This window comes from Aquamicrobium aerolatum DSM 21857, assembly GCF_900113935.1.
Lineage (GTDB): Bacteria > Pseudomonadota > Alphaproteobacteria > Rhizobiales > Rhizobiaceae > Aerobium > Aerobium aerolatum.
Window position 1 is genome coordinate 1 of the sequence record NZ_FORF01000007.1, and the last position, 55,589, is coordinate 55,589.

The 55,589-nt window shown below is 58.9% G+C and carries 56 protein-coding genes and 1 tRNA gene (1 of these 57 running past the window's edge); 29 read left to right on the forward strand and 28 right to left on the reverse strand.

Annotation, left to right across the window (positions count from 1 at the left end):
* A partial coding sequence (locus BMZ42_RS07050) for an integrase core domain-containing protein (protein WP_139207880.1) occupies positions 1-281 on the forward strand: 281 nt, incomplete at its 5' end.
* Between the two features lie 154 nt (positions 282-435).
* Here the strand turns inward: BMZ42_RS07050 and BMZ42_RS07055 are convergent.
* Genes BMZ42_RS07055 through BMZ42_RS07065 form a run of 3 tightly spaced genes read right to left on the reverse strand, consistent with a single transcriptional unit; the run spans position 436 to position 4,269 of the window.
* The gene (locus tag BMZ42_RS07055; protein ID WP_091520352.1) at positions 436-1,212 is read right to left on the reverse strand and encodes a response regulator; all 777 of its coding nucleotides are present in this window, start codon (positions 1,210-1,212) and stop codon (positions 436-438) included.
* A gap of 4 nt (positions 1,213-1,216) precedes the next feature.
* A complete protein-coding gene (locus BMZ42_RS07060; RefSeq protein ID WP_091520357.1) occupies positions 1,217-2,335 on the reverse strand; it encodes a sensor histidine kinase in 1,119 nt (372 codons plus the stop codon).
* Between the two features lie 11 nt (positions 2,336-2,346).
* Entirely contained in the window at positions 2,347-4,269 is a 1,923-nt protein-coding gene (locus tag BMZ42_RS07065; RefSeq protein ID WP_175556655.1) for an AAA family ATPase, read from the reverse strand.
* Positions 4,270-4,502: 233 nt separating this feature from the next.
* Between BMZ42_RS07065 and BMZ42_RS17765 the strand changes: the two genes are divergently transcribed.
* The 4 genes from BMZ42_RS17765 to BMZ42_RS07080 are packed head-to-tail and all read left to right on the forward strand — an operon-like array spanning position 4,503 to position 6,938.
* Positions 4,503-4,730: a hypothetical protein gene (locus BMZ42_RS17765; protein ID WP_139207881.1), complete on the forward strand. Its 228-nt coding sequence runs from the start codon at positions 4,503-4,505 to the stop codon at positions 4,728-4,730.
* Entirely contained in the window at positions 4,727-5,227 is a 501-nt protein-coding gene (locus BMZ42_RS07070; RefSeq protein ID WP_091520361.1) for a DUF2924 domain-containing protein, read from the forward strand. Before BMZ42_RS17765 ends, BMZ42_RS07070 begins: the two co-directional genes overlap by 4 nt.
* Positions 5,224-6,543 (forward strand): recombinase family protein, encoded by a 1,320-nt coding sequence (locus BMZ42_RS07075; protein ID WP_091520363.1) that lies wholly within the window; start codon positions 5,224-5,226, stop codon positions 6,541-6,543. The genes BMZ42_RS07070 and BMZ42_RS07075 overlap by 4 nt, the downstream gene beginning before the upstream one ends.
* A complete protein-coding gene (locus tag BMZ42_RS07080) occupies positions 6,540-6,938 on the forward strand; it encodes a hypothetical protein (RefSeq protein ID WP_091520366.1) in 399 nt (132 codons plus the stop codon). The genes BMZ42_RS07075 and BMZ42_RS07080 overlap by 4 nt, the downstream gene beginning before the upstream one ends.
* Before the next feature lie 300 nt (positions 6,939-7,238).
* On the opposite strand, the gene BMZ42_RS07085 is transcribed toward BMZ42_RS07080, so the two are convergent.
* On the reverse strand, positions 7,239-8,903 hold the full coding sequence (locus tag BMZ42_RS07085) for a BCCT family transporter (RefSeq protein ID WP_175556656.1): 1,665 nt from the start codon (positions 8,901-8,903) through the stop codon (positions 7,239-7,241).
* Positions 8,904-9,409: 506 nt separating this feature from the next.
* Positions 9,410-9,499 (reverse strand) — tRNA-Ser (locus tag BMZ42_RS07090).
* A gap of 286 nt (positions 9,500-9,785) precedes the next feature.
* Between BMZ42_RS07090 and BMZ42_RS07095 the strand changes: the two genes are divergently transcribed.
* The 4 genes from BMZ42_RS07095 (at position 9,786) to BMZ42_RS07110 (ending at position 13,269) form a co-directional block, all read left to right on the forward strand.
* Positions 9,786-10,112: a hypothetical protein gene (locus tag BMZ42_RS07095; RefSeq protein WP_091520368.1), complete on the forward strand. Its 327-nt coding sequence runs from the start codon at positions 9,786-9,788 to the stop codon at positions 10,110-10,112.
* A gap of 79 nt (positions 10,113-10,191) precedes the next feature.
* Entirely contained in the window at positions 10,192-10,830 is a 639-nt protein-coding gene (gene msrA / locus BMZ42_RS07100) for a peptide-methionine (S)-S-oxide reductase MsrA (RefSeq protein ID WP_420492454.1), read from the forward strand.
* Positions 10,831-11,012: 182 nt separating this feature from the next.
* Positions 11,013-12,008 carry a BMP family lipoprotein gene (locus BMZ42_RS07105; RefSeq protein WP_091520373.1) on the forward strand — a complete coding sequence of 332 codons (996 nt, stop codon included), beginning with the start codon at positions 11,013-11,015 and terminating at the stop codon, positions 12,006-12,008.
* An 82-nt stretch (positions 12,009-12,090) separates the two neighbouring features.
* Complete coding sequence (locus tag BMZ42_RS07110) at positions 12,091-13,269, forward strand: MFS transporter (protein WP_091520375.1); 1,179 nt, start codon at positions 12,091-12,093, stop codon at positions 13,267-13,269.
* A gap of 11 nt (positions 13,270-13,280) precedes the next feature.
* Here BMZ42_RS07110 and BMZ42_RS07115 read toward each other — a convergent pair whose 3' ends face one another.
* The 4 genes from BMZ42_RS07115 to BMZ42_RS07130 form a co-directional block, all read right to left on the reverse strand.
* Entirely contained in the window at positions 13,281-13,841 is a 561-nt protein-coding gene (locus BMZ42_RS07115) for an anti-sigma factor domain-containing protein (protein WP_091520378.1), read from the reverse strand.
* A gap of 23 nt (positions 13,842-13,864) precedes the next feature.
* Positions 13,865-14,071 (reverse strand): SlyX family protein, encoded by a 207-nt coding sequence (locus BMZ42_RS07120; RefSeq protein ID WP_091520381.1) that lies wholly within the window; start codon positions 14,069-14,071, stop codon positions 13,865-13,867.
* Positions 14,068-14,436, reverse strand: a complete 369-nt coding sequence (locus BMZ42_RS07125) for an acyl-CoA thioesterase (RefSeq protein WP_091520686.1) — start codon at positions 14,434-14,436, stop codon at positions 14,068-14,070. Before BMZ42_RS07125 ends, BMZ42_RS07120 begins: the two co-directional genes overlap by 4 nt.
* Positions 14,437-14,504: 68 nt before the next feature.
* The gene (locus BMZ42_RS07130; protein WP_091520689.1) at positions 14,505-15,665 is read right to left on the reverse strand and encodes an iron-containing alcohol dehydrogenase; all 1,161 of its coding nucleotides are present in this window, start codon (positions 15,663-15,665) and stop codon (positions 14,505-14,507) included.
* A gap of 147 nt (positions 15,666-15,812) precedes the next feature.
* Between BMZ42_RS07130 and BMZ42_RS07135 the strand changes: the two genes are divergently transcribed.
* The 6 genes from BMZ42_RS07135 to deoA are packed head-to-tail and all read left to right on the forward strand — an operon-like array spanning position 15,813 to position 22,017.
* Positions 15,813-17,345 carry an ABC transporter ATP-binding protein gene (locus BMZ42_RS07135; protein ID WP_091520383.1) on the forward strand — a complete coding sequence of 511 codons (1,533 nt, stop codon included), beginning with the start codon at positions 15,813-15,815 and terminating at the stop codon, positions 17,343-17,345.
* Positions 17,342-18,481, forward strand: a complete 1,140-nt coding sequence (locus BMZ42_RS07140) for an ABC transporter permease (RefSeq protein WP_091520385.1) — start codon at positions 17,342-17,344, stop codon at positions 18,479-18,481. The genes BMZ42_RS07135 and BMZ42_RS07140 overlap by 4 nt, the downstream gene beginning before the upstream one ends.
* Before the next feature lies 1 nt (position 18,482).
* The gene (locus BMZ42_RS07145; protein WP_091520387.1) at positions 18,483-19,454 is read left to right on the forward strand and encodes an ABC transporter permease; all 972 of its coding nucleotides are present in this window, start codon (positions 18,483-18,485) and stop codon (positions 19,452-19,454) included.
* A 5-nt stretch (positions 19,455-19,459) separates the two neighbouring features.
* A complete protein-coding gene (gene cdd / locus BMZ42_RS07150; RefSeq protein WP_091520390.1) occupies positions 19,460-19,852 on the forward strand; it encodes a cytidine deaminase in 393 nt (130 codons plus the stop codon).
* Positions 19,849-20,655, forward strand: a complete 807-nt coding sequence (locus tag BMZ42_RS07155; protein ID WP_091520391.1) for a purine-nucleoside phosphorylase — start codon at positions 19,849-19,851, stop codon at positions 20,653-20,655. Before cdd ends, BMZ42_RS07155 begins: the two co-directional genes overlap by 4 nt.
* Positions 20,656-20,691: 36 nt before the next feature.
* Positions 20,692-22,017 (forward strand): thymidine phosphorylase, encoded by a 1,326-nt coding sequence (gene deoA / locus BMZ42_RS07160; protein WP_091520394.1) that lies wholly within the window; start codon positions 20,692-20,694, stop codon positions 22,015-22,017.
* Here the strand turns inward: deoA and coaBC are convergent, their stop codons facing one another.
* The 3 genes from coaBC to ubiE are packed head-to-tail and all read right to left on the reverse strand — an operon-like array spanning position 22,018 to position 25,620.
* Positions 22,018-23,241: a bifunctional phosphopantothenoylcysteine decarboxylase/phosphopantothenate--cysteine ligase CoaBC gene (coaBC, locus tag BMZ42_RS07165; RefSeq protein WP_091520694.1), complete on the reverse strand. Its 1,224-nt coding sequence runs from the start codon at positions 23,239-23,241 to the stop codon at positions 22,018-22,020.
* Positions 23,242-23,261: 20 nt separating this feature from the next.
* Complete coding sequence (gene ubiB, locus BMZ42_RS07170) at positions 23,262-24,830, reverse strand: 2-polyprenylphenol 6-hydroxylase (protein WP_091520395.1); 1,569 nt, start codon at positions 24,828-24,830, stop codon at positions 23,262-23,264.
* Positions 24,831-24,843: 13 nt separating this feature from the next.
* Entirely contained in the window at positions 24,844-25,620 is a 777-nt protein-coding gene (ubiE, locus tag BMZ42_RS07175) for a bifunctional demethylmenaquinone methyltransferase/2-methoxy-6-polyprenyl-1,4-benzoquinol methylase UbiE (protein ID WP_091520698.1), read from the reverse strand.
* A gap of 115 nt (positions 25,621-25,735) precedes the next feature.
* Here ubiE and BMZ42_RS07180 point away from each other — a divergent pair, with 115 nt between their 5' ends.
* On the forward strand, positions 25,736-26,716 hold the full coding sequence (locus tag BMZ42_RS07180) for an adenosine deaminase (protein ID WP_091520398.1): 981 nt from the start codon (positions 25,736-25,738) through the stop codon (positions 26,714-26,716).
* A gap of 11 nt (positions 26,717-26,727) precedes the next feature.
* On the opposite strand, the gene BMZ42_RS07185 is transcribed toward BMZ42_RS07180, so the two are convergent.
* Positions 26,728-27,285, reverse strand: a complete 558-nt coding sequence (locus BMZ42_RS07185; RefSeq protein ID WP_091520703.1) for an SH3 domain-containing protein — start codon at positions 27,283-27,285, stop codon at positions 26,728-26,730.
* 183 nt (positions 27,286-27,468) lie between these two features.
* Here BMZ42_RS07185 and BMZ42_RS07190 point away from each other — a divergent pair, with 183 nt between their 5' ends.
* The gene (locus BMZ42_RS07190) at positions 27,469-28,470 is read left to right on the forward strand and encodes a 2-hydroxyacid dehydrogenase (RefSeq protein ID WP_091520401.1); all 1,002 of its coding nucleotides are present in this window, start codon (positions 27,469-27,471) and stop codon (positions 28,468-28,470) included.
* A gap of 15 nt (positions 28,471-28,485) precedes the next feature.
* Here BMZ42_RS07190 and BMZ42_RS07195 read toward each other — a convergent pair whose 3' ends face one another.
* The 8 genes from BMZ42_RS07195 to BMZ42_RS07230 form a co-directional block, all read right to left on the reverse strand.
* Entirely contained in the window at positions 28,486-29,253 is a 768-nt protein-coding gene (locus BMZ42_RS07195) for a molybdopterin-synthase adenylyltransferase MoeB (RefSeq protein WP_091520402.1), read from the reverse strand.
* Between the two features lie 39 nt (positions 29,254-29,292).
* Entirely contained in the window at positions 29,293-30,441 is a 1,149-nt protein-coding gene (gene recF / locus BMZ42_RS07200) for a DNA replication/repair protein RecF (protein ID WP_091520405.1), read from the reverse strand.
* 37 nt (positions 30,442-30,478) lie between these two features.
* Entirely contained in the window at positions 30,479-31,597 is a 1,119-nt protein-coding gene (dnaN, locus tag BMZ42_RS07205) for a DNA polymerase III subunit beta (protein ID WP_091520407.1), read from the reverse strand.
* Positions 31,598-31,779: 182 nt separating this feature from the next.
* Positions 31,780-33,246, reverse strand: coding sequence for a chromosomal replication initiator protein DnaA (gene dnaA, locus BMZ42_RS07210; protein ID WP_091520708.1), 1,467 nt, complete (start codon positions 33,244-33,246; stop codon positions 31,780-31,782).
* A gap of 867 nt (positions 33,247-34,113) precedes the next feature.
* Complete coding sequence (gene rpsT, locus BMZ42_RS07215) at positions 34,114-34,380, reverse strand: 30S ribosomal protein S20 (protein ID WP_091520409.1); 267 nt, start codon at positions 34,378-34,380, stop codon at positions 34,114-34,116.
* Positions 34,381-34,553: 173 nt separating this feature from the next.
* The gene (locus BMZ42_RS07220) at positions 34,554-35,327 is read right to left on the reverse strand and encodes an enoyl-CoA hydratase (protein WP_091520412.1); all 774 of its coding nucleotides are present in this window, start codon (positions 35,325-35,327) and stop codon (positions 34,554-34,556) included.
* 43 nt (positions 35,328-35,370) lie between these two features.
* Positions 35,371-36,264 (reverse strand): bifunctional DNA-formamidopyrimidine glycosylase/DNA-(apurinic or apyrimidinic site) lyase, encoded by an 894-nt coding sequence (mutM, locus tag BMZ42_RS07225; RefSeq protein WP_091520415.1) that lies wholly within the window; start codon positions 36,262-36,264, stop codon positions 35,371-35,373.
* Entirely contained in the window at positions 36,257-37,483 is a 1,227-nt protein-coding gene (locus BMZ42_RS07230; protein WP_091520417.1) for a phosphopentomutase, read from the reverse strand. Before BMZ42_RS07230 ends, mutM begins: the two co-directional genes overlap by 8 nt.
* Before the next feature lie 112 nt (positions 37,484-37,595).
* Between BMZ42_RS07230 and BMZ42_RS07235 the strand changes: the two genes are divergently transcribed.
* Complete coding sequence (locus BMZ42_RS07235; protein ID WP_139207882.1) at positions 37,596-38,450, forward strand: PhnD/SsuA/transferrin family substrate-binding protein; 855 nt, start codon at positions 37,596-37,598, stop codon at positions 38,448-38,450.
* Between the two features lie 19 nt (positions 38,451-38,469).
* Here BMZ42_RS07235 and BMZ42_RS07240 read toward each other — a convergent pair whose 3' ends face one another.
* The 3 genes from BMZ42_RS07240 to BMZ42_RS07250 form a co-directional block, all read right to left on the reverse strand.
* A complete protein-coding gene (locus BMZ42_RS07240; protein WP_091520421.1) occupies positions 38,470-39,081 on the reverse strand; it encodes a TadE/TadG family type IV pilus assembly protein in 612 nt (203 codons plus the stop codon).
* The gene (locus tag BMZ42_RS07245; protein WP_342028928.1) at positions 39,078-39,575 is read right to left on the reverse strand and encodes a TadE/TadG family type IV pilus assembly protein; all 498 of its coding nucleotides are present in this window, start codon (positions 39,573-39,575) and stop codon (positions 39,078-39,080) included. Before BMZ42_RS07245 ends, BMZ42_RS07240 begins: the two co-directional genes overlap by 4 nt.
* 221 nt (positions 39,576-39,796) lie before the next feature.
* Entirely contained in the window at positions 39,797-40,225 is a 429-nt protein-coding gene (locus BMZ42_RS07250) for a pilus assembly protein N-terminal domain-containing protein (protein WP_420492453.1), read from the reverse strand.
* A 266-nt stretch (positions 40,226-40,491) separates the two neighbouring features.
* Between BMZ42_RS07250 and BMZ42_RS07255 the strand changes: the two genes are divergently transcribed.
* The 9 genes from BMZ42_RS07255 (at position 40,492) to BMZ42_RS07295 (ending at position 49,332) form a co-directional block, all read left to right on the forward strand.
* Entirely contained in the window at positions 40,492-40,686 is a 195-nt protein-coding gene (locus BMZ42_RS07255) for a Flp family type IVb pilin (RefSeq protein ID WP_091520425.1), read from the forward strand.
* A 108-nt stretch (positions 40,687-40,794) separates the two neighbouring features.
* Positions 40,795-41,310 carry an A24 family peptidase gene (locus tag BMZ42_RS07260; protein WP_091520427.1) on the forward strand — a complete coding sequence of 172 codons (516 nt, stop codon included), beginning with the start codon at positions 40,795-40,797 and terminating at the stop codon, positions 41,308-41,310.
* Positions 41,311-41,448: 138 nt separating this feature from the next.
* Positions 41,449-42,258, forward strand: a complete 810-nt coding sequence (gene cpaB / locus BMZ42_RS07265) for a Flp pilus assembly protein CpaB (protein WP_091520429.1) — start codon at positions 41,449-41,451, stop codon at positions 42,256-42,258.
* Complete coding sequence (locus BMZ42_RS07270) at positions 42,255-43,754, forward strand: type II and III secretion system protein family protein (RefSeq protein WP_244523195.1); 1,500 nt, start codon at positions 42,255-42,257, stop codon at positions 43,752-43,754. The genes cpaB and BMZ42_RS07270 overlap by 4 nt, the downstream gene beginning before the upstream one ends.
* 13 nt (positions 43,755-43,767) lie before the next feature.
* Complete coding sequence (locus BMZ42_RS07275) at positions 43,768-44,448, forward strand: CpaD family pilus assembly protein (RefSeq protein ID WP_091520434.1); 681 nt, start codon at positions 43,768-43,770, stop codon at positions 44,446-44,448.
* 19 nt (positions 44,449-44,467) lie between these two features.
* A complete protein-coding gene (locus BMZ42_RS07280) occupies positions 44,468-45,748 on the forward strand; it encodes a CpaE/TadZ family protein (RefSeq protein WP_091520435.1) in 1,281 nt (426 codons plus the stop codon).
* A 20-nt stretch (positions 45,749-45,768) separates the two neighbouring features.
* Complete coding sequence (locus tag BMZ42_RS07285; protein ID WP_091520438.1) at positions 45,769-47,265, forward strand: TadA family conjugal transfer-associated ATPase; 1,497 nt, start codon at positions 45,769-45,771, stop codon at positions 47,263-47,265.
* Positions 47,266-47,309: 44 nt separating this feature from the next.
* Complete coding sequence (locus BMZ42_RS07290) at positions 47,310-48,323, forward strand: type II secretion system F family protein (RefSeq protein ID WP_091520440.1); 1,014 nt, start codon at positions 47,310-47,312, stop codon at positions 48,321-48,323.
* Positions 48,324-48,336: 13 nt separating this feature from the next.
* On the forward strand, positions 48,337-49,332 hold the full coding sequence (locus BMZ42_RS07295) for a type II secretion system F family protein (RefSeq protein ID WP_091520442.1): 996 nt from the start codon (positions 48,337-48,339) through the stop codon (positions 49,330-49,332).
* A 35-nt stretch (positions 49,333-49,367) separates the two neighbouring features.
* Here BMZ42_RS07295 and BMZ42_RS07300 read toward each other — a convergent pair whose 3' ends face one another.
* Genes BMZ42_RS07300 through upp form a run of 3 tightly spaced genes read right to left on the reverse strand, consistent with a single transcriptional unit; the run spans position 49,368 to position 51,618 of the window.
* Positions 49,368-50,483 (reverse strand): hemolysin family protein, encoded by a 1,116-nt coding sequence (locus tag BMZ42_RS07300; protein WP_091520444.1) that lies wholly within the window; start codon positions 50,481-50,483, stop codon positions 49,368-49,370.
* 28 nt (positions 50,484-50,511) lie between these two features.
* The gene (ybeY, locus tag BMZ42_RS07305; protein ID WP_091520446.1) at positions 50,512-50,982 is read right to left on the reverse strand and encodes an rRNA maturation RNase YbeY; all 471 of its coding nucleotides are present in this window, start codon (positions 50,980-50,982) and stop codon (positions 50,512-50,514) included.
* 6 nt (positions 50,983-50,988) lie between these two features.
* Positions 50,989-51,618 carry a uracil phosphoribosyltransferase gene (gene upp, locus BMZ42_RS07310; protein ID WP_091520449.1) on the reverse strand — a complete coding sequence of 210 codons (630 nt, stop codon included), beginning with the start codon at positions 51,616-51,618 and terminating at the stop codon, positions 50,989-50,991.
* Between the two features lie 149 nt (positions 51,619-51,767).
* Here upp and miaB point away from each other — a divergent pair, with 149 nt between their 5' ends.
* Positions 51,768-53,168, forward strand: coding sequence for a tRNA (N6-isopentenyl adenosine(37)-C2)-methylthiotransferase MiaB (gene miaB / locus BMZ42_RS07315; RefSeq protein WP_091520451.1), 1,401 nt, complete (start codon positions 51,768-51,770; stop codon positions 53,166-53,168).
* Positions 53,169-53,246: 78 nt separating this feature from the next.
* Positions 53,247-54,242: a PhoH family protein gene (locus tag BMZ42_RS07320; RefSeq protein ID WP_091520717.1), complete on the forward strand. Its 996-nt coding sequence runs from the start codon at positions 53,247-53,249 to the stop codon at positions 54,240-54,242.
* Between the two features lie 59 nt (positions 54,243-54,301).
* Here BMZ42_RS07320 and BMZ42_RS07325 read toward each other — a convergent pair whose 3' ends face one another.
* A protein-coding gene (locus BMZ42_RS07325; protein ID WP_091520453.1) for an FGGY family carbohydrate kinase crosses the window boundary here: on the reverse strand, positions 54,302-55,589 show its 3' portion. It continues 134 nt past the right edge of the window; 1,288 of the gene's 1,422 nt are visible here — the last part of the coding sequence; the start codon falls outside the window, past its right edge; its stop codon occupies positions 54,302-54,304.

Genomic DNA, 55,589 nt, shown 5'->3' on the forward strand with positions numbered 1-55,589 from the left:
CCCCGATGCATCCCCAGACCCAGGGCAAGATCGAGCGCTGGCACCAAACCATGAAGAACCGCATCCTGCTGGAGAACTACTTCCTGCCCGGCGACCTGGAGGCCCAGATCGGCGCCTTCGTCGAACACTACAATCACAGGCGCTATCATGAGAGCCTCGACAACGTGACCCCGGCAGACGCCTACTTCGGCAGGGCCGCAGCCATCATAAAACAGCGCGAAAGGATCAAACGACAAACCATCCAGCATCGGCGCTTGCAGCACCGCAAGCTCGCCGCATAACATCAACCCAAAGACGAGGCCGATACTCCGCTAATCCAAGACCCAAACTGCGCCAAATGATCTGACGACGGACAATCTGCGGGATCGGTGCTGGCTTGCTGCTGGATGACTGATGGTTAGGTGATGGATGAGTGATGGACGTGTTTGCGAAAGGCTACGTAGTTCTTAGCCGATACTTGCCGCGACCGTCTGATCTAATTAGGGTCTTCCATGCTGAATGACGGCCAAAAAGATTGACCATACGCATGTTCAGATCCGTTGACCCAGCTTCCTTCAGCAGGGTCTTGCCGAGGCGCCATGGTTCGGAAGTCCCCGCGGCGGCGTGAAGAAGGCGGATAACAGCTCGATTGATTTCACCCGTGAAGCTGAACAACTCACCGTGCAGTCTGACTTCTGAATAGTCGGGAGCGTGCCAGAACGGATCGCCATCATCAGCTTCCTTGGTCGGCCCATTTGTCGCCGCGTCGTATCGCATCTGGCAGGCTTGATGGTCGTGACGACCCGCTCGCTCAAGACAGCTTCGAATTGTTGCCCTGATATTCTGGTTTTTTACGCTCAACGGCTTCAGGATGAAGGCATCGATGCCGTCATTATATGCATCGATGATGTTCTGGGGTTCGTGCCCATGCCCGCTGACCACAATTACTGGCAAGAAGTGTACGCCGGTGTGATTGCGATGCGGGAACCGCTGCCGGATTTCGTGCAGAAGTGTCATCCCGGATTCGACCCGTGGCTTGATCGAAGCACGATCGGCCTTGATCTGCAGATCAAGCAGCACATAACAGAAGCCTCCTCGATCGAGACAGTCCAGCCCTTCTTCAAGCGTTTCGGCATGGATGTGATCATATCCGAAGGACCGCAGCAGATCGCCGATCTCGGCTGCCATATCGGGTTCGTCCTCCACGACCAGAGCAACATGACGATGGTTCATTTCGTCAGTCCTCCAGCCGTAACTGCTCGACCGGCAGAATGATCGTCACCGTGGTGCCAATGCCAATCTGGCTTTCGAGCGAAAGCGTGCCGCGATGTCCGATCTCGATGACTCTTTTCGCCAGCGGCAGGCCAAAGCCCATGCCGCTCTTTTTGCCGGTACTGTAAAGCAGCAGGCAGTCCTTCACGGCCTCTTCATTCATCCCGCAGCCATTATCGGCGATCGTGATCCTGATGTGATTTTGGCCTTCAGCTTGTGCGACCACCATGATCGTGCTGTCGCTCGCCTTGCCAGAGCAAGCCTCGATGGCATTGGCGATGATATTGATGAACGCTTGGAGAAGGCGCGAACGGGACGCTTCCAGTGTCAGCGGAGCAAAGAGTTCAAGACGGATATCAATGCCGCCGCCTGCTTCCTGTCCTGTTGAGAGGTCGATCGCCTCCTGAAGAAGGGGATACAATCCTTCCGTTGCAAACACTGTTGGTTCGTCGGTCGTAAAGGCCCGGAGATTGTCGAGGAATTCGGTGATCAGCCGGACCCGCACTTGCGCGCGAGTGCAGGACAGGCGCACACGATCAGAAACACCGTCGGCGGTTTCAAGCTCGTTGGCAAGGTTGAGCAGGAACGCATCCAAGGGTGCGATGATCCTGGAGATTTCGTGATAGGCTTCCCGCACAAATCGATGATGGAGCTGATCGGCAATCCTCGATGCGGTCCGTCGTGCCCGAGGCCCATGCCGCGCTTCGAGCGACGATAGCAGGTCGAGCGTTGCATCATCCTGATCGTTACCACCGATATCGGCGCGCGTCAGGTTCTCGCGGCGACGCAGCGTCTTGCGCGCGGCTTCCCGGACCCAGGCGTTCTCGTCATCAACGAGCGAGCCGATCGTGGCGAGGAAGCTGTCGTGGCGCAAAAACAGCATGGCGTGTGCAAGCGCCTTGCGGACCTGCCATTTGGTATGGCCCGCCAAACGTACAAAGCGTGCGGCGATCTCCGCCCTGAAGCGATCATTGATTCTGCGTGCACGCAGCCAATCGCCGGCTACCTCCACAGCATCGCGCACAGTATTCCAATCGTCAGCGTCGAGCTCCGCAAGCAGGGCCTGCTCTTTATCCTCCCCCATGGCGAGCTGCTTCAATGGCCATATTTCTGCATGCGCAGAACAAACGCTTCCTTGCCGCCTTCCAGCAGATGCTCAATCTGGTCCTTGACCTCTTCGACGGTTCCTACATTGGAAACAGTGCCTTGCCTGCCGTCCGATGAAAACACGAATACGCGCTCGGCCTCACCAAGGACCGGAATATTCGGATTGTGCGTGACGAAGATGAGTTGGCGATTGGCCTTCACCCCACGCAGGCTCCTGACGATGGTGTCATAGACGAAGGCGTTGTCGAGATTGTCTTCCGGCTGGTCGATGAGCAGAGGGCGGTCGCTTTCGAACAGCAGGATCGGCAGGATTACCGTACAACGCTGGCCGGTCGACAGATCAGCCGAATTCTTGAAGTCGGAACCGTCCTTCAGGGCAATCAGCGGTTCATCGCCAAGGTCGATGGTTTCCAGCCGACCGATCTGGTCGCTGTCCTGCAAATGAGCGATGATGCGGGAGGCTTGATCCTCAGGCATGTCTCCATCCTCGGCAAGACGGCTCGTGTCGCCCCGGCGCACGATCCTTGACAGCTCCTCCGGCGACAGGTTTTCCACCATGCGTGCGGTCAACCGGGCATATTGCAGACCGCAACCTTTCAGCATTTCCTTTAGCAGCGTCTCGTAGCCGGTTTTGTCGGCGGCCTGCGTAAGCGTCACCCGCACCGTCGGTGCCAGTGCTGCCGAAAGCCGTTCGGCCACATCACGGCGCAGACGAAAGCGCTCGTCGCGCAAATCGGAAAGTCTGGAGTTCAAGCTCCGGTGGTTTGCCTCCAGTTCCGTGAGCTTTTGACGCAGGCCATCAAGTTCATGACGGGCCCGGGTCAGCTCAAGGTGGCGCTGCTGCAGCTTTGTCCTTTCAGCGGCATGTTGACGTTCCTGCTCGGAATGGGCGATGAGCTGGCGATAATTTTGCTCCTGGTGGACATGTGCTTCCCCAAGATGGTGCGATACCTCATCAAGGCGCGAGACAAGAGCATCGCAATGGTTCCGGAGTTTCGGGACGGCATCTGTAAAAACCGCAGTAAAATTGTCGATCGCGACCTTGATGTCCTCAAACAGAGGGCCGTTCGGGCCAGCGCGACAGTCATCCCCCGAAGCGTTCGCGAAATTCTCGACGACCGCGCCAGCAAATCGCGAGAACTTGGTGGCTGTCGATCCGGCAAGTTCGCGCAGTTCCCTGATGGTCTCCACTTCGCGGGCTCGAAGCGCCTTGTGTTCATGGGCAGCATTGATCAGATGTGCATCCGCACCAGTAACGGCCTGCATCTCCTCCAGACGTTTGTTGACCACCTCCAGTTCGGGAACGACTTCTTCGATTTCGCGGATCCTGTGGTCGTAATTGCGCAGCTCCAATGAGTTCTGCTCGATCACACGCCGAAGCTTCTGGATTTCCGCATTGGCGATACGAATGGGCTCTTCGGCGAATTTGTCGATCAATGCCAACTGGAACTTAGGGTTGGTGGCGATTTCCTCGATCTCGTTCTGGCTGTAGATGTCGGCCTTGAAGACGAGATCGCGATCAAGGGAAACAGCAACAGGATTGCCATCCTGATCGAGAACCTGGACGTCGTCGCCCCATGGTCGCTCAGCCCGATAGCGGGTTCCGTGTTTGGTCTCGACATCGAGTGTGATGGTGCCGCTGCCGAGATTGTTTCGTACATGGCTTTCAGTTGCCTTCACCCTTGGCCGAGCGTCATTGCCATCCGGCAACATGCCAAGAATGTAGCGAATGAACTCCAGCACCGTGGTCTTGCCGGTACCACGGCCGCCGATGATGCAATTCAGGCCATCGCTGAATTCAAGCCGCGCTCCATCGAGAAACCCGCCTGCTACACTGATGCTGTGGATCCGGTGATGTGACCGGGCAGCTTCTGAGTGGTTCGATATATCTAGAGCGGATCTGTTTTCCACGTTTCTCCCCCTTATGAATTATTGCGGCGACCGTCTTTGCAGTCTTGTGCCCTCCTCCAGATTTAATGTTCCTATTTTGTTCGCATTTGTAAAAGAGTCAATCCGTTGCCTCCCGCCGTATCACGAATGACTTCGCGAGAAGACGTTCAGCTATGATAAGATATTGATATTGCTTGTGTTTGGTAATTTCATGACCTACCGTTCGCCTATCAAGATTAATGGCGAACCGTCTCATGAACATCTCTCATCAATCTCAAGGGTTTTTATCGCCGGACCGGATGTCGTCTGATCAGCGCCTGGCCGAGATCGGTGAAATCCTGGCTGCAGCCGTAAGGCGTGTCCTGGCCGAACAGTCCAGTTCTTTATCTGCAGAAGGCAGAGACAGTTCATTCGACATTCTCGCCCTCAAACGCCGTGTTGGTCGTCGCAAACCGAGCAACCGAGTTGGAGAGCAGGAATGAATCAAGCAGTCAGAAAGCACGCCGGAAGCCGCAAAACTCTGCCGGATGCCGACACGTCGGTCCTGGCCCGATTGGCGGCGCTGAAACGCATGTCGGTCAGGGAGCTGAAACTCGAGTGGGAAGCGTTGTTCGACACGCCGGCACCGAACAACAGCCGTGGCAATCTGGAGTTGCGACTATCCTGGCGCATCCAGGAACTGGCGCTGGGCGGTCTGTCCCGGCAGACGGCCAGGATACTGGAGCTGCTCGCCGACGAGGTCGACGGCAAATCCGATCGCAAGGCGATCCTCGCCGACCCGCGCACTCCGGTTGTCGGCACAAGGCTGGTGCGCGAATGGGACGGCGTCGAACACACGGTGACTGTGCTGCGCGATGGCTTCGAGTGGCAGGGGCGACGCTTCAAATCGCTATCTGCTGCTGCGCGCGCGATCACCGGCAGCAACTGGAACGGTTATCGCTTCTTTGGTCTTGGCGATGCGCGCAGGAGTGAACGATGAATATTCGACCGCCCCAACGCCGTTTGCGCTGCGCCATCTATACGCGCAAATCCTCCGAAGAAGGCCTCGACATGGAGTTCAACTCGCTCGATGCCCAGCGTGAGTCCTGCGAGGCCTACATCGCCAGCCAGCGCTCGGAAGGATTTGCTGCGATCCGAGAACGCTACGACGATGGCGGCCACTCCGGAGGTACGCTGGAGCGACCGGCGTTGCAGCGGCTGCTGGCCGATGTCGAAGCCGGGCTCATCGACGTCATCGTCGTTTACAAGATTGACCGGCTATCGCGATCATTGATGGACTTTTCCAAACTGGTCGAGATCTTTGAACGCAATCAGGTGACGTTCGTGTCGGTCACCCAGTCCTTCAACACCACAACGTCGATGGGACGGCTGACGCTTAACATCCTGCTTTCATTCGCGCAGTTCGAGCGCGAGGTGATTGGCGAGCGCATTCGCGACAAATTTGCCGCCTCGCGCAAGAAGGGCATGTGGATGGGTGGCTATGTCCCGCTTGGTTATGATGTCCGCGACCGGAAACTGGTGATCAATGGAGAAGAGGCCAAAACGGTCAGGCTGATCTTCGAGCGCTTCGTGGCGATCGGATCGGCCACAAGGCTGGCGAAGGCGCTGGCGGCCGAGGGCGTCGTCAACAAGCGCGGCAGGCTGGTCGATAAGGGCTTTCTCTACAAGCTGATCAACAATCGCATCTATATTGGCGAGGCTGTGCATAAGGGAACCAGCTATCCGGGTGAGCATGAGGCGATCATTGATCGTGAGCTATGGGACGCGGTCCATTCCATTCTGAAGACCAGTCCTCGGCTACGTGCCGCCGCGTCGAGAAACCAGACCCCTGCGATGCTGAAGGGGCTGATTTTTACCGACACCGGCACCGCGATGACGCCGACTGCCACCAAGAAGGGCAGCAAGCTCTATCGTTACTATACGTCGATGGACCTGATCCGAAACCGCCCCACCGATGCGGGAGGGCCGCAGCGGCTTCCTGCTGCCATGGTCGAGGATGCAGTTGTCGGCGAAATCCGCCACATGATCGCCACGCCCGAAATCAGAGCGCGGGCGCTCGCCGCCCTGAAAACTGACATGCCAGACATCGACGATAAGGCGGTGATTGCCGCGCTTGGCGATTTCGACACGCTCTGGGCCTCGCTGTTTCCTGCCGAACAGGCGCGCATCGTCCAGCTTCTGGTGGCGCGCATCACGGTTGGTGCATCAGGCCTTGCCATCGACCTGCGCCATGACGGCCTCAAATCACTGGCGCGGCAGATGATGGCGCCGCAGATCGAAAAGGATGCGGCATGACGGAAAACACCATCCGCGTAGTCATTCCGCTGACCATTCGCAAGACGAACGGTCGTCCGAAAATCCTGCCGCCGGCCGACCACGGACCCGCCGAGACGCGGGCGCAGGACGCGCATGTGCTACGCGCCATCGCTCGCGCCTGGAACTGGCGGCGCAGGCTGGAGCGCGGCGAGGCCTCGACCATTGCCGATATTGCCAAGGCCGACAATGTCAGCGATCGCTTTGTCAGCCGGATGATGCGACTGGCCTATCTTGCCCCGGACGTGCTGGAAAGGCTGCTCATCCATCGCATCCCGCCGTCCTTGTCGCTCAATGATCTGATGGTTGTCGCCGAACTGCCATGGGCGGAGCAGATGGAAGCGGTATTCGGCACGCCATCAGATTCTACTCTGTGAGGCAGCTGGACGCTCGCAAAACCTTGACCGTTCTCAACTCTTTTCCAATCTAAGCGAGCACAACAGTTACGAGCGCGGAACAAATAGGACTCAAGCGACTGTCGGATTGACTCGTCATGTTTGTCTCAGATGTTTTTTGCGTGGTCTGCATTTTGCCCCCAGCATCGTCGTTCCTAACACTCCAACCACTTCCTGAAAGCCACCGCCCTTTGCGCATTTTAGTGACACACCATCGACAGCGCTTGACCACGGACGAGTTGAAATGTTGCATAACGGGCCAGAACGCCGACTTTTCGAAGATCAGCGTGGTTCGGTCACCAACCCTTTCACTAAAGCGAAACATGCCCCGAGCAGAACGATGGTGAACGGAAACCCCGTAGAAACCGCCATGGCTTGCAAGGCGGCAAGACCGCCGCCGAGAAGCAATGCAATAGCGATCAAGCCTTCGAAAGTTGCCCAGAAAACTCGTTGTGGCGTCGGTGCATTCATCTTGCCGCCGGCACCGATCGTATCAATAACGAGCGATCCAGAGTCCGAGGATGTTATAAAAAACACGATAACCAAAACAATGCCGACCAAAGAAGTCAACGGAGTCAGAGGAAGGCCGGCCAGCATTTCAAAGAGTTGCAGTTCCAGGACAGCAGACTGAACCGAAGTCATGCCCTGATCGACCACTTGGCTGATGGCAGTTCCGCCAAGCGCAGTCATCCAGATCGTCGAGACGATTGAAGGAATAAAGAGCACTGCGATGATGAACTCGCGCACGGTCCGCCCTCGGCTTACACGGGCGATGAACATGCCCACAAAGGGCGACCAACTGATCCACCACGCCCAATAGAAAGCCGTCCAACCATGCCGGAAATTATCATCGGTGCGCCCGATTGGGTTGGAAAGCGCGGGCAAATACTCGACATAGGCCAAGAGGTTCTTAAAAAAACCAGTCGTGATTTGCCATGTCGGCCCGACCACAACGACAAACAACAAAAGCAGCAGTGCGAGGCCCATATTGAGTTCGGATAGCCGCTTCACGCCCTTATCCATTCCGGCAACGACCGAAATAGTGGCAATCGCTGTGATCACAATGATCAAAACAACCATGCTGCCGGTGGTCGATGGAAGACCGAAGAGAAAATCAAGACCAGCGCTGGCTTGCTGCGCTCCAATGCCTAGCGAGGTGGCGAGCCCGAACAGCGTTGCGAGAATGGCAAGAATATCGACGACATGCCCCGGCCACCCCCAAATGCGATCGCCCAGAATCGGATAGAAGACAGAGCGAAGGGTGAGCGGCAAGCCCTTGTTAAACGCAAACAGCGCTAGTGAGAGAGCGACAACGGCATATATCGCCCATGGATGCAGCGCCCAATGGAAGATGGTTGCCGCCATCGCGAGGCGCCTCGCGCCCTCAGCATCGCCGGCCATGCCATCCAGCGGCGCCCAATCGGTGCGAACTCCGTCTGCGTTCGTGATGGGACCTTCGAACGCAGCGGTGAAATTACCCAATGGTTCTGATACGCCATAGAACATCAATCCAATACCCATGCCCGCGGCAAACAACATGGAGAACCAGGAGATGTAATTATAATCAGGGGTTGCGTCTGGGCCACCAAGCCGAACTCTTCCCAACGGGAGCAGGACTAAGGCCGCGCAAAGCAGGACAAAAATGTTACCGGCGATGATAAAGAACCAGTCAAGGTTAGCCGTTAGGAAATCCCGTGTGGCTACAAAGAAGGGGCCAAGAGTACTCTGAAAAATCAGCGTCAGTATCGTGAAGGTAACAATGGCCAGGGCGGATATGCCGAATACGGGGTTGTGGACGTCGAATTCGAAAACTAGTCGTCTTCGATAATTGATGTTGTCCTGGCCGATCTCGTAATCGGTATTAATAATTTCAGTAGCACCTTCTGGCGGCGGAACAGCATCCTCAGAATTTGCCGGGCCTGCTGTGGGTGTTATTTTCTCGGTCAATTTTCGGTCCTCAGTCCGGTCTGGTTCTCTGGTCCATAATTAACAATGCTTGGGGAGCCGGGTTAAATATTGCTGACACGAATCTCCGACTTTAGAAAAATCGGGTAGGAATTACAACTAACCGGTCAATATTAAAGACAAGTGCTTTCAAAAAGGCGAGCGGTCGAATGGTAGCTTTCTATGTTCTACAGTGACATCGGCTCGTATAATTGCTCTACATTCCGCCCGGAAACGTCCACCTCGGGTGTCTCAGTTCAGGCTGGCTGGTAGTGACACCCGTTGCAACTCGGGCGCAGTTCAAGAATTGCAAAATATTGAAATCATGGAGTATTCTTTGACCGAACCAAATCGACCAAGGTTCGCATGGTTTGAGACAAAAGCTGTTCAGAGACTGAAATCTGGCCCTTTTCCGGTCTCAGAGGTTCGGTCGAAGCCGCTAACCCCCTTTGAAATCAAAAGGAATTTCGGCGTTTAAATGGGGTGGTGGAGAGTTTGCAATTAGATAGTGGCGGAGAGAGAGGGATTCGAACCCTCGATACGGTTCCCCGTATACACACTTTCCAGGCGTGCGCCTTCAACCACTCGGCCACCTCTCCGCAGCCCGTCCTGTTCGGACAGATGGTTGAAGCGCTCATCTAGTCGATCCTTTGCCGCTTGCCAAGCGCTCAATTGATAGTTTTGCGTCAAGAGTGCGGTGTCGGGCCAAATTCTTCAGAGTTGACGTGCCGAGCGGCATGTTACGGCTCCCGCCGAGCGGCATGTTACGGCTCCTGCCGAGCGAGGTTGCGTGACGTCCTTGGTTTTCAGAACTGGATTGCCAACGCGCGGCTTCGTGCCTATCTCCTGTAACATACGGCCGCCAGGAAACCGCACGGTTCGAACATGTTCAAGGCACTGCTCCGATTGCTGTCGATGATTTGTCTTTCCGTGGCCGTTGTCATGGCTGTGCTGGATGCCACGCGCTCCATTGCCGCAGGGGGCCTCGTCGCGACGCCTTTGTTGGCCTCGTGGGCTTCCGTGTCGCCGGGAACGCTGGAACAGGCGCATTCGACAATTGCGCAAAGCCTGTCGCCACTGGTCTGGGATCCTGTGGTGGTCTCGTTGCTGACACTGCCGGGCTTCGTTGTTTTTGCCATTCTTGCCGGACTTCTCGCGGTCGCTGGCAGACGAAAGTTACAGCACGATGGACGGTTCGTGGCTTTTCGCTGAGCCAGCCGGGTCTGACATTTGGACGAGGCGGTCAGAGTGACATGGAAGGAGACAGAAATTGTTTTTCCAGAATGACAAGATGAGCCAGAAGGTCAACTTGCCTCTGCCGCAGGATGCTTTGCCGGGCCGAGCCACACAGTTTCCCACGGCATCGACGCATTTCGTAACCGGCCGTCCGTTGCGCGGGGCGCTTCCTGAAGGACTGGAGGTCGCCTATTTCGGCATGGGCTGTTTCTGGGGCGTCGAGCGCCTGTTCTGGCAAATTCCTGGTGTGTGGCTCACTGCGGCAGGGTATCAGGGCGGCATAACACCGAATCCGACCTACCCGGAAACATGCACTGGACTGACCGGTCATGCCGAGACGGTCATGGTCGTGTTCGACCCGGAAGTGATAAGCTATCGGGATCTTCTCAAGGTGTTCTGGGAGAGCCATGACCCGACGCAGGGCATGCGCCAGGGCAACGATATTGGCACAACCTATCGCTCCGCAATTTATACAACCTCGGATTTGCAGACCGCCGAAGCTGAAAGCTCGCGCGACGCATATGAAAAGGCGCTGCAAAGCGCGGGGCGTGGCGGGATCACGACAGAGATCGCTCCGGCTGGCGAGTTTTACTTTGCGGAGGCCGAGCATCAACAATATCTGGCAAAGAACCCGAATGGATATTGTGGCTTGAAGGGCACTGGCGTCAGTTGTGCAATCCCCGTTGCCGGTTGATGCAACGCTAAAATGCTTGCTTGTCCGTTGCCATCAAGATTCTTCGTGAGTTTTCCGAGTACGCATGCAACATTGCTTCCAGGACGGGAGGAAGTCTTCCCGCCGATGGCAACCTCAGGTCTGTCACGAGCCGGGGGGCGCTGTCAGTAAGCCATTAAGAGCAACCGACAGGGTGTGGATCAATGAAGCGTTTTGTTCTCGGCCTCCTGGCCGCTACGGCGATGTGCGCGACCGCTTTCGCTCAGGAAGAAATCAAGCCAGGTCTCCTGTTCGACTTCGGCGGCAAGTTCGACAAGTCGTTCAACGAAGCGTCCTATAACGGCGCCGAACTGTTCAAGAAAGAAACCGGGATCGACTACGTCGACTTCGAAGTTTCCAACGATGCCCAGCGCGAACAGGCGCTGCGTCGCTTCGCCGAGGATGGCCGCAATCCGATCGTGATGGCCGGCTTCTCCTGGGCATCTGCACTCGAGGTTGTAGCGGAAGAGTTCCCGGAGACCGATTTCGCGATCATCGACATGGTTGTCGACAAGCCGAATGTACGCTCGGTTATCTATGACGAACCAGCTGGCTCTTACCTTGTCGGCGTGCTCGCTGCCATGGCGTCCAAGACCGGCAAGGTCGGCTTTGTTGGTGGCATGCAGGTGCCGCTGATTGGCAAGTTCGAATGTGGCTACGTTTCCGGCGTCATGGAAACCAACAAGGACGCTACCGTCATCCGCAACTACACGGGCGACACGCCTGCAGCCTGGAATGATCCGACACGTGGCGCGGAAATCGCGCGTTCACAGATCGACCAGGGCGCGGATGTGATCTACCATGCGGCAGGCGGCACCGGTGTGGGTGTTCTGCAGGCGGCCGCGGATGCCGGCAAACTTGGCATCGGTGTTGATTCCAACCAGAACGGGATGCACCCCGGCAAGGTCCTGACATCAATGCTGAAGCGGGTCGACGTCGCTGTCTACCGTGCCTTTGAAGACGCCAAGAAGGGCGAGTTCACCGCCGGCGTCAACCTGCTCGGGCTGGCTGAAGACGGTGTTGGCTATGCGCTCGACGACAACAACGCTTCGCTCATCACCGCCGAAATGAAGGCTGCTGTCGAAGAGGCGAAGGCCAAGATCATTTCCGGTGAGATCAAGGTCCACAACTTCATGGACGACAACGCCTGTCCGTACTGATCTTCACCAGATTAATTGATGACCGCCGGGCTAAAACCCGGCGGTTTTTCATGGGCCGAGCCATCGACCAAGTGCTATTCTTATGACGCGTGAAATCTCTACCGCTGACGAGCCGGTCCCCGTCGTGCTGATCGGGCTGATCCTGACGCTCGGTGTTCTAACCGGTGCTCAACTTGGCAAGATCGCACCGCTTATCCCCTGGTACACCGAGGATTTGGGGTTTTCACTCATTTCGGCAGGTTGGCTCGCCGCAATGCTGGGCGTTTTCATCGCACTTAGCGCCCTACCGGCAGGCTGGCTTATCGACCGTGTGGGGTTGCGCAATTCCATTGCCGCCGGCGTGTTGGCCCTGACCATAGGCGGGGCATGGCTGTCGATCTCGGTTGATCACGGCGCGATCTTTGCTGCACGGACGGTCGAGGCGATCGGCTATCTTGCGCTGTGCATTGCGTTGCCGGCCTGTCTCGACGCGGTGTCGCCGCCGCGCTGGAAGGCCCCTGTGCTGGCAATCTGGAGCGGCTTTGTTCCCTTGGGCTTTGCTCTGTCAGACTTTCTTGCCGCAATGGTTCTGGCGCTTCATGGTCCAGAGACCTTCTTGCAGATCATAACGGGCATTTTTCTTTTATTGTCTGTCGCTGTTATTTTGCTGCTGCAAAGACGCCAGGTGACACCGGTCGCTGGCGACACGGGCACGATGAGGGCCACCTTGTCCAGGCAGGTCGTGCTTCTCGCGATCTCGTTTGGGGCGTTCGTTATCGTCTCCGTTTCGATGTTCACCTTCATGCCGTCATTCGTTGCAGGTGAAGGCAGTCACTATCTGTTGGGTGCAGGAGCCGTCGCGCTTTGCGTGCCGTTGGGGAACATTCTTGCCAGTGTGCTGGTGGTTGGCCGCAGACCGCAATACATGGCCGGGCTCGCTGCTGCCGGGTTTGTCGTCAGCGCCATTGCCGCAATTCCTGCTTTCGTAATGCACGACCCGGCGATCGCGACGATTGCAGCGTTGGCGCTTGCAATATCCGGCGCGTTTGTCGCATCGGCGCAGTTTGCGGCAATACCGTTCTCGACGCCAAGCGGTGGATCGGTTGCTGTCGTGTTCGGTCTGGTGTCGCAGGCGGGCGGCATTGCCACCGTGTTCGGTCCGCCGGTCGCCGCCTGGATTGTGGAAACCTACAGTTGGTCGGGCCTTGGCTATTTTCTTGCGCTGGTCTCGGCGGTTGGCGTCGTGACCATGCTGCCGCTGACACGCACAGTCTCGCGCTAGCTATGCGCCGGTTAGCGGACTGGAATGACCGCCTCACCGCTCAGAATGACCGCGCCGGTCGGAGTGACTTCAGGCGTGGCTGAGCGTGGTTCCAGCGTCATGCTGTAAAGCTGGCCTTGTCGGGGTGCTGCAAGTTCCGGTCCCGTCAGCGTCGTCTCAGCAGCGCTGCCGAGAACAGCCAGGGGCACAGCCGTTCCACCCTGCCATGTCCAAAGCTGCAATACTTGCCCGGAAGGGACTTGCATCTGCGCAAGCGGCAGCAGGCGGATCGAGTGGTTGCGGTAGACCTCGAGTATCGCCGCCGTGGTGTTTTCGCTGTCGTGCAGGAACACAACCGCCAAAGGAGACGGAACCGGTGCCATGCTCTGTCCGGCATAGTAGCCAATCATCATTGCTGCCACCAATGCCAGCCCGACGACTGTTCCCCGCCATCCGCCAAATTGCTGCGCGCCTGGCCGCTTGATGCGCAACATGCCCTTCTGGTCGGGATCGGCGCCGGCCAGGCCGAGCCTTCTCAGCTGTTCCGCTTCTGCGTTCCTTTGATCCGGTCTATCAGGGCGTGGGGTGGTCATGGCTAGGCTCCTCCCGCTGTGAGTCACCAGTGCGGCGGCTTGGTAATGGGCACGTCACCGGCCCCCTGTTCCTCCAGCTCGATGAAACGCTCCGACAGTGCGCCCAACTGGCGCTGGATCTTCTCGACGGCCTTCCATTGCTCGGTGATCTGATCCGAAAGCTCGTGGATGGCCCGATCCTGTTCGGCGATGATGATTTCCAGCTGAACGATGCGTGCTTCCGCGCTCATGATGTGATTCCTTCCAGTGCTGTGCGCAGGGCCATTCCGAGCGGCGTTGGTCTGCGAGACGCGCGGTCGACATAAACGTGGATGAAAAATCCTTCCGCGGCCGCCGACTGCTCCTCGTTTCGAAACAGGCCGATCTCATAGCGTACGGAGGAAGTGCCAAGTCTCGTGACACGAATACCTGCAGTTACGAGGTCGGGAAATGCCATTTCTGCAAAATAACGGCAGCCGGTTTCCACGACCAAGCCGATCTGTTCGCCGTGGACGATGTCAAGGACTCCGTTCTCGATCAGCCAGCCGTTTACAGCGGTGTCGAACAGGGAGTAGTGCACCACATTGTTCATATGGCCGTATACGTCGTTGTCCATCCAGCGGGTCTGGATGGTGCGGAATGCGCGATAATCCTGGCGTGTCGCCGGCGCGCTTCTTTCGCCCTTCACCACGCAGCCTCGTAGATTGCAAGCGCATCGTCTTCGCGAAGTTCGCGCGGATTATTGATCAACAAACGCTGCTGCTTCATGGCATTAGCTGCCATCTTTGGGAGCGCTGCCTTGGCGATACCGACGTCGCGTAAGCGTGTTGGCAGCCCAAGGCGAGACGACAGCACCGCGAGTTCTTCTATGAACGCGTCACAGCGTGACTGATCATCTTTTTCTGCGGCCAGATGTGGAAATGCACATGCAGCAATCTCGGCATAAAGATGGGCTGCATCGGGAGTGTTGAAGCGCAGAACATGGGGCAGCACCAAGGCGTTGGACAGCCCATGCGGGATATGGAACGTTCCGCCGATCGGATAGGCAAGTGCGTGGACTGCGGCGACAGGCGAGTTGGCAAATGCCTGCCCGGCCAGCATGGAGCCAAGCAGCATTGCCGATCGCGCCGCCATATCGCCGCCGTTGCTAACTGCAATCTCGATATTTGCCCCCAGTAGCTGCAATGCTTCCTTGGCCAGCATTTTTGAGAGGGGATTGTTGTTCGAGTTTTTTGAAGCGTAGGCTTCGATCGCGTGGACCATCGCGTCGATTCCGGTCGCAGCCGTGATTGCCGGTGGCAGACCAAGTGTCAGCTCTGGATCAAGCACCGCGATATCCGGCAAAATGATCGCAGACGATACGCCGCGTTTTTCTTCTTCGCCTACCGTGATGATGGAAACCGGCGTCACCTCAGAACCGGTTCCGGCCGTTGTCGGCACCAGAACCAGAGGCAGCCTCGGGCCCTTGGCTTGCGCTACTCCCCAGGCTTCATCCAGATCCTCGCCTGAGCCGGCGAGTAACGCGGCAAGTTTTGCGATGTCCATGGATGAGCCGCCGCCGAAGCCAACGACACCTGTGATCGATGCCGACTTGCAGCTCTCAACCGCGCGCATCAGCGTGGCACGGGAAGGGTCGGGCTCGACGCTGTCGAACAGCGTCACCGCGATGCCTTTTTCTGCAAAGGCAGCAATCGCCGGGTCGCATAGACCAAGATTGCGCAGACCGGGATCCGTAACAAACAGAACGCGCGGCCCCAGTAACTTGCCAGCTAATGCACCAAGATGTTTGGAGGCGCCCGGCTCGAAGACAATTGAGGGCGCGGTACTAAAGGTAAAGCTGTTCAGAGTATCGGACATTCTGACTCGGAAATTGACAAGCGACGGTTGTTTTGTGGACAGTGTTTCAAAGAGCCACTTGCAGGGGCGGTTGGCAAGCTCAAATCCGGCGTGTTAGCGTCGGCACAAATGATAAAAGAGGGGCCTGGCGCAAGCATGGCAGAAACTGCGATCGAGCTTGTCGGCATTAACAAGAGTTTCGGAGCGGTTCACGCCAATCGCGATATCCATTTGGAAATTCCGCGCGGTACGATCCATGGAATCGTGGGGGAGAACGGAGCCGGTAAATCGACGTTGATGTCGATTCTCTACGGTTTCTATCAGGCCGATAGTGGCGAGATTCGCGTCGACGGAAAGCCTGTCACCATTGCCACCCCGAACGACGCCATCGCGACCGGAATTGGTATGGTGCATCAGCATTTCATGCTGGTGCAGAATTTCACGGTGGTCGAAAACGTCATCCTGGGGGCGGAAGGCGAAGCGCTGCTGAATTCGTCGATCGCCAATGCTCGTTCCGAGTTGGCGCGACTGGAGCGCGAATATGGTCTGGAGGTTGCTCCGGATGCGATTGTCGAGGAGCTTCCTGTCGGGCTCCAGCAGCGCGTCGAGATCTTGAAGGCGCTTTATCGTGGTGCTGAAATTCTCATCCTCGATGAGCCCACGGGCGTTCTGACCCCTGCTGAAGCAGATCATCTGTTCCGGATCCTTTCCCAACTGAAGGCGGAGGGAAAGACGATCGTCCTGATTACGCACAAGCTGCGCGAGATCATGGCTATTACCGATAATGTCTCGGTGATGCGGCAGGGCCAGATGGTTGCCACTCGCAAGACCGCCGACACCAGCGTGGAAGAACTTGCCGAACTGATGGTGGGGCGCCACGTGCTTCTGCGGGTGGAAAAGGGTGAGAAAGAACGGGGCGAGGTCAAACTGTCGGTGAAGAACCTGACGGTGAAGGATTCGCGTGGCGTGACGATGGTCAGCGATGTTTCTTTCGATGTCCGCGCAGGAGAAATCGTCGGGATTGCGGGCGTGGCGGGCAACGGTCAATCGGAACTGCTCGAGACGATTGCAGGCATCCGCAAGGCGCAATCTGGCACGGTTCACCTTGACGGAGCGCCCATTGATGTGACCGGCGCCGCGGACCCGGCGGAGCTACGCGCCCGTGGTCTCGCTCACGTTCCGGAAGATCGCCATCATGTTGGTCTCGTGCTGTCTTTCGAGGAGTACGAGAATTCCATCCTGGGCTATCATGATGACCCGGCCTACCTGAAAGGGCCGTTCCTCGATATTGAGGCGATCCGGGCGGATGCGCGGGCGAAAATTGCTTCCTACGATATAAGGCCGGCCAATGAGCGGCTGAAAACTGCAAATTTTTCTGGTGGAAACCAGCAAAAAATCGTGCTGGCGCGGGAGATAGAAAAAGACCCCGGCGTGTTGATCGTCGGTCAGCCGACACGCGGTGTGGATGTCGGCGCGATCGAGTTTATTCACAAGCGTCTGATCGCGATGCGGGATGCGGGGAAAGCGGTATTGCTCATTTCGGTAGAGCTGGATGAAATCCGCGCTCTGTCGGATCGCATCCTGGTGATCTTCGACGGCCGCATTGTCGGTGAACGAGATGCCGGCGCGACCGAAGGTGAGCTTGGCTTGCTGATGGCGGGTGTTGAAAACCAGGAGGCCGCCGAATGAGCACCCCTTACGCGAAGCTTCCTGCCTGGGCCGATTATGGGCTTATTCCGTTTTTTAATCTCGTCGTCGCGTTTGTGGTCGCGGGGCTCGTGGTGCTGCTCGTCGGAGAAAACCCGTTCCGTGCAGCTGCAATCATGGTCGAGGGTGCCTTTGGCTCGGGACGAAACATCGCCTACACGCTGTTTTACTCCACCAGTTTTATCTTCACCGGGCTGGCCGTCGCGGTCGCATTCCATGGCGGGCTGTTCAATATTGGCGGCGAAGGACAGGCCTATATCGGTGGTCTGGGCGTCGCTCTGGTATGCCTTTCCTTCGACAGCATCTTGCCGTGGTGGTTGACTTTCCCGCTCGCTGTCCTGGGGGCCGCGGGGATTGGCGCGGCGTGGGCGTTCATCCCGGCCTATCTACAAGCGCGGCGCGGCTCGCACATCGTCATCACGACCATCATGTTCAACTTCATCGCCGCGAGCCTGATGGTCTATCTGCTGGTCGGAGCACTCAAGCCGTTGAGCTCGATGGCACCACAGACGCGGACCTTCGCGCCCGGCGGACAATTGCCAAAACTCAACTGGCTTATCGAGCTTTTCGGGGGCACCGTCCGCTCGTCACCGTTCAATCTTTCCTTCCTGCTTGCGCTTTTCTGCGCTTTCCTCGTCTGGCTTTTGATCTGGCGAACGCGTCTGGGTTACGAGATCCGCACGCAGGGGTTCAGCGCCAAAGCGGCGCGCTATGCGGGGATTGGCGAGACGCGCATCGTTCTTGTCACGATGATGGTCTCGGGCGCATTGGCAGGAATGATGGCGCTCAACCCGGTGATGGGAGATCAGGGCAGATTGCAGCTCGACTTCGTCGCGGGTGCGGGCTTTGTCGGCATCGCCGTGGCACTGATGGGACGATCACATCCGGCAGGTATCGTTCCTGCGGCCATTCTGTTTGGAATGCTATATCAGGGCGGCGCAGAACTGGCCTTCGAGATGCCCAACATCAGTCGCGACATGATCGTGATCATTCAAGGCCTCGTCATTCTGTTCGCGGGGGCGCTTGAAAATATGTTCCGTCCTTCGATCCAGACATTGTTTGCAAGCCTCGGAGCCCAATCTTCAGGCGTTTCGGCCTCCAGCAGCGAGCGGGCGTGACATGGAAAGCTTCAACACCTTGATTGTCGTGCTGGACTCAACGGTCCGCTTGTCTATTCCGTTGCTGCTTGCCTGCCTTGCCGGGCTCTATTCTGAGCGCGCTGGCGTGTTCGATATCGGGCTGGAGGGCAAGATGCTCGCTGGCGCGTTTGCGGCAGGGGCGGCGGCTGCGGTCTATGGCTCTGCCTGGGCCGGTCTTGGCGCTGCGATACTGGTCTCCGGCTTTCTGGCGCTGGTGCACGGCTTCGCGTCGATCACCCATCGAGGCAACCAGATCGTCTCTGGTGTCGCTATCAACTTCATTGCAGCGGGTTCTACGATCATCCTGGGGCAGGCGTGGTTTTCACAGGGCGGACGAACACCGTCGTTGGATGCCGAAAGCCGTTTCGGCGCGATTACCCTGCCATTTGCTGAGGCGGTGCAGGATATTCCGGTGATTGGCTACACCTATTATGAGCTGATTTCCGGCCATTCAGCGCTGACTTATTTTGCGTTCGCGATGGTTTTTGTCACTTGGTGGGTGCTGTTTCGCACACGATTTGGCTTGCGCATGCGTGCAGTTGGCGAAAACCCGGCAGCAGTCGACACAGCCGGTATTTCGGTTCCGTGGTTGCGCTATCGAGCCGTGCTGATCACGGGCGTGTTGTGCGGGTTTGCCGGCAGTTATCTGGCACTTGCGCAGAATGCGGGCTTTGTAAAGGACATGACAGCCGGCAAGGGCTACATCGCGCTCGCGGCACTGATCTTCGCGAAATGGCGTCCCGTGCCGGCAATGTTTGCGTGCCTGCTGTTTGGCTTCCTTGACGCGCTTGCGATTCGTCTTCAGGGCACGCCGTTGCCTGTGGTCGGTCGGGTTCCCGCTCAACTGTTCCAGGCCTTGCCTTACATTCTGACAGTCATTCTCTTGGCGGGCTTTATCGGCAAGGCGATCCCGCCGCGCGCCGGTGGCATTCCCTACGTGAAGGAGCGGTAAGTTCGATGTCTCATGATCTGTTCGAGGCTGCCCGCACAGCGATGGCAAGTGCCTATGCGCCGTATTCGAAATTCCCGGTTGGCGCGGCGTTGCGCACGGCGGACGGCAAGGTGTTTGCTGGCGCCAATATCGAGGTGGCGTCTTTTCCGGAAGGCTGGTGCGCGGAGACGACCGCACTTGGCCATTACATCATGGCAGGTGGCGGCAAGATCACCGAGATCGCCGTGGTGGCCGAAAAGATGGATCGCATCACGCCATGCGGTGGATGCCGTCAGCGCCTCGCTGAGTTTGCCGGGCCGGATACCTTGCTACATCTGTGCGATCAGTCCGGTATTGCGCAGACCATGACGATGGCGGAAATCCTGCCGCTCGGCTTTGCCGGAGACACGCTGAAATGAATCGCACCATCGCCACGATCACCGAGAGGCTGGAGGGGCGTGCGCCCAGAGCAGCTCTGGTTCTTGGTTCGGGTCTGGGCGCTTTGGTCGATGAAGTGGTGGATGCAGTGCGCATTCCCTACGCCGACTTGCCGGTGTTTCCCAAAAGCGGCGTGACAGGACATGCGGGGGAGCTTGTAGCCGGGGATCTGGAGGGCAGTCCGATACTCATGTTGGCAGGTCGCTCCCACTATTACGAGCATGGCAATGCTGCCGCGATGCGGCCGGTTCTGGAGGTGTTGGCTGGAATAGGTATCGATCAGTTGCTCCTGACCAACGCTGCGGGCTCGCTTGATGCCGAGATGGCACCGGGATCGGTGATGCTGATTACCGACCATATCAATTTCTCGGGTGCCAATCCGTTGTTCGGCGAGCCTACCGACCGACGCTTTGTCGGCATGACAGAGGCCTATGACCCCGCAATGCGTGCCGCTTTTGAAGCTGCCGCAAAGGCATCTGGCACGCCGCTGCATAAGGGTGTCTATATGTGGTTTTCGGGCCCTTCATTCGAAACGCCTGCCGAAATCCGAATGGCACGGGTCTTTGGTGCCAACGCCGTCGGCATGTCGACGGTGCCGGAGGTCATTCTTGCGCGGTTTTTGGGGCTGCGTGCGGCCGCTTGCTCGGTTGTCACCAACTATGCGGCCGGCATGACCGGCAACGAGCTTTCGCATCAGGAGACGAAGGAAATGGCTCCTTTGGGCGGACAGCGTCTGGCGACGATCCTCAAGAGAATATTCGCTGACAGGTTGCTTGATGATTAGCAGCCTCACGACATTCCGGCGCGGTGGGGAGATGGAATGACGGCTCTGCCGCAGGAGATCATCGCCAGAAAACGCGATGGTCAGGCGCTCGATCAAAGCGAAATTGCGGCGTTCGTTGGCGGGCTGACGGATGCCAGCTTCTCGGAGGGGCAGATCTCCGCGCTGGCAATGGCGATTTTTCTCAAGGGCATGAATCGCGATGAAGCGGTCGCGTTGACGCTCGCGATGCGCAATTCGGGTCTGGTGCTGGACTGGTCCGATTTGCCCGGCCCGGTAACGGACAAGCATTCGACCGGTGGGGTCGGGGACAATGTCTCGTTGATGCTCGCGCCGATCGTTGCGGCCTGTGGAGCCTACGTTCCGATGATTTCAGGACGCGGGCTCGGCCATACTGGCGGCACGCTCGACAAGATGGATGCGATCCCCGGTTATGTCAGCGAGCCGGATAGCAGTTTGTTTCGTAAGGTGGTTGCGGAAACTGGCTGCGCCATCATCGGGCAAACCTCAGATCTGGCCCCTGCCGACAAGCGGCTCTATGCGATCCGTGACGTGACCGCGACAGTGGCGTCGATCCCGCTCATTACGGCGTCCATTCTGTCCAAGAAACTGGCCGCCGGCCTTGGCAGCCTGGTGCTTGACGTCAAGACCGGCAGCGGTGCCTTCATGACGACCAGAAAAGGCGCGAATGCGCTGGCGCAAAGTCTGGTCGCCGTGGCAAACGGAGCGGGCTTGCCCACGACGGCGCTCATCACGGATATGGATCAACCGCTGGCCAGCGCCGCCGGCAACGCCGTTGAGGTGGCGAATGCGGTCGATTTCCTCACCGGCCGCAAGCGGGATCGTCGTCTGGAGCAGGTGACGCTCGCACTGGCAGGCGAGATGCTGCTGTCGAGCGGTATTGCCATATCTCATCAGGACGCGCTGCTGCGTGCACAGGGCGCCCTTTCCAGTGGAAAAGCGGCGGAGGTTTTCGGGCGCATGGTAAGTGCGCTTGGCGGACCTGTAGATTTCGTCGAACGATCTGGTGACTATTTGCCTGCCGCCAACGTAATCCGGCCGCTAAGGGCAAAGCGATCGGGCTTTGTCGATTCGATCGCTTCGCTGGATATCGGTATGGCGGTTGTCTCTCTCGGCGGTGGGCGAGTACTGCCGCAGGACCGGATAGATCATTCAGTCGGAGTGAGTGAACTCCTCCCGGTCGGCTCCGAGTTGCGCGCAGGCGAGATATTCGCGGTCATCCATGCGCGAAATGAATCGCAAGCGGATGCTGCCGAAGCCGCGTTGCATTCGGCCTACGTGCTTGCAGACGGCAAACCCCGTACGCCCAGGACAGTCCTTCGACGCATCATTCATCAGGACTGATCAGTTCCCCAGTCGCGTGGCGATCACGTCAGCAAGGCGCGCTGCAACCTCGTCCTTGCTCATTTCTGGCCACTCGTCGACACCATCGGCGGATACGACGCGCACCACATTGCGGTCACCGCCCATCACGCCCGCAGCATTGATGCCGCTGTCGTGGGAGACATCGTTGGCAACAATGAGGTTTGCACGCTTCTTGGCCAGCTTCCGCCGGGCATTTTCGACGACATTCTGTGTTTCGGCCGCGAAGCCGACAACGAGTCGGGGACGCTGTGCATGATGCCCGATCGTTGCGAGAATGTCCGGGTTCTCCACCATCTGCAGGGCAGGCGGTCCTTTGCCCTCTTCCTTTTTGATTTTCTGGCCGGATTCACCGTCCGTACGCCAGTCGGCCACCGCGGCAACGAACACGCCGGCGTCAGCTGGCAGCGCCGCTTCAACAGCCGCCTTCATCTGCCGCGCTGTCTCGACATGCTCGACGTGAACTCCAGCAGGGTCTGGGATTGTCACCGGTCCGGAGACGAGATGGACCTGAGCACCAAGTCTTGCCAACGCAGCGGCAATCGCATGCCCCTGCTTGCCTGATGAGCGGTTTGCAATGTAGCGCACCGGATCGATCGGTTCATGGGTGGGGCCGGATGTGACGATGATCTTCTTGCCGGCCAGCGGTTTGGGCGTGTCAGTCAGAAGCTGTTCGATAGCTGTGACGATTTCCAGCGGTTCGGCCATTCTGCCATCACCGGCTTCGCCGCTTTCTGCCATCTCGCCTCTGGCGGGACCGATAAAGGCGATGCCGTCGCGTTCGAGTGTGGCGCGATTGCGCTGCGTGGCGGCATGGCTCCACATGCGTGGGTTCATCGCTGGAGCGATCAGCACGCGCTTGTTGGTTGCCAGCAGCACGGTTGACGCCAGATCGTCAGCCAACCCGTTTGCCATTTTTGCCATCAGGTTGGCCGTGGCCGGGGCAACGACAATCAAATCGGCTTCGCGCGATAGTCGGATATGCCCGACATCGTGCTCATCCTGGCGGTCGAAGAGCTCCGTGAAGACGTGGTCTGCCGAGAGCGCCCCCACCGCAAGCGGAGTAATGAACTGCTGGGCGCCTTCTGTCATCACGCAGCGAACGCTCGCACCGCGTTCGCGCAATCGACGGATCAGGTCGAGGCACTTGTAGGCGGCTATTCCGCCACCAATGATGAGCAGGATACGTTTTTCCGAGAGCGTCATGCCGTCCCCCTTCGTCCCGATCAGCTGAGTGCCATCCATAGCAGCGTGGCAGCGATGATCCACAATGCAATACGACCTGATCTGGTGTGCCGGGCCTCTGCCTTGCCGATGTCGCGGGCTGTCTGCGCATCAAAGCGGAGGCCGTTTTCCGCCATCGCATCAATCTCGCGCGACAAGCGCTCTGTGCGCGCGACCAGATCAGGTGCCTGGCGGGCCAGTGACACGAGTGCTTCAAGCCCGTCGCGTGCGTCTTCAAACATGCCGCGCGGGCCCAGATTGCTGCGGATCCAGCCACCGACGACAGGCTCTGCTGCCTTCCACATGTTGAACGTCGGATCGAGGGTTCGTGCGACGCCTTCGACAACCACCATCGTCTTCTGCAGCAGCACCAGTTCCGGGCGCGTTTCCATGTCGAACAGTTCGGTGACCTCGAACAGCAGAGTGAGCAGACGCGCCATCGAGATCGTCTCTGCAGGTTGCCCATGGATCGGCTCACCGATGGCGCGGATCGCCTGTGCAAACGCATTCACGTCATGACTACGCGGTACGTAGCCGGCCTCGAAGTGTACTTCAGCGACGCGTCGGTAATCGCGCGTGATGAAGCCATAGAGGATCTCGGCCAGGAAACGGCGTTCCTTCTTTCCGAGGCGACCGGCGATGCCCATGTCGACGGCGACGATAGTGCCGTCACCGTCAACGAAGAGATTGCCCGGATGCATGTCGGCGTGGAAAAAACCATCACGCAGGGTATGGCGCAGAAATGACTGCATCAGCACTGTCGCAACAGCTTTGAGGTCGTGACCTGCTGCCCGCAGACCGTCAAGATCGTTCATCTTGACGCCGTCGATCCACTCCATGGTGATGACGTCGCGTCCCGTGCGTTCCCAGTCGACCCACGGCACACGAAACCCCGGATCATCCTTGGTGTTTTCGGCGAGTTCAGACAGGGCCGCCGCCTCGAGGCGCAGATCCATCTCGATCTTGGTCGTTTGCGCCAGACCTTGCGCAATTTCGACCGGTCGCAACCTGCGGGTCGACGGCATGAACCGTTCCTGCATGCGCGCTGCGAGGAAGAAGCCTTCCAGGTCGTTGGCGAAGCGGCGCCGCACGCCTGGCCGGATCACTTTGACCGCAACCTTGTGCTCGCTTGCCTCGCGCCAGATGGTGGCAGGGTGAACCTGCGCAATCGACGCAGCAGCGATTGGATCATCGAAGCTGGAATAAAGCTCAGTGACCGGCCGGCCAAGCGAATCGGCAATTGCTGCCGTTGCTTGCGCGGTCGGGAACGTCGCCATGCGGTCCTGAAGGTTAGCCAGTTCGGCAGCAATGTCCGCTCCGACCACATCCGGACGCGTCGCCAGAAACTGTCCCAGCTTCACATAGGAAGGCCCGAGACGGTCGATGGCGCGAGACATGCGCAGCGTGGTATCCGATTTGCGCACGCGGCGGCGCGACAGGAAGCGCGCGACACCCCAGGCTGCGCGGGGAGGTCCGGTGAGCTGGTCGCCGGGTAACGCACCGATCACGCCTTCGCGGGTCAATATCCAGCCAGCACGCGCCAGCCGGAACCAGGCAGTTGGGCTGCTCATGCCTGCCGCCGCCTCACAGTTTCCAGCCGGAATGCAATGCCGCGATGCCGCCCGAATAGTTGCGCCATGTGACGCGTTCAAATCCGGCCTTCTCGATCATCGCGGCAAAGTTCTTCTGGTCCGGGAACTTGCGGATCGACTCCACGAGGTAGCGATAAGGCTCACCGTCCCCCGCAACCAGGTCGCCGATGCGCGGAATGGCATTGAACGACCAGGCTTCGTAGACCTTGTCGAGCACGGGCATCTCGACCTCTGAAAACTCCAGCACGAGAATACGGCCGCCGGGCTTCAAAACGCGGTAGGCTTCCGAGAGCGCGACATCGATGCGCGGGACGTTACGGATGCCGAACGCGATCGTGTAGGCGTCGAACGTCTCGTCTTCGAACGGCAGTTCCTCAGCGTTGGCTTCGACGAACTCGGTGTATTCCGAAAGCCCGCGCTTGGCCGCGCGGTCCTGGCCAACCCCGAGCATAGAGCCATTGATGTCGAGAATCGTTGCATGTGCATTGCGCTGGGACGCTTCGATGATCCGGAACGAGACGTCGCCGGTGCCGCCAGCGACGTCGAGAACGCGCCAACCCGGCCGCTTGGGCGGGTTCAGCCAGGCTACCATCGAGTCTTTCCAGACGCGGTGCAGGCCAACCGACATGATGTCGTTCATCAGGTCGTATCGTCCTGCAACCTTGTGGAAAACCTCGTTGACGAGACCCTGCTTTTCTCCCAACCCGACTTCGCGGAAGCCATAGGCCGTTTCCATGCCGCCATTGGCGGTGGTGCGCTGTTCGGACATGATTTTCATCCATTCAAATTTCGGCCGGACCATAGCCGATCACAGCCGCAGACGCTATTGTTGATGCCGCGATGTTCGGCCGCGTTTTGTGGCGATCCTGTGGAGCTGATGCACAATGTTACTGAAGGCTGAACTGCATTGCCATATCGAAGGCGCGGCTGCACCTGAACTGGTGATCGCTCAGGCACGCAAATATAATGCCTCGGTTGAGCCGTTCATCAGAGACGGTTCCTTTGTCTGGACCGATTTTACGTCTTTTCTGGCTGCTTACGATTTTGCTGCCGATTTGTTCCGCAGCGAGGAAGATTACGCGCGTCTTGCTGAATATTATCTGACCAGTCTTGCAAAGGACGGGGCGATCTATTCGGAAGTATTTACATCTCCGGACCACGCGGTGCGTGCGGGGCTTTCGCCGAAAGCCTATACCGACGCGCTGGGAGAGGGGATGGCGCGAGCCAAGGCCAAGACCGGCATCGAAGGCCGCATGATCGTCACCGGAGTCCGTCACGTCGGCGTCGAGTCGATTGAGCGGGCCGCGCGTTTCGCTGCGACATGCCGACATCCGCTGGTAAGCGGGTTCGGCGTTGCGGGGGATGAGCGCGTTGGCGCGATGGAGGACTATGTTCGCGCTTTCGAGATTGCGCGTGAGGCGGGGCTTGGCATCACTGTTCATGCCGGCGAGTTTGGCGGGCCGCAAAGCGTTCGCGACGCACTGGACCATATCAGGCCCTCGCGCATCGGGCATGGCGTTCGCGCCATTGAGGATCCGGATCTCGTCAAGCGCATCGCTGATGAGGGCATAGTGCTTGAAGTGTGTCCTGTGTCGAACATCGAGCTTAAAGTCTATCGGGACTTTTCCGAGCACCCGTTCAATGCTTTGCGCGAGGCGGGTTGCAAGGTCACGCTCAACTCAGACGATCCGCCGCATTTCTGGACGACCCTGAAGCGCGAATATGAGGTGGCGGCGACCCACTTTGGTCTTTCGGACAAGCAGTTGGCTGCGGTCACGCAAACCGCAATCAACGCAGCCTTTGTCGATCGTCAGACACGCGCAGCCTTGCTTGCACGCCTGGATGCAGCAGCATCGGGGCGCTGACCTGGGGCGGGTCAGTCCTTGTAGGTCTCTCCCGGATAAGCACCCCAGATCTGTGTCTGGCTGAGCCAGCCGCGGTGGCCTGAGAATTCGATCTCGCACCACTGGCCATTGCACGCCTTGATATTGCCGATGACGCCGGGCTCAAGCTTGGCGACGATCCGCGAGGTCGTGTCCGGACCTGCACGAAGCAGAAGCTCTGTCTCCTGGCCTTTTTGCCATGGCGCGGCGATGGCGGTGCGGCGACCGGAAAGCAGCGACTGGTTCACCCAGCCCTCTGCACCCTCTGAATCGCGTACACGCCGCCAGTTGTCGTACTCCTGGATGATCTCCATCGGCACGCCGGACTTGAGATAAAGCCATTCCACGGGATATTTCAGGCCGGGTCCGATGCGCAGATTTACCCGGCCGGACTTCAAGCTGGCAAAGCGTGGCAGTGGCAGGCCGCTGGGGCCGACCGCAGTATTTTGCGCGTGGGCTGCCTTTGACAGAATGCCGAGATCGGCACTGATGCTGCCGATCAGAGCCAGTGCCGCGCAAAGAACGTATTTGAGGATTGCGCGAGGGGACATTGGTTTCACTTCTACTTCATCACCCGACATGACCGGACTTGGACGGCGTCGGCCTGTTTTCCTTTGTGTTCGACAGGGGGGCTTGATACACAGGCATCAATGCCGTGATCCTGCCGACGCCATTTCCAAGTGTCGCTAATCTTGGTTAAAGAGGTCTCAACAAGACCCGGATTCGAGGAAACAATGGCTGGCAAAAAGAAGCCGCTTGTCGTGATCACCCGGAAATTGCCGGACGCAATCGAGACCCGCATGCGGGAGCTTTTCGACGCGCGCCTCAATGTCGAAGATCGCCCCATGTCGCACGCCGAACTGGGTGAGGCCATGCGCGAGGCGGACGTGCTGGTGCCGACCGTCACCGACAAGATTGACGCGACGCTGATCGAACAGGCAGGCCCCAACCTCAAGCTCATCGCGACCTTTGGCAATGGTGTCGACAACATCGATGTTGCCGGTGCGGCCAAGCGCGGGATCGTTGTCACCAACACGCCCAACGTCCTCACCGAAGACACCGCCGACATGACCATGGCGTTGATGCTTGCCGTGCCCCGCCGGCTGACGGAGGGAGCCACGTTCCTGACCGATGGCGGAAAATGGGGCGGCTGGTCGCCGACCTGGATGCTGGGTCGACGCATCTGGGGCAAGCGGCTTGGCATCGTCGGCATGGGCCGCATCGGCACTGCCGTTGCCCGCCGCGCCAAGGCTTTCGGCCTGTCGATCCACTACCATAACCGGCAGCGCGTTGCGCCCGCCACCGAGGACGCGCTGGAGGCAACCTATTGGGAAAGCCTCGACCAGATGCTCGCGCGCATGGACATCATCTCGGTCAACTGCCCCTCGACCCCGGCGACCTATCACCTTCTGTCGGCACGTCGCCTGGCGCTGCTGCAGCCGACCGCATATCTCGTCAACACGGCGCGCGGCGACATCATTGATGAGAGCGCTCTGCTCAAGCTTCTGGAACAGGACAAGATCGCCGGAGCGGGGCTGGACGTGTTCCAGCACGAGCCCGTTGTCAGTCCGCGTCTGGTGAAGCTGGCCAAAAAGGGCAAGGTGGTGATCCTGCCGCATATGGGATCGGCCACGATCGAAGGCCGGATCGACATGGGCGAAAAGGTGCTGATCAATATCCGCACCTTCTTTGACGGCCACCGCCCACCAGATCGGGTTCTTCCTTCTCGGGTCTGATGCTGCGGGACTTCGCTACAGTGCTTGCGCCTTGTAGCGAACTGTCTCGAAGTTTGCTCCAAGTCCGTCATACATCAGCAATCGACCGACAAGCGGCTCGCCAATGCCGGTGATCAGCTTGATTGCTTCCATGGCTTGCAGGGTGCCGATCACGCCGACAAGCGCGCCGATGATGCCGGCCTGGGCACAGGAGGGCACGAGATCGGCAGGCGGTGGCTCGGGGAACAGATCGCGATAGGAAGGGTTGCGCTGGCCCTGCGCGTTCTTCTCGAAGGGTTTGAGAACCGTCACCGATCCATCGAACCGCCCGACCGCACCGGTGACCAGCGGACGCTGCGCCGCAGCGCAGGCATCGGCAACCGCGTAGCGGGTCGCGAAATTGTCGGTGCCGTCCACGACCAGATCATAGGCGCTGACGATGTCGCCAATATTCTTCGTGTCGAGCCGCATTTGGTGCAACTCGACGGCGACGTGCGGATTGATCCTGCCGATTGTCGCCGCCGCGCTTTCCACCTTGCTCATGTCCAGCGTCTGCATGCTGTGGATCACCTGGCGCTGCAGGTTCGACAGCGACACGATGTCGTCATCAACGATCCCGAGCGTGCCGACGCCTGCGGCAGACAGATAGAGGAGGATTGGCGCGCCAAGTCCGCCGGCGCCCACCACCAGCACGCGCGCCCGTTTCAGCTTCTGCTGGCCAGCGCCACCGACCTCCGGCAGCACGATATGGCGCGCGTAGCGTTCGAGTTCTTCCGGGGCGAGGGGGGTGGAGGTCTGGTTCATGACGACAGGATAGCCTTGCCATCGCTGAAAGTCAGCGTCTCAAACGGGGCTAACTTTGCCGCCTGAAACGGTGAAGAACTGCGCTTGTCCGGCAAGGCTCGAGAAGAGTGCGGCATCGGTCCCGGTCATGAATGCCTGACAATTGAGGTCGGCGAGAATATCGAACAGCGCTGCGCGCCTTCCAGCATCGAGATGCGCGGCGATTTCGTCGAGCAGCAGGATCGGAGCGGTGCCGGCCAATTCCCGCACCAAACGCGCATGCGACAGCACTAGGCCCGTCAGAAGTGCCTTCTGTTCTCCCGTCGAGCACAATTCGGCCTGCATGTTCTTGGGCCGGTGACGGACGAGCAGATCAGAGCGGTGTGGTCCTTCCAGAGTTCGCCCAGCAGCACGGTCGCGATAGCGATTGCCGGCAAGTGCGCTTCGGAAGCTTTCTTCCACATCTACGGCAGCCTGATGCGTAAAAGCTTCCTCCAGCGTCCCCGACAATGCGATATCCGCCTTGGGGAAGGGGCTGTCATCGGGCAGACGTTCCATCATGCCGCTGAGCAACCGGACCATCTCCACCCGCGCAGCAGCGATGGCGCTACCCGTTTCCGCCATCTGGGTCTCGATGGCGTCAAACCACCCATCGTCACGCGCATTGTCCAGCAAAAGCCGGTTTCGACCGCGCATTGCCTTTTCGTAATCGAGCGCTCGGCGTCCGTGGCTCGGATCGATCGCCAGCACCAGCCGGTCGATGAAGCGACGCCTTTCGGCTGCTGGCCCCGTAAACAGCGCGTCCATCGCCGGTACCAGCCAGATGACGCGAAGCCAGTCGAGGAGTTCGTCTGCGGAGCGGGCATTGGCGCCGTTGATGCGGACCCGCCTCACGGTGCTTTCGGCTGTCGGGCTGCGTTCGAACAGCGTTCCGGTTCCGATCTCGACTTCGCCCTGTGGCCCGTCGACACGAGCATGGATCGCAAAGCCGTCGGATCCGGCACGCGCAACGTCTTCGTGGGATGCACGGCGCATGCCCCGTCCGGGCGAAAGATACGAAACCGCCTCGAGCAGATTGGTCTTTCCGGCGCCGTTTTCTCCCGTCAGCACCACCGCGCCAGGCGCAAAATCGAGCGCCTCGCTGGTGTAGTTGCGAAAGTCCGTCAGCATCAAACGAGCGACATGCGTCTGCGTTTCGCGGGTCGGCATGGACCAGGCTCGTTTCCTGTCAGTGTCGATGGCCGGTCTATACCCGCATCGGCATCAGAACGTACAGCGCATGCGCATCGCTAGTGTCGTGGATCAGTGTCGGTGAGCCGGCATCCGCCAGCATGAACCGTGCCTCGCCGCCAGAGAGCTGCGCCGCGACATCGAGCAAATATTTTGCGTTGAAGCCAATCTCGATTGGGTCAGCATCATAATCGGCCACGATTTCTTCCGTCGCACTTCCGGAATCCGGATTGTTGACGGTCAATGTCACCTGGCCCGACGAGATTGACAGCTTGACCGCGCGTCCGCGCTCCGACGAGATGGTCGAGACACGGTCAACAGCCTGGGCGAAAGCCTGCCGGTCGATCACCAGCTGCTTGTCGTTACCGGTCGGAATGACGCGCTGATAGTCCGGGAATGTCCCGTCGATCAGCTTGGATGTCAGGATCACGCTGCCAATGGTGAAGCGGATCTTGGTGTCCGACAATTCGGTCGTCACCTGCACGTCCGGCGCATCAACGAGCTTTTGCAACTCGCTGACGGTCTTTCGTGGAATGATGATGCCCGGCATGCCTTCAGAGCCCGAAGGCGCCTCGACGTCGGCGCGCGCGAGGCGATGGCCATCCGTTGCCACCGAGCGCAGGGTAAGCTTGCCGCCATCCTCATGCGTGTGGAAGTAGATGCCGTTGAGATAGTAGCGCGTTTCCTCGGTCGAGATCGCAAACTGCGTTTTCTCGATCAGTCCCTTCAGATGATCGGAAGGGAGACGGAAGACATGGGTAAAAGTGCCCGCAGAGAGCTCCGGAAAATCGGCCTGCGGCAGGCACTGCAATCGAAACGACGAGCGCCCTGACATCACGGTCATCGAGTTGCCGCTCTCATCGACCTTGAGCATGACTTCTGCGCCGTCTGGCAGCTTGCGCACGATGTCGTAGAGCAGATGCGCCGGCACGGTGGTTGCACCGCCTTGCTCGACGGTCGCAGCGGTCGACTCGGTCACTTCCAGGTCGAGGTCTGTCGCCTTCAGCTGGAGGCTTGCATCCGTCGCCGAGAGAAGCACGTTCGAAAGGATCGGGATCGTATTGCGACGCTCGACGACACGGTGGACGTGGTTCAGCGACTTGAGGAGATTGGAGCGTTCGAGGGTTACACGCATGATACGCAAGGATCTCGCAGAAAACTAAGGTCAGAGTTCAGGCCGGATACGCCCACTGGGCGGTAAATGCCGAAGCGGAAATGGACGTAGACCCTGACGGGAAATGAACCGGAACGCAAGTGCGCGCCGCCTTTGGTGGCCGCGCGCACAAGATTTTTGGGGAAAACGCGCTCAGGCGGCGATCAGGCCTGTTCGGCGATCAGGCGCTTGAGCAGCTCCAGTTCCTGCGCCATCGTGTTGTCAGCGCCCGACAGCCCTTCGATCTTGCGCACTGCGTGCAGAACCGTGGTGTGGTCCCGGCCGCCAAAACGACGCCCGATCTCGGGCAGAGAGCGTGGTGTCATCACCTTTGCCAGATACATCGCGATCTGGCGCGGCTTGACAATCGTCCGGGTACGCCGGTTCGAAAGGAGCTCGTTCTTCGATACGTTGTAGTGGCGGGCGACAATGCGCTGGATGTCCTCGATGCGCACGCGCTTGGGCTCGCCGGCGCTGTAGACATTGCCGAGAACCTCCTTCACCCAGTCGATCGACATTTCTGGCTCGAACGACTGGCGGAACAGGATCTGGTTGAACGCCCCCTCCAGTTCGCGACCGCTACCGGTCACGGTCTGGGCGACATGGGACAGGATCTCTTCCGGAATTTCCAGCGTCGGCATTTCCATCCGTGCGGCGGCGTAACGCTGCTGCAGGATCGACAGGCGCATCTCGTAGTCTGGCAGCGCCATTTCGAGCGCAACGCCGCCATTGAGGCGCGAGCGCACGCGTGGCTCCAGCGACTCCAGTTCTGATGGTGGGCGGTCCGCCGCAACCACCACCTGCTTGGCGCTGTCGAGGAGCATGTTGATCAGATGGCAGAACTCGTGCTGGATCGACTTGCCCTGCAGGAACTGCATGTCGTCGATGATGAGAAGGTCGATGTCGCGCAGCTGCTCCTTCAGGTGCAGCGCGTAGTTGTCGCGAATTGCCGTTGCAAAACGCCACATGAAATATTCAGCCGTCAGGTAGACGACGTGAGCCTGCGGCTTGAGGCGGATTGTTTCCGCGGCAATTGCCTGCAGCAGATGGGTCTTGCCGAGGCCGACGGACGCATGAATGAACAGCGGGTTGAAGCGCAGCGCGCTTGGCGAAGACTCAGACAGGGAGCGCGCGGCGGCAAAGGCGACGCGGTTCGACGGCCCCTGGACGAAGGAATCGAACGTATAGCGCGGGTCAAGTGGGGAGCCGAGCACAGCTTGTTTGCCCTGGCGCTCTGCGCCGTGCACTGGCTGCGATGGGATCGCGCCTTCGGCACGCGCCATTGTCGGCATTGTCTGGGCGGTTGCTGTGGGGCGAATGTTGTTTCTGCGTGCCGGCGCCACGTCTTCCTCGACGGGTGCGACGCTGCGCGCGGCAGAGCGGACGACGATTTCCACCTTGAGCGTGGATGGCTCGGTCTGCTTCCACAATTCGGTGATCACGTCGAGATAGTGACTGTTGATCCACTGGCGAAGAAACGCGGTAGGCACCGAGAGGCGGATCAGGCCACGGGAGGCCTCCGCCACTTTCATGCGGCCAAACCAGCTCGAATAGACGTCATTGCCGAGGCGGGCCTTGAGCTGCGCTTTCACGCGCTCGAAATTGGCTTCAGTGCCGCCTGCTGACGTCATGCCGGTCCCCTCGTTCGATGTTGCTGATTCAAACGACGCCGTATCGGCCGCCGCTCTTTCGATGCCGCTGTGCATGCTTCTTGACTTTCCCTGTATGACTTCCGCCTTGCGTCGCTGTCGATTTCTAACCGCATCCGACTTGACGACGCAGTACATCTTGTCCCGCGTTCTATATGCTTGGTGGTCCACCTTCCTTCTCGCTGGTGCCTGATGGGATTTGCCGTCAGTCACAAAAAATGCGCAAAAAAGACCGACCTCGAGCCAGAGCCCGAAGTTTGAATACCCTTACGTCTTTGCAGTCCCCTGTCCACGAAAGGCCATATATTGGACGTCCGCGGGGAAGTGCCCACGGCTCAAATATGCCTAAAACTGGCTGGATTAGCGGTCCAATATGCCCGCCCCTTCGATGACTGGACTTTACAAAATGAGGCGGTCAAAGGGCAAGAGACAGAAGTGGAATTTTTCGTCCTCAAGGGCAGAGATTCAGCTTGACTCGGGTCCGCCAAGATCAGCCCGTCTCACAAAAGCCTTTTGATTCAAAACCTTTGCCGTTCTGCGACCGATTGACTCATTTTGCTATAAAAATTGCTTGACAGCGAAAGCCTCTTCAAAGACTCGCCAGAATGCCTCACTTGAGAGCCGTACCTAGGGTAAGCTTCTGATATATAAGCACAAAATATGCCGCTGGCGTGCTTGGTGGTGCCGTTAGGTCGCCGCCGGCTGCCGGTCAAGCCAGTGTATGCCGACAAAAGGAGTTACTTCCCATAAGGTTACGCAAGATCAATTGTCGGCAAAGAATTCACGCAACAAAAAACCCGGTCGCAATGCGCCGGGTTTTTTAATGCGAATACTAAGAAGGAGGCTAGCTCAGGCAGACAGTGCCTTCACGCGCTGTGCCAGACGCGAAACCTTGCGGGACGCCGTATTGCGATGGAAGACGCCCTTGGAGACAGCGCGCATCAGCTCCGGCTGGGCGACGCTGAAGGCAGCCTGTGCTGCATCCTTGTCGCCGGCGGTCAGCGCCTCTTCAACCTTGCGGATGAATGTGCGGACACGCGAGCGACGGTTCTTGTTGACCGCGGTCTGGCGAGCGATCTTGCGCGTAGCCTTCTTGGCCGAAGACGTATTGGCCATAATGCCTCTCTCTCACTATCTCAGTGTGGGCACCTAGGCGGATAGTCCGTTGAGGAGATACCGTCAGGCGCAATAAATACAAGGGGCGGATTTATACCGCCCAGTTGCGGCGGCTTATAGAGGAGCTTTGCCCGGACGTCAACGCTTCAGTGGCTTGAATCCGGGGACAAAACTCATTGGTTGCGGAAGTTGGGTGCACGTTTGTCCGAAAAGGCTTCCATGCCCTCTTTCTGGTCCTCAAGGGCGAACATGGAGTGAAACACCCGCCGCTCGAAGCGCAGGCCTTCCGTCAGTGTGGTCTCATAGGAGCGGTTGACGGCCTCCTTGTTCATCAGCACCGCCGGCAGCGAGAACGAGGCGATCTTTTCAGCTGCCTTGAGCGCTTCGTCGACCAGTGTTGCAGCGGGAACCACGCGCGACACCAGACCGCTGCGCTCCGCTTCCTCAGCGTCCATCATCCGACCCGTCAGGCACATGTCCATTGCCTTGGATTTGCCGACAAAGCGGGTCAGGCGTTGCGAGCCGCCCATGCCCGGCATCACGCCTAGCGTGATTTCCGGCTGGCCAAATTTGGCGTTGTCGCCGGCAATGATGAAGTCGCACATCATCGCCAGTTCGCATCCGCCGCCGAGTGCATAGCCGGACACCGCGGCAATGATCGGCTTGCGGATGCGCAGCATCGCATCCCAGCCGGAAAAGAAGTCCGCCATATACATGTCGATATATGACTTCTGGTGCATTTCCTTGATATCAGCACCGGCCGCGAAAGCTTTCTCTGAACCCGTGATGACGATCGCACCGATCGTCTCGTCAGCCTCGTAAGCCTGCAGCGCGGCAACGACGTCTTCCTGCATTTGTGAGTTGAGCGCGTTGAGGGCTTTGGGCCGGTTGAGGGTGATGAGGCCCACCTTGCCGCGAGTTTCGACGAGGATTGTTTCGTAGGCCATTGCACGCTCCCTGATATGTCGGATGATCTTGATATGGTGATAGCTAACGCTGGCACGCCGGGCAATAGAAGGTCGAGCGCCCGCTCTGCACGATGCGCGCAATTGGCTTGCCGCAGCCATCCGTGCGGCACGGTTTGCCCTCGCGTCCATAGACCGCAAAACTGTGCTGGAAGTAGCCCAGCGAGCCGTCAGCCTGAACGTGGTCGCGCAGTGATGATCCGCCTGCGATGATGGCTTCCGCTATGACAGCGCGGATGGCGTCGGCCAGGCGGTCGCATTTGGCATTGCGTCGACCCGGTGCGGGTGCAATCGATCCAGCCTCTCGTTCGGGCGACAATCCGGCGCGCCACAGGGCCTCGCAGACATAGATGTTGCCAAGGCCTGCGATCAGCCTTTGGTCGAGAAGAGCCGCCTTGAGCGGGGTGCGTTTGCCGCGCAGCAAGTCGCCCAGCAGTTTGCCGTCGAGCGCGTTGCCTGTCGGTTCGATGCCGAGGCCGGCGAGCGACGGATGCTCGTGCAGCGTCGCGGCATCTGAAAAGATCATGAAGCCGAAGCGACGTGGATCGTTAAATACAACCCGATGCTGCGCGCCCGATGGTTCAAGCAGGTGAAAGACAACATGGTCGTGCGCCTCGATTTTCGAGCGCTCGTGATGAAATTCGCCGGGTGTCCTGTCGTCCTCGCCGGAGAGGATCCGAAACGAGCCCGACATTCCAAGATGGCAGATCAGGACCGGGTCCTGATCAAGATGTATCGTCAGATATTTTGCCCGCCGCCCCAGTGACACGACCACGCGATCTGTCAATCTGGAGACAAAGTCTTCTGGAAAAGGAAACCGCAGATTGGGCCTGCGCTGCTCGACACGCGTGATGCGCGAGCCTTCGAAGACGGGTTGCAACCCGCGGCGAACTGTTTCGACTTCGGGGAGTTCAGGCATGGTTCAAAAGCGCCCGGAATGATGTTCCATGGGATCCAGCTGCGATGCCGAGATGCTCGGCAATGGTCTCGCCAATGTCGCTGAATGTTGCGCGTACACCCACCGACACGGCTTTCAGCCCTGGACCCGTGCCGATGATCGGAATCCGCTCGCGCGTGTGGTCCGTACCTTTCCAGGTCGGATCGCATCCATGATCGGCGGTCAGCAGGAGGAGATCGCCGGGCTGCAGCAGCGCGAGCACTTCAGGCAGCCGGGCATCGAAGGCCTCGAGCGCTGCTGCATAGCCGCAGACATCGCGCCGATGGCCGAAATTGGTGTCGAAGTCGACGAAATTGACGAAGACGAGATCGCCGCTGTCGGCATTGTTGATCGCTGCAATCGCCTGATCCATCATCGCCATGTTGTTCGGCGCTTTGCGCAGGCTGGAGATGCCTCGGTGAGCAAAGATGTCGCCGATCTTGCCGACTGCGTGGACCTGGCGGCCCGCCGATACGAGCCGGTCAAGCAGCGTCGGTTCCGGTGGTGGCGTGGCGTAGTCCTTTCGGTTCGCTGTACGTTCAAACGTCTCTGGAGTTTCACCGATGAACGGGCGCGCGATCACGCGGCCGATATTCATATCGTTAGCCAGTCTGCGGGCGATCTCACAAACATGGTAAAGTTGCTGGAGGCCGAAATGCTGCTCATGCGCTGCAATCTGGATCACGGAATCCACTGATGTGTAGCAGATCGGTTTGCCGGTCCGGATATGCTCCTCGCCATACTGTTCGATGACTTCGATGCCGGGGGCATGGCAGTTGGCGAGTATGCCGGGCAGACCTGCCTCCCTGATGAGCGCATCCGTGAAATCTTGCGGGAATGCGGGATGGGTATCGGGAAAGTAGCCCCAGTCGAATGTAACGGGCAGTCCTGCAATTTCCCAATGGCCGGAAGGCGTGTCCTTTCCAGACGAAATTTCGGTGGCGGCACCGAAAAAGCCGTTGACCGTTGCTGCGGGCAATGGCCGGTCATGATTGATTGCAGCTGCATGCGAGAGGCCGAGAGCCTGCATGTTGGGAAGGGAAAGCGGCCCTGAGCGCAGTCCCGCGACATCCGCGTCCCCGTTCGCGCAGGCTGCCTCGATATGGCCGAGCGTATCGGCACCCGCATCGTCAAAGCGGGCTGCATCGGGTGCTCCGCCAATGCCGAAGGAATCGAGGACAAACAGAAATGCACGTGCCATCTGAGCAACCTTTGCCGGTCTTGGTCCGTCAAGAGATAGGAGGCGAGGTGAGGCTTGGCAATTCAGAAACCATAGTCGGGGATGATTGCCGCATGAAGAGGGAGTGCCGATCTTGGTAAGATACATGATCCGGCTCTGCGCGTTGCTGATGGCAATGTCGCAGGCAGCCTTGTCGCAGCCACGGACCGAAGAGCCATTCCGTATCGGCATGGTGGTCGCTGCCTCGGATGTACCTGAGATCGAAGGGGTGTCCGGGATACGCGAGATGTTTTCGCGCGCATTGGGTCGCTCTGTCGAGGTCATCGCGGCGCGTGATCACGAAGCGCTGGTGGCAGCTCACGTCGCCGGGCGCGTCGACTATGCCATTTATACGGCCCTTTCCTACGCTGCAGCCGCTCGGTGTGGATGCGTGGAGCCGATCGCGACCCCTATGACCAGCGAGGGCGCAATCGGTGTGCGCTCGATCTTGATGACCAGAACTGAACGGGCGCTGGAGCGTATTGCGGTTGGCGCTCCTGATAGCGTGGCGGGTCGACTTGCGCCGCTGGCGTTGTGGCCTGATGCGTTCGAGGCGCGTTCGGCGCAGCGCCTTGTCGATTTTCCGAGCGCGCAGGACGCACAAGAAGAGTTTGTTGCCGGTGCGGTTGATGCAATTTTTGGCTGGGTTCCGGTGTCATCATCCGGCGAAAACCTGCCCGGTGGAACACCGGATCGACTTGCCGCGATGAGCAGCGCAGGCACCGAGAGCAGGATCGAATGGGAATCGGATGTCTTGCGTCATGGTCCCCACGCAGTCCGCGCCGACCTGTCGCGCGATATGCGCCAGAAGCTTGTTGCGATGTTGGTCGACGGCACCGATGCGGAGCTGGTTTATATCAATCGCGCCTATGGGGGAGGGTTCGTGGCAGCTTCACGAGACGACTACCAGCCGGCAGTCAAAATTCTGGAGTCGTTGGAGGCTGAATAGGAAGCTGGCGTTGACGCTCTCAGCAGGATGCACATTGAACATCCGAGCTCATGCGCGGGCGCAGATAGTACGTCTCTGACATGTTGATGTTGTCAAAAGCGGCTGCAAGTCCCATTGCTGCTTTGCCGTCCGCGCTCCAGGCGATCACCGGGCGATAGTCGAGCTCGCTTTCCACCCGCACAATAAAGGTGTCGCGAATTTTCAGCGCAGTCGGGACGCTGGTCACTGTCCCCTTGAGAGCAGCGCGGCTGAAAACCCCGTTTGCCATCTTGCGGGACCATACGACCTGAGCCTTGGGGGTCGCTTCGTCTGTCAAATAGATGCCGGTCACGGCAATACGCGGCGCGGAGCGGCCATATGGCTGGAGCACGGCGCTTCCGATCTGCATGATTGCATCGAGTTCTGCCGGGGTTACGTCGGCATTCTGGGCAACGAGGTCGGCTACCATGGATCCGATCCGGCTGACTTTCTTGTTGTTTTCGATCGCCTGCGAAACCTCCATCGAAAGGAAGTAGAATATCAGTAGAAACGGAACGATCAGTGCAAATTCGACAACTGCAACGCCCTGTCGATCCTTGACCAAGCGCAAGATCCAGTCACGCATCGCTGCCCCCAGATAGATGGCCGTCATTCTTCAAACGGCTCGTTCTGCCACGTCACAGTGGCGTAGTGCAGTGTCTTGCCGTCTGGCAGATTGGACATTGCCTTGCGCATGAGGTCTGTCATCACCGGCCATCGATAAAAAACGCGCAACTGGTTCTTCGACTGGGCATCGCCCAGGGCGATCTTGAAGTCCTTGACGTCGAGATCACCATCCGGCTTGAACTTGACCTTGTGATCGGCTGCCTGCTTGAAGGTCGCATGTGATCGCAGGTCGATTTCCAGCCCGGGGCAGCCTTTTGATACGACAATCTGCAGCGGTTCGCAGATCATGTCGCGTAGTTTGTATTGCAGATCCGTCGGGTTGATGTCTGCAGCCCGGATCTGGCCGGTGCGGAATTTGCGTGCAACATCATCCGTCACGCTGGTCATGACCTGTTGTGCCGCAAACGAGATGCAGCTTTCCAGGATGGCGAAAACCAGAAGGCAGAAGGGAAGGGCAAGTGCTGCAAATTCGATCGCCACATTTCCATCGACGCTACGCCTGAAGCGATGGAAAATGGAACGGGAAGTTTGTGACTTCGTCGTTGCCCCGTGTGGCGTGTTATTGTTGACCATCTAAACGCACTCGCCCCTCAAAGATCATTGCGTACACTAGCCGGCGCGAGTTGAATTCCCGTTCTGACGGACGCTAAAAGTTTATTGGGCGAATTAGCGGCTTCTTAAGCTGCCAGAATGACGCGAGTTTACCTGTCGCCGCCAAGGGTATTTTCCGACATCTGCTCAGCTTCGCTCTTGTAGGAGCTTTCGCAATAGGGAGTGCAGGACAGCGTCTGCACATTGGCGCGACGGTAGACGCGTACTGAATCAGCCACACTGCGCGAGACGACGATCTGCTCATCGACGATGGGCATGCCGTCACGGTCCAGAATGACAAGATTGGTCACACCGAAGCCCTTGCCAGTCAGAACGATCGTGGAAGCGTCCTGCACAGATGCGTCCGCGATGTTCGGATTGCCGATCACGATGGTGTCTGCGGGCCGGGCCAGCTTCACGATCTTCGCCTGATTGATCACAACCCTGATTGTCTCGCTTGCGTTTGCCGGTGCAGCAGCGAGCATCGCCACTGCTATGAGCATGGCCCGGCAGATACGTTTCGCGATGTACGGCTGCATGTGAGCTGCCCCCAAGGTTCAATTGCTCAAGTGAAAATGAATGAGATTGGTGAAGCAAGGGTTAAGCCAGATTGCGGGGCGGTTGATATAAGGTAAAAATGAAAGAGATCATTAACCAGTAAGGCCGGTTGAAATAAGAAAGAATTTGGTAATTGTGTTTTTTAAGTCGATTGCAAGAGCTTCATCCTAGTGTGCAGTCAATCCGATCGACACATTACAGAAATGTTGACGGATGTGCTGTAAACACATTGGGTAAGGAACCTGAAATGGCTAAGATTCTTGCACGCTTTGCAAAAGACGAATCCGGCGCAACCGCCATCGAATACGGTCTGATCGCTGCTCTGATCGGTCTTGCAATCGTTGTTGGCGCTGGCGCGCTTGGCAATGGGCTGAATGACCAGTTCTCTAAGATTTCTGACTGCATTAGTGATACTAAAAACTGTGTGCCGGCAGGCGAGTAAATATTCCTAAAATGGCCGCCCTCAAGGCGGCCATTTTACTTCAGATATACTGTAAGATTAAGAGCAGCTTCGATAATTGGCGATTCAAGCTGAGTTGATGGTATAACGATGCTGCAAGCCCTCATTTTCGTGGTCTTCCCATTCTGTATGTTGTTTGCCGCACTCTCCGACATGCTGTCGATGACGATTGCAAACCGCGTTTCCATACTTCTTGTCGCTACTTTTGCAGTCGTCGCGCCGATGGCGGGCATGGACTGGGCGACCTATGGCTGGCACTTCGCCGCTGCGATGCTGATCCTGATGGTCACGTTCACGCTTTTTGCTCTTGGCGGCATGGGCGGCGGTGACGCCAAGATGATGGCTGCTACGGCATTGTGGATGGGGTTTTCATTCGAATTACTGCAATACCTTGTCTACGCAGCGCTAATAGGCGGTCTTTTGACGTTCTTTTTGCTGCTTTACCGTGGGTCTGTTCTTGCGGCCTTTACAGGACACAATCTGTTCTTGAAGAACTTTGCCGATGCCCGCCAGGGCGTTCCTTATGGGATTGCGTTGGGGATCAGCGGCTTGAGCGTCTATCCTTCAACATATCTGGCGCAATGGGCGTTGATGAGCCTCGTTTAGGTTGATCGCCGCGTTGCCGAACTTCACGAATTTAGGAAAACATTAATCACGAATGTAAGTGATCCATTAACCTTAATTTGACGATTGCTCCGTCAATGTCGAACCGGGCTTGGTGAATGCCGAGAGAGGTTCCAGGGAATGGCTCCATCGCGCGTGATAATTTTGGGCGTTGCCGTCGCTACGGCGATTGGTGCCGGCTATGTGGCAAAGCGCATGGCGACGCCATCCGCGCCGCTGGTGATTGAAGCGGCGGTGAAGGAACCAGCTATCCGTCTGACAGAAGTTCTCGTCCTGCAAGGCGATGTGCAGATGGGTTCTGGTGTTAGCAGCGCTCTGGCCTGGCAGTCCTGGCCGGCGAATGGTGTCAGTGACGGATTCATCCTGCGCGAGAGCGAGCCCGACGCGCTCGACGAATTGAGCGGTGCCATCGCACGCGTTCCTCTTTATGATGGCGAGCCGCTGCGAAGGTCGAAGCTGATCGGTCAGGGTCAGAGTTTCATGTCCTCGATCCTTCCATCTGGCAAGCGCGCTGTCGCCACGCAGATCGCAGCTGACACTTCTGCTGGCGGTTTCATTCTTCCCAATGATTTTGTCGACGTCATCATGACTCGCCGCGCGAGCGACGGCGACAGTGACGGCTTCATTACCGAGACGGTTCTACGCAATATTCGGGTCTTGGCGATCGATCAGGCCATTCAAGAGGATGAAGAGGGCCGTCGCGTCCGCGTGGGCAGTACGGCAACGCTGGAGCTGACCCCCCAGCAGGCAGAGATCATCACTGTTGCCCAGCAGATGGCCGACCGCCTGACTCTGGCCCTTCGTGCTCTGGTCGATACGCAGGAGATGATCGTTGAAGAGGCGGATTATCTTGTTTCAGGACAGGGACGGCGCGGAACCGTGCGCCTGATCCGCTCGGGCGAAGTCAGCGAAGTGGGGGCCCGCAAATGACCATGACCACTCCAATCGGCAAGCTGTGCAAGCGTGCGGCAACATCCCTTCTCGGGATTTCGTTTGTCGCAATGGCCACGGTGTCCACCGCCACTTTCACGTTGACTGGCGCGGCGCAAGCTCAGGCGACCGTCAAGGTTAGTTCTCAGGCAGCCGTGCAGCAGATCAGGCTTGGCCTCAACAAATCGGCGGTCATCGACCTACCGCGCGACGCTTACGACATTCTCGTCGCCAATCCCGGCGTCGCAGACGCTGTAACGCGAACGGCCCGACGCATCTATCTGTTTGGCAAGCAGATTGGCGATACCAACATTTTTGTGTTCGGACCGAATGGTGAGCAGATCGCCAGCCTGGACGTGCGCATTGAGCGGGACGTTTCCGGGCTCGATGCCCATCTGCGCCGTTTTCTACCCAACGCGGACATCAGGTCCGAACTGATGAACGACAACGTGATCCTGACCGGAACGGTTCAGACGCCTCTCGACGCGAAGCGCGCCGAAGATCTGGCACGCCTTTTTGTCTCCGGCGGTGAAGCGACGACCGGCCAGTACTCACAGGCCGCGTCCGGTGGCGGTAGTGTCAGAATCAGTGATCCGGACAGTTCGCGCCTTACGAGCTCCATCGTCAACATGCTGCAGGTTGTTGGGGAAGATCAGGTCACTCTGAAGGTGACCGTCGCTGAAGTCAGCCGCACCGTCCTGAAGCAACTGGGCGTCAATCTGATAGGCCAGGGCAGTTTCGATGGCATTAGTTGGGGTGTTGAAACGGCTCTTGCGCCGGTGGGGGCACCTGCTGGCGCATCGCTTGGCGGTTCGCTTCTCAAGTCATCGATCCAGGCAATTGAACAATCCGGTGCCATGCGCACTTTGGCCGAGCCAACCTTGACCGCTGTTTCAGGCGAGCAGGCAACATTCCGGGTCGGCGGCGAGTACAATATCGTGGCCAATGTCACCAATGAGGACGGGCGCACCACTCGCAGCATTGAAAAGATCGAATACGGCATCGGTCTGGAGTTTTTGCCGGTTGTGCTTTCACCCGGACGGATCAGCCTCAAGGTGCGGACGGCAGTTTCCGAGCCGACGCCTGAAGGTGCGGTGGCGGTTCAGGGTGAAAACATCCTGTCCCTGCGCAAGCGGCTGGCCGACACCACCGTGGAGTTGCCATCCGGCGGCACGATGATGATAGCCGGTCTCGTGAACGACAATGTGCGTCAGGTTTACAACAAGGTGCCCGGCCTTTCGAAAGTTCCCGTGCTGGGCACGCTTTTTCGCAGCCGCGAATTCACGCGCAACGAAACCGAGCTTGTCATTCTCGTGACGCCCTATCTGTCGCGGCCTGCGGCTCGCAACGAAATGGCGCGCCCTGATGACAATTTCACGCCCGCCAGCGATGGCGCGGGCATGTTTCTCGGACGGGTCAATCGCGTCTACGGGACAATGAAAACCGACAAGCCTGCTGGGCGCTATCATGGCGTCGTCGGCTTCATCTACAAGTGATCGGAACGCTGCCATGTCCATCGGTTTCAAGACGAACACGCCGCGAATGTCAGCTTTGATCGTGCTCGCTGCCGGCCTGATGACTGGTTGCGCCAATCGCGACAGCATCACGGTTGGCTCGGTTCCGGATGACTACCGCACCAATCACCCGATCGTCGTCGCGGAGCGCGACAAGGTGATCGACATCCCGGTCGGCATTGCCGACAGCCGAATGACCAACATTCAGCAGACTGCGCTTGATGGGTTCATCGACAATTACGACCGCCGCGTTGCGCCGTTGGTCATGGTGATGGTGCCATATGGTTCTGCCAACCAGACTGCTGCCTCCCATGTGTCTCAGGACATGATCAAGCGGCTGCGTTCGGCGGGCGTGCCTGAGGGCAAGATCGTTCATCAGCCATACGATGCCAGCAATGCGTCAGAGAATGCTCCGGTTCGGCTCGTCTACAAGCAGATGAGAGCTTCGACCGGACCGTGTGGCCGCTGGCCCGACGACATGCTGAACGACAGCGATAACAAGCATTGGGCAAATTTCGGGTGCTCTTACCAGAACAACCTGGCGGCGCAGATTGCAAATCCGGCGGATCTTCTGGGGCCCCGCCAGAGCGACCAGATCGACACGGAGCGACGCAGCAAGGCGATCAACGACTATCGTCGGCGTGATGCATCGTGGAAGCCGAATATCAATTATTGACGAGACCGGGGGCTACGACATGGGCAACCTAGCGTTCGATTCCGATCCGGGATCAATCAGCGCCAGCGAGAGCGAAGTCTCGGCGATGCGCGATCTGCGCCCGATCCCACGCATTTCCATCCAGGCGTTTTGTGAGACGGAAGGGGTCGCTGATCCGGTGGAACGTGCGGCTGGCGACCGCCGGATGGCAAAGGCGCATCTCAAGGTGCACCGCGGCGGCATTGCCACTGCGATCGAATTCTACCACACGGCGCAGACGCCCAATCTCATCGTGGTGGAGTCGCGCGAGGAACCGCAGCAACTGCTGGAATCGCTGGGCAAATTATCCGAGGTCTGCGATCCTTCATCGAAGGTGGTGGTGATCGGTCACTACAACGATGTCTGGCTCTATCGCGAACTGATCCGCTTCGGAATTTCCGAATACATCGTTGCGCCGGTTACCATGGCCGACGTGATCTCTGTGATTTCGTCCATCTATGTCGACCCGAATGCGGCACCGGTTGGTCGCTCGATCGCGTTCATCGGTGCCAAGGGCGGGGTCGGTTCGTCAACGATTGCCCACAACATCGGCTGGACGATGTCCTCCCTGTTCAGTTCCGAGGTCGTGGTCGCCGATCTCGATCTTGCATTCGGCACCGCCAACATCAATTTCGATCAGGATCCGGCTCAGGGAATTGCGGAGGCGGTATTTTCGCCGGAGCGCATTGATGAGGTCTATCTCGACCGACTTCTGGCGCAGTGCGCCGAGCGTCTTTCCCTGCTTGCAGCGCCGTCGATGCTCGACCGGACCTATGATTTCGATGCAGATGCATTCACGCATATCATTGAGGTTGCGCAGCGCACGGCACCTCTGCTGATCCTCGATGTGCCTCATGTCTGGAGCGGCTGGTCACGCGCCGTCCTCATGCAGGCCGATGAGATCGTCATCACGGCAACGCCAGAACTCGCCAACCTGCGTAACACCAAGAACCTGGTTGATACGTTGCGCAAGCTTCGGCCCAATGACGCGCCTCCCAAACTCGTCATCAACCAGGCGGGAGTGCCAAAGCGCCCCGAAATCAGCGCCGACGATTTCGTCGAGCCACTGGAGGTGACGCCGCTTGCAGTTATTCCGTTTGAACCTGCGCTTTTTGGCACCAGTGCAAATAATGGCCGAATGCTGGGTGAGATGGATGCACAGCATGCAATCGTCAAGACGATCAACGAGATGGCCCATGTGCTGACGGGCCGCTCCGAGATCAAAACAAGGAAGAAGGCGGGCCTTGGCGAGCTTCTCGCCCGGCTGCGTAAGAAGAAATAGTGCGAGAAAGCGGAACACGCATGTTTGGCAGAAGAGGTGCAGATAGCGGTCCGCGGGACCTGACGGGAGAGCGCTCAGGCGTCCCGGCACCTACCGCATCCGATGTACTGGTTACGCCGCGCGTCGAGCCGCGCGCGACCGTGCCGGATGTCGCGCCGGCTCCTGCAAGCTACGGTCTCGATACATCGTCACTCAAGCCTCAACAGCCGCCACGTCGCGCCGCTCGAGAGCGTGGCGACAGCTACTACGACACCAAAAGCCAGGTCTTCGCCGCGCTCATCGACACCATCGATCTGTCCCAGCTTGCCAAGCTGGAGGCGGACGCCGCGCGTGAAGAAATCCGTGATATCGTCAACGACATCATCGCCATCAAGAATTTCGCGATGTCGATTTCCGAGCAGGAAGAGCTGCTCGAAGATATTTGCAACGACGTTCTGGGATATGGTCCTCTGGAGCCTCTGCTGGCCCGGGACGACATCGCGGATATCATGGTCAATGGCTCCAGGCACGTCTATATTGAAGTCGCCGGCAAGGTGGAGCAGACCAATATCCGCTTCCGCGACAACCAGCAGTTGCTCAATATCTGCCAGCGCATTGTCAGCCAGGTCGGCCGCCGCGTTGATGAATCCTCCCCCATTTGCGATGCGCGCCTGCCAGACGGTTCCCGCGTCAACGTCATCGCTCCGCCGCTGGCTATCGATGGCGCAGCGCTGACCATCCGCAAGTTCAAGAAGGACAAGCTGACGCTTGACCAGCTGGTACGCTTCGGTGCGATCTCGCCGCAGGGAGCCGAAGTTCTCAAGGTCATCGGCCGCGTCCGTTGCAATGTCATCATTTCCGGCGGTACCGGTTCCGGCAAGACGACATTGCTCAACTGCCTGACCAACTATATCGACCGTGATGAGCGCATCATCACCTGCGAAGACTCTGCCGAATTGCAGCTTCAGCAGCCGCATGTCGTGCGCCTCGAAACCCGGCCGCCGAATCTTGAAGGCGAGGGTGAGGTCACGATGCGTGATCTGGTGAAGAACTGTTTGCGCATGCGGCCTGAACGCATTGTCGTCGGTGAAGTGCGCGGCTCTGAGGTCTTCGATCTCCTTCAGGCGATGAACACCGGCCACGACGGATCGATGGGTACGATCCACTCGAACAGCCCGCGCGAATGTCTCAATCGCATCGAGTCCATGATTGCCATGGGCGGCTTTTCGCTGCCACAGAAGACGGTGCGCGAGATCATCGTCGGCTCGGTCGACATCATCATCCAGGCGGCACGTCTGCGTGACGGCTCGCGCCGCATCACCCATGTGACCGAGGTGATCGGTATGGAGGGCGATGTCATCATCACGCAGGATCTCATCAATTATTCGATGAAGGGCGAGGACGCGCAGGGTCGTATCATCGGTGAGCACGTTTCAACCGGCATCAGTCGACCCGCTTTCTGGGACCGCGCTCGCTACTACGGTGAAGAAGCGCGGCTGGCGAGCGCGCTGGAAGCGATGGAAACGGCGACAACATGAGTGCTGATTTCGCGGCGACCGACAGCAGGAAGGAAAGAACGTAGATGTTCGGTCTGGACAGTTCGATGCTGCTGTTTGTTGTGCTGGCCACGCTCAGCGTCGGTTTTCTTGCCTATGCGATTTTCTTTTCCACGATCCAGAGCGAAAAGAAGGTCGGTCGTCGGCTGGACACGATCAAGCGCGCGGACACTGACCGGGCCACCGCAAAGGCGTCGCGTGACCGCGTTGCAGAGGCGGCACGTCGGCGTAAATCCGTTCACGATTCACTGAAGGATCTTGAGCAGCGCCAGACCGCGCGTGACAATAATATGCGCAAGCCGCCGCTCAAGATTCAGATACGTCAGGCTGGCATGGACGTGACCATGCAGCGCTTCTACATCTATTCTGCGGCGTGTGGCGTTGTTGTTGCGCTGCTGGCTTTGCTTGCGGGTGGGGGGTGGCTTGTCGCGATCGGCGCGCTCGTCGCAGGGGCGCTGGGTTTGCCGCGCTGGTTTGTCAGTTTCCGGCGCGCGCGCCGCGTAAAGGCGTTTCTCGCCGAGTTTCCCAATGCTTTGGACGTCGTCGTTCGCGCGGTGAAATCGGGCCTGCCGCTGAACGATGCGGTTCGTCTGATTGCTTCTGAATCCCCGGAGCCTGTTCGATCCGAATTCCGTCGGGTGGTCGAATCGCAGCAATTGGGCTTGTCGTTGCCGGATGCGGTTCTGCGCATGCCGGAAACGATGCCCTGCCCGGAAGCCAGTTTCTTTGGCATCGTCATTCAGATTCAGAGCCAGGCCGGCGGCAATCTTTCCGAGGCATTGGGCAATCTGTCCAAGGTTCTACGCGACCGCAAGAAGATGAAGGCAAAGATCCAGGCGCTTTCGATGGAGGCCAAGGCGTCGGCCGTCATCATCGGCGCGCTGCCGTTCATCGTTGCCTTCCTCGTCTACATGTCCAGCCCCGGCTACATCATGCCGCTCTTCGTTCACCCCACCGGGCACCTGATCCTCGCTTTCTCGGCGGTGTGGATGTCCATGGGCATCTTCGTGATGCGCAAGATGATGAATTTCGACATTTGAGAGGGCGCAGTCGATGATCGAGCAGATTTCGAGATCGCTCACCGATCCAAGTTTCATGGTGGCGCTGGTCGTAGCGATCGCGGTTTTTGTCACCATGTTCACGGCCCTGCCAGCCTTGGGGGCAGATCCGCTCAAGGCTCGGATGAAGTCGGTCGCGCTGGAGCGCGACGAACTGCGCGCGAAGCAACGTGCGCGCCTCGCCGCCGAGGCGGACCGAAAGCGTCGGGGCCTGCGCGAGCAGGAATCCGTCGGCATGCGCAACATCGTCGAGCGGCTTGATTTGCGTCGTGCGCTTGCCGATGAGGCAACATTGGCCAAGCTGAAAGAGGCAGGCTTCCGCGGTCAGAACCCGCTGACGAAGTTTCTGTTTTTCCGCCTTGTCCTGCCGTTCGTGTTTCTGGCGCTGGCAGTGGCCTATGTCTTTTTTCTAGGCGGCCTTCCCCAGCAGCCGCCTGTGATGAAGATGTTTGTCTGTATCGTCGCTGCCTATGCCGGATTTTATGCACCGGTTCTTTATGTCTCCAACCGCGCTAGCAAGCGTAAGGCGTCAATCCAGCGTGCCTGGCCCGACGCGCTGGATCTGATGCTGATCTGCGTGGAGTCAGGCGTTTCGGTCGAGGCTGCATTCAGACGTGTTGCCGAGGAAATTGGCGGGCAATCTGTAGAACTGGCGGAAGAATTCGTGCTCACCAATGCGGAGCTGTCCTTCCTGCAGGAGCGAAAGCAAGCCTATGACAATCTTGCGGCGCGGACCGGTCTGGAATCGGTGAAAAGTGTTACGCAGGCGCTCACTCAGGCGGAGCGTTACGGCACTCCGGTCGCTCACGCCTTGCGCGTTTTGTCAGCCGAAAGCCGGGACATGCGCATGAACGAGGCGGAGAAGAAGGCTGCAGCACTGCCGCCCAAGCTGACAGTGCCGATGATCCTGTTCTTCCTGCCGGTCCTTTTCGCCGTGATCCTCGGCCCTGCCGGAATCCAGGTGTCTGAGCGCGGCTTGTTTCCGGGATAGGCCGGCATCCCTCGTGAAAGGGACGTCGATCAGTTTTACGAAGCCTGAGCGTCTCGCGGCGTTGCCTCCGGGTTTTCCGCGGCGACAGGTTGCTCAGTGCGCTCAGCGGTGCGCACACGCCGCCGTTCGCTGTAGCGCTCCTGCACGATCCGTACGCGCTTGACGCGGCGCGGATCTGCGTCGAGGACATGGAACTCAAAGCCAGGGATCGCCTGCACGACTTCTCCGCGCGCCGGCACACGTCCGAGCGCATTGAAGATCAGCCCGCCGATCGTGTCGACATATTCGGCATGTTCGCCCGGCACGAACGCATTGCCGATGGCTGCTGCCACATCGTCGATTTCTGCCTTGGCATCGACCACGAAAACCCCGTCAGCCGTCTTGTTGATCAGCGGCGCTTCGTCCTCGTCGTGCTCGTCCTCGATGTCGCCAACCACCATTTCGACGATGTCCTCAAGCGAGGCCAATCCGTCAGTGCCGCCATATTCGTCGATCACCAGCGCCATCTGGATGCGCGCGGCCTGCATGCGGGCCATCAGGTCGGAAGCCAGCATGGACGGCGGCACGAACAGGACCGGCCGCACGATGCCGAGCTCATTTACCGATTTGGAAAGGTCGACATTGAGCAGGTCCAGCGGCGTCGTGGTGCCATTGGCCACTTTCTTGGTTCTGCCGCGCTTCTGCTTGGCGGCGCGGGTGATGAAGCCAACGACGTCGCGGATGTGAACCATGCCGCGCGGATCATCAAGGGTTTCGTGATAGACGGGCATACGCGAGCGGCCCGATTCTTCGAACAGCATCAGAAGGTCGCCGAGAGACGTCGACATATCGATCGCCTCAATATCCGTGCGTGGAACCATGACATCCTCTACCCGCAGTTCACGCAGGCTCAGGATATTGTTGAGCATGGCGCGCTCAGCCGGCGAAAATGACGCCTCGGTCTCCGCCGTAGCCTCGTCGGACAGTGCGTCCTCCAAGTCTTCACGAAGACTCGTTCCGTTGCGCGGTCTGAACCGTGCAGCCAGTCGTTCAAAGAATGTGGATTTCGCGCCGAATCGATCGGCGATCGTACTAGGGGAATCGTCGGATTGTTCCGAGCCCTTGTCGCCATCCTGCTGCGCAAGTGGGACTGTCTGTGAGTTTTCGTTCATCGTCTCGTCGTGTTTGGACTAACTGCAGTTAATCGTATGGATCGGGAATGGCAAGCTTTGCAAGCACAACGCGCTCCAGTGCCTCCATTTCCTCAGCCTCGTCTTCGGTTTCATGGTCAAAACCTAGAAGATGAAGCAGGCCATGTACAATCAGATGCGTTAAATGGTGCTCCAAAGGCTTGTTTTCCAGTGCTGCCTCCCGGAGGATCGTTTCACGGGCCAGCACGATGTCGCCCAGCATGGGTGGCAGTTCTTCTTCGGACCCAATATCAAAGGCCGGAAAGGATAGCACGTTGGTCGGCTTGTCCTTGCTCCGCCATTGTGCGTTGAGTGCCTGAATATGCGCATCGTCCGTAAAGAGCAGGCTCAGTTCACTGGCCTGATCATCGGCGAAGTCGAATTGCTCCAGCGTAGCTTCGGCGGCTGCGCGCGCTATGGCAAGTAGAGCACTTTCGTCACCCCAGTCGCCCGCCTCCAGTGAAATGTCGATATCCAGCATAGGGCGCTACTTGGTTCCATACATGCGGTCGCCGGCGTCTCCGAGGCCTGGCAGGATGTAGCCTTTTTCGTTGAGCTTGTCGTCGATGGACGCGGTGAAGACCGCAACGTCCGGATGCGCGGACGTAAAGCGTTCGATCCCTTCAGGCGCGGCGAGCAGGCACAGAAACCGGATATTGGTCGCGCCGCGTTCCTTCAGCTTGTCGATGGCGGCAATTGCCGAGTTGGCCGTCGCCAGCATCGGATCAACGACGATCACCAGACGGTCAGCCAGATTGCTGGGGGCTTTGAAGAAATACTCGACCGCCTGCAATGTGTCATGGTCGCGATACAGCCCGATATGGGCGACGCGCGCGGCAGGTACCAGGTCCAGCATACCGTCGAGCAGGCCGTTGCCCGCGCGCAGGACGGATGCGAACACCAGCTTCTTGCCCTCAAGCGTTGGCGCTTCCATCGTCATCATCGGTGTTTCGATGGTCCGCGTGGTCAGTTCCAGGTCGCGGGTTACTTCATAGCATAAAAGCAGCGATATTTCCCGCAGCAGGCGGCGAAAGCCGGCGGTTGAGGTTTCCTTGTCTCGCATGATCGTCAGCTTGTGCTGGACCAGCGGATGGTTGACGACGGTAACGCCCTTCATATGCCTCGCTCCATGATTATTGCTATCGATCCTAGCCGCCGCCGGGGAGTAGAGATAGCGCAACGCGCCTGCAGCCACAGTTTTTGCGTGATGGGAAGCGGATGTCAAAGCATCTGTCATTTTGGCTGAAAAAGCGTTAGAGACGCGCCATGGAACTCAACGATACGATCACTCACGACGAAACGGCCCCAGCCGAGGCGGCGACTGCGTCTTCCAAAAAGGTCTTCATGAAGACCTATGGCTGCCAGATGAACGTCTACGATTCCCAGCGCATGTCTGATGCGCTGGCGGTTGAAGGCTACCAGCCGACCGAGACGATAGACGAGGCCGACCTCGTCCTGATCAATACCTGCCACATTCGCGAGAAGGCGGCGGAGAAGGTCTACTCGCAACTTGGCCGCCTTCAGAAGATGAAGAAGGAGCGCGCCGCGCTTGGCCGGGACATGATGGTGGGGGTTGCCGGCTGCGTTGCGCAGGCCGAAGGCGATGAGATCATCCGCCGCGCTCCCGTCGTCGATCTCGTGATTGGCCCGCAAACCTATCACCGTCTTCCTGATGTCGTGCGAAAGGCGCGTGCGGGCGAGAAAGTGGTCGAGACGGAATATGCCGTCGAAGACAAGTTCGAACACTTGCCGACCGCTCCTCGAAAAGTGGTGCGCAGTCGCGGTGTCACTGCGTTCCTGACCGTCCAGGAAGGCTGCGACAAGTTCTGCACCTTCTGCGTTGTGCCCTACACCCGCGGCTCGGAAGTTTCGCGTCCCGTGGCACAGATCGTTGCAGAGGCGCGGCAACTGGCCGAGGCAGGGGTGCGCGAAGTCACGCTGCTGGGGCAGAACGTCAATGCCTGGCACGGGGAAGGTCCGGCTGGTGCCGAATGGGGGCTGGGTCAGCTCCTGTTCGAACTGGCCAAGATCCCCGGCATCGCCCGGCTGCGCTATACGACCAGTCATCCGCGCGACATTGACGACGCATTGATCGAGGCACATCGCGATCTCGATATTCTGATGCCCTATCTGCATCTCCCAGTTCAGTCTGGCTCCGACCGCATCCTCAAGGCGATGAACCGCAAGCATACAGCGGCCGACTATCTGCGTCTGATCGAGCGCATCCGGGCCGTGCGCCCCGATATTGCGATGTCAGGCGATTTTATCGTCGGTTTTCCTGGTGAAACTGACGAAGATTTCGACGCGACCATGCAACTCGTTCGTGAGGTCGACTACGCCCAGGCATTCTCGTTCAAATATTCGCCCCGCCCCGGAACTCCCGGCGCCGATCTTGGTTCTCACGTCGTGGAGAGCGTCAAGGATGAGCGGTTGCAGCTTTTGCAGGCATTGTTGTTCAAGCAGCAGCGCGATTTCGCCGCCAGCCTCGTCGGCAGGGAGCTGGATGTTCTGGTTGAGAAGCCCGGTCGTGAGCCGGGCCAGCGCGTTGGCCGTTCGCCGTGGCTTCAGCCGGTAATTGTTGATGAAAACGCGGGCGAAATCGGTGACATTGTAACGGTACGAATCACGAAGGCAGGTTCCAACAGCCTCTTTTCCGAGCCCGTTTAGGTGGAAAAGGGCGTCAATGGGGAGAATCGCTTGAGCGCCGCAACAGACGTGAAGCAATCGCCTTCCGGGGCGTCGGACATGGCGCATATCGTTCTGAATTTCGATAACAACAAACATGCCAGTGCGCTGTACGGACAGTTTGATGAAAACCTTGCGCGGATCGAGCAGAAGCTCGGGGTCGATATCCGCTCCAAGGGCAATCAACTGTCGGTCAAGGGTGATGCGGTAGCTGCCGATCAGGCGCGTCGCGCGCTGGACTATCTCTATGAACTTCTCGAAAAGGGTCACGAACTGACCCCGTCGGACGTCGATGGCGCGGTCCGCATGGCGATTGCGGCTGACGACCAGCTGACCCTGCCGACATTGGAGCGCAAGGGAAAAGTGGCTGCCGCGCAGATTTCCACCCGCAAGCGCACCATCTATGCCCGTTCTGCCAACCAGGACGCCTATATGCGTGCGCTGGAGCGTTCAGAGTTGGTTTTCGGCATCGGACCTGCCGGCACGGGCAAGACCTATCTGGCCGTTGCTCACGCCGCCATGCTCCTTGAACGTGGGCTGGTCGAGAGGATTGTCCTGTCGCGTCCGGCCGTTGAGGCGGGCGAGCGGCTGGGTTTCCTGCCCGGCGACATGAAGGAGAAGGTCGACCCCTATCTGCGGCCGCTTTACGATGCCCTGTATGACATGATGCCCGCCGACAAGGTCGAGCGCGCCATAGCGGCCGAGGTCATCGAGATCGCGCCTTTGGCATTCATGCGCGGTCGCACGCTGCGCAATGCCGCCGTCATCCTGGACGAGGCACAAAATACCACACCGATGCAGATGAAGATGTTCCTCACCCGTCTGGGCGAAAACGGGCGGATGATTGTGACTGGCGATCCGAGCCAGATCGACCTTCCATCGAACACAAAGTCCGGACTGGTCGAGGCGCTGCAGGTTCTGGAAGGTGTCAGCGGCATCGTCACGGTGCGTTTCAACGATGTTGACGTCGTTCGTCATCCGCTCGTCGCGGAAATCGTGCGCGCCTATGATCGACATGGCAGTGGTGCCGGACCCAAAGGCAGGCTTGACGTCTGATCCGATGAGCCGCCGGAGCGGGAGTTGCGATCTACGCCGTTATTGATAACGATCCCGTGTCAACGGGAGCCGGCGGGAAGCGACTTGCCGAATGCCTGAACGCCCGCGCGCGCGGCATGAAACGTCGTGATCCAGTGTGCGGGAATCGGGCGAGGCTCGAGAACCCGGCCTTTGGGTTCGAGGACGACTTCGCCGCCTGCGCCCCGCGCTGCCAGTTGCGCGCAGCCGAGTGCGGTCAGTTCCGGTTCGTCGGAGATCAGGATCGGCGTGCCAAGGATGTCGGCGAGAAACTGGCAGAACCATGGATTGCGGCTCATGCCGCCGTCGATGCTGATTGGCCCTGTCCCCGTCGCAATCGATGACATCGCGGCCTTCACTTCGGCGACGCGGAAGGCGATGCCTTCAAGCACGGCCTGCACCATGTCGGTCTTGCTTGTGTCCAGCGCCAGGCCCATCCACGCACCCCGTGCGCTGCGGTCCCAGTGCGGGCAGGCAAGGCCGGCCAGTGCCGGGACGAATGCGATCCCGCGTGATATTGCCGGCTTAGCCTCGAAGTGGTTGATGTCGTCGAAGCTTGAAAACAGCCCGATCTGCCGCGCGAAATTGACCGCCGAGGATGCCGCATAGACGCCGCCGTCGAGCGCGTAGACAGGCGGCTGGCCGTCTTCCACCCATGCGATTGTGGGAAGGACGCCGGGGGCGCGTTCCAGCGTTCCGGTCAGTGTCAGCGCGAACGCGCCGGTGCCGAAGGTGATCTTGGCATCGCCGGACTTGCGCGCGCCATGACCGTACAGCGCGGCCTGCTGGTCGACGATCGACGCTGTCAGCGCATGTCCACCGGGGAGGGTGCCGAGGGAGCCCGTGGTCGGGTGAATAGCGGGCAACGCCTCGATCGGCACGCCGAACAGGCGGCAAAGCTCGCCGTCCCATTCGCAGGTTGCAAGATTGAGCAGGCTCGTTCGTGACGCTGTGCTTGGATCGGTAGCAAAAGACCCGGTCAGTCGATCGCGAAAGAAGGCATCGGTTGTGCCGAGCCGAAGGCGGCCCTGAGACAGAAGGACGTGCGCCTCGGGCACGTTTTCCATGATCCAGCCGAGCTTCGAGGCCGAAAAATACGGGTCGAGCGGCAGGCCAGCCCGCGCGAGCGTCAGCGTTTCGGACCCTTGCGCCTTGAGCGTGTTGCATCGCTTTGCGGTGCGGGCATCCTGCCAGACGATCACTGGCGAGATGGCGCGACCCGTCGCGGCATCCCATGCAAGGCAGCTCTCTCCCTGATTGGCGAGCCCGACGCAGTCGACAGCCGGTGCTGCGCTCAGGCAGGCAAGAAGGTTGGCGATCAGTTCTTCG

Bases quoted from the DNA above. Each gene is read 5' to 3' on its own strand.
- BMZ42_RS07055 (WP_091520352.1), bottom strand. From the start codon at position 1,212: ATGAACCATCGTCATGTTGCTCTGGTCGTGGAGGACGAACCCGATATG.
- BMZ42_RS07060 (WP_091520357.1), bottom strand. From the start codon at position 2,335: ATGGGGGAGGATAAAGAGCAGGCCCTGCTTGCGGAGCTCGACGCTGAC.
- BMZ42_RS17765 (WP_139207881.1), top strand. From the start codon at position 4,503: ATGAACATCTCTCATCAATCTCAAGGGTTTTTATCGCCGGACCGGATG.
- BMZ42_RS07070 (WP_091520361.1), top strand. From the start codon at position 4,727: ATGAATCAAGCAGTCAGAAAGCACGCCGGAAGCCGCAAAACTCTGCCG.
- BMZ42_RS07075 (WP_091520363.1), top strand. From the start codon at position 5,224: ATGAATATTCGACCGCCCCAACGCCGTTTGCGCTGCGCCATCTATACG.
- BMZ42_RS07080 (WP_091520366.1), top strand. From the start codon at position 6,540: ATGACGGAAAACACCATCCGCGTAGTCATTCCGCTGACCATTCGCAAG.
- BMZ42_RS07095 (WP_091520368.1), top strand. From the start codon at position 9,786: ATGTTCAAGGCACTGCTCCGATTGCTGTCGATGATTTGTCTTTCCGTG.
- msrA (WP_420492454.1), top strand. From the start codon at position 10,192: ATGAGCCAGAAGGTCAACTTGCCTCTGCCGCAGGATGCTTTGCCGGGC.
- BMZ42_RS07105 (WP_091520373.1), top strand. From the start codon at position 11,013: ATGAAGCGTTTTGTTCTCGGCCTCCTGGCCGCTACGGCGATGTGCGCG.
- BMZ42_RS07110 (WP_091520375.1), top strand. From the start codon at position 12,091: ATGACGCGTGAAATCTCTACCGCTGACGAGCCGGTCCCCGTCGTGCTG.
- BMZ42_RS07115 (WP_091520378.1), bottom strand. From the start codon at position 13,841: ATGACCACCCCACGCCCTGATAGACCGGATCAAAGGAACGCAGAAGCG.
- BMZ42_RS07120 (WP_091520381.1), bottom strand. From the start codon at position 14,071: ATGAGCGCGGAAGCACGCATCGTTCAGCTGGAAATCATCATCGCCGAA.
- BMZ42_RS07125 (WP_091520686.1), bottom strand. From the start codon at position 14,436: ATGGACAACGACGTATACGGCCATATGAACAATGTGGTGCACTACTCC.
- BMZ42_RS07135 (WP_091520383.1), top strand. From the start codon at position 15,813: ATGGCAGAAACTGCGATCGAGCTTGTCGGCATTAACAAGAGTTTCGGA.
- BMZ42_RS07140 (WP_091520385.1), top strand. From the start codon at position 17,342: ATGAGCACCCCTTACGCGAAGCTTCCTGCCTGGGCCGATTATGGGCTT.
- BMZ42_RS07145 (WP_091520387.1), top strand. From the start codon at position 18,483: ATGGAAAGCTTCAACACCTTGATTGTCGTGCTGGACTCAACGGTCCGC.
- cdd (WP_091520390.1), top strand. From the start codon at position 19,460: ATGTCTCATGATCTGTTCGAGGCTGCCCGCACAGCGATGGCAAGTGCC.
- BMZ42_RS07155 (WP_091520391.1), top strand. From the start codon at position 19,849: ATGAATCGCACCATCGCCACGATCACCGAGAGGCTGGAGGGGCGTGCG.
- deoA (WP_091520394.1), top strand. From the start codon at position 20,692: ATGACGGCTCTGCCGCAGGAGATCATCGCCAGAAAACGCGATGGTCAG.
- coaBC (WP_091520694.1), bottom strand. From the start codon at position 23,241: ATGACGCTCTCGGAAAAACGTATCCTGCTCATCATTGGTGGCGGAATA.
- ubiB (WP_091520395.1), bottom strand. From the start codon at position 24,830: ATGAGCAGCCCAACTGCCTGGTTCCGGCTGGCGCGTGCTGGCTGGATA.
- ubiE (WP_091520698.1), bottom strand. From the start codon at position 25,620: ATGTCCGAACAGCGCACCACCGCCAATGGCGGCATGGAAACGGCCTAT.
- BMZ42_RS07180 (WP_091520398.1), top strand. From the start codon at position 25,736: ATGTTACTGAAGGCTGAACTGCATTGCCATATCGAAGGCGCGGCTGCA.
- BMZ42_RS07185 (WP_091520703.1), bottom strand. From the start codon at position 27,285: ATGTCCCCTCGCGCAATCCTCAAATACGTTCTTTGCGCGGCACTGGCT.
- BMZ42_RS07190 (WP_091520401.1), top strand. From the start codon at position 27,469: ATGGCTGGCAAAAAGAAGCCGCTTGTCGTGATCACCCGGAAATTGCCG.
- BMZ42_RS07195 (WP_091520402.1), bottom strand. From the start codon at position 29,253: ATGAACCAGACCTCCACCCCCCTCGCCCCGGAAGAACTCGAACGCTAC.
- recF (WP_091520405.1), bottom strand. From the start codon at position 30,441: ATGCCGACCCGCGAAACGCAGACGCATGTCGCTCGTTTGATGCTGACG.
- dnaN (WP_091520407.1), bottom strand. From the start codon at position 31,597: ATGCGTGTAACCCTCGAACGCTCCAATCTCCTCAAGTCGCTGAACCAC.
- dnaA (WP_091520708.1), bottom strand. From the start codon at position 33,246: ATGACGTCAGCAGGCGGCACTGAAGCCAATTTCGAGCGCGTGAAAGCG.
- rpsT (WP_091520409.1), bottom strand. From the start codon at position 34,380: ATGGCCAATACGTCTTCGGCCAAGAAGGCTACGCGCAAGATCGCTCGC.
- BMZ42_RS07220 (WP_091520412.1), bottom strand. From the start codon at position 35,327: ATGGCCTACGAAACAATCCTCGTCGAAACTCGCGGCAAGGTGGGCCTC.
- mutM (WP_091520415.1), bottom strand. From the start codon at position 36,264: ATGCCTGAACTCCCCGAAGTCGAAACAGTTCGCCGCGGGTTGCAACCC.
- BMZ42_RS07230 (WP_091520417.1), bottom strand. From the start codon at position 37,483: ATGGCACGTGCATTTCTGTTTGTCCTCGATTCCTTCGGCATTGGCGGA.
- BMZ42_RS07240 (WP_091520421.1), bottom strand. From the start codon at position 39,081: ATGACGGCCATCTATCTGGGGGCAGCGATGCGTGACTGGATCTTGCGC.
- BMZ42_RS07250 (WP_420492453.1), bottom strand. From the start codon at position 40,225: ATGCAGCCGTACATCGCGAAACGTATCTGCCGGGCCATGCTCATAGCA.
- BMZ42_RS07255 (WP_091520425.1), top strand. From the start codon at position 40,492: ATGGCTAAGATTCTTGCACGCTTTGCAAAAGACGAATCCGGCGCAACC.
- BMZ42_RS07260 (WP_091520427.1), top strand. From the start codon at position 40,795: ATGCTGCAAGCCCTCATTTTCGTGGTCTTCCCATTCTGTATGTTGTTT.
- cpaB (WP_091520429.1), top strand. From the start codon at position 41,449: ATGGCTCCATCGCGCGTGATAATTTTGGGCGTTGCCGTCGCTACGGCG.
- BMZ42_RS07270 (WP_244523195.1), top strand. From the start codon at position 42,255: ATGACCATGACCACTCCAATCGGCAAGCTGTGCAAGCGTGCGGCAACA.
- BMZ42_RS07275 (WP_091520434.1), top strand. From the start codon at position 43,768: ATGTCCATCGGTTTCAAGACGAACACGCCGCGAATGTCAGCTTTGATC.
- BMZ42_RS07280 (WP_091520435.1), top strand. From the start codon at position 44,468: ATGGGCAACCTAGCGTTCGATTCCGATCCGGGATCAATCAGCGCCAGC.
- BMZ42_RS07285 (WP_091520438.1), top strand. From the start codon at position 45,769: ATGTTTGGCAGAAGAGGTGCAGATAGCGGTCCGCGGGACCTGACGGGA.
- BMZ42_RS07290 (WP_091520440.1), top strand. From the start codon at position 47,310: ATGTTCGGTCTGGACAGTTCGATGCTGCTGTTTGTTGTGCTGGCCACG.
- BMZ42_RS07295 (WP_091520442.1), top strand. From the start codon at position 48,337: ATGATCGAGCAGATTTCGAGATCGCTCACCGATCCAAGTTTCATGGTG.
- BMZ42_RS07300 (WP_091520444.1), bottom strand. From the start codon at position 50,483: ATGAACGAAAACTCACAGACAGTCCCACTTGCGCAGCAGGATGGCGAC.
- ybeY (WP_091520446.1), bottom strand. From the start codon at position 50,982: ATGCTGGATATCGACATTTCACTGGAGGCGGGCGACTGGGGTGACGAA.
- upp (WP_091520449.1), bottom strand. From the start codon at position 51,618: ATGAAGGGCGTTACCGTCGTCAACCATCCGCTGGTCCAGCACAAGCTG.
- miaB (WP_091520451.1), top strand. From the start codon at position 51,768: ATGGAACTCAACGATACGATCACTCACGACGAAACGGCCCCAGCCGAG.
- BMZ42_RS07320 (WP_091520717.1), top strand. From the start codon at position 53,247: ATGGCGCATATCGTTCTGAATTTCGATAACAACAAACATGCCAGTGCG.